This is a genomic window from Frigoribacterium endophyticum (assembly GCF_011759585.1).
Taxonomy (GTDB): Bacteria; Actinomycetota; Actinomycetes; order Actinomycetales; family Microbacteriaceae; genus Frigoribacterium; species Frigoribacterium endophyticum.
This window is the reverse complement of record NZ_JAAOYV010000003.1, coordinates 1-56,635: the sequence shown is the minus strand read 5'-3', so window position 1 is coordinate 56,635 and position 56,635 is coordinate 1. Positions and strand designations below refer to the sequence as shown.

The following is a 56,635-nucleotide window of genomic DNA, read 5'->3' as shown; positions in this document are numbered from 1 at the left end:
AGTAGGCGAAGTCCTCGAGCGGGGCGACGCCGAGCTTCGCGCCGCTGATGCGGGCCTCGTCGTAGCCGACCAGGCCGACGCCGATCATGACGTTGTCGAAGACGGCGGTCATCACGAGCAGCACGACGGTGGTGAGCCCGGCGGCGCGGACGACCTCGGCGCGGTCGCGGTCCCCCGAGGAGGCGCGCCCCCGTGCCCGGAGCCGGTGCAGCAGCAGCGCCGCGGCCGCGGTCACGGCCACGAGCCCGAGGAAGACGGCGTTCACCGCCCAGTACGTCACGCGCGCGCCCCCTCGCGGCGGGCGGCGAGCACCCCGAGCGCGAGGCGCGCCCCGGAGTGCAGGTTCATCGTCAGCCAGCAGAGCAGCACGAGGAAGAAGACCTCCTCGAGCGGCAGCTCGGGCGCCAGCTGCACGCCCGTCATGAACGACGTCTCGCCGCGGAAGAAGATGCCGAGGTCGATGCCGACGACGTCCCAGACCAGGAAGAAGGCGACGCCGACGAGAAGCGTCACCGCCGCACGCCAGCCGTCGCGCCAGAAGAACAGCGTGAAGCGCCGGTCGAGCGCCGCCATGCCGGCCAGCGAGATCAGCAGCGCGACGAGGTAGGCGGCGCCCATCAGGCCGTTCCGGCGGCGGCCGGCGCGGCGGGGGCCCCGGCCTCGGCGGCGGGCTCGGGCAGCGGCTCGGTGCTCGTGTCGCCGCGCATGTTCTTGAGCAGCACCTCGGCGCTGATCAGGCACATCGGCAGGCCGATGCCGGGGCGCGACGAGCCGCCGACGTAGAAGAGGTTGCGCACGTGCTCCGAGGTGTTGCCGGCGCGGAACATCGCGCTCTGGTCGAGCGTGTGCGCCGGGCCGAGCATGCTGCCCTGCCAGGCGTTGACGTCGTCGACGAAGTCGCGCGGCCCGCGGGTGCGCCGCAGCACGACGCGCGACGCGAGGTCGGGCACGCCCGCCCAGCGGCTGATCTGGTCGATCACCTGGTCGGCGAGGCGCTCGACCATCGGGTCGCCGTCGCCGTCGACGTCGCCGCGGCCGAGCGCGGGGTCGGCGGGCAGCGGCACGAGCACGAAGAGGTTCGTCTGGCCCTCGGGCGCCGTCGACGGGTCGATCGTGCTCGGCTTGCAGACGTAGAGCGACGGCGGCTCGGGGATCCGCTTGTCGTCGCCGAAGATCCGCTCGAAGTTCTCGTGCCAGTCGCGGGCGAAGAACAGCGAGTGGTGCTCGAGCTCGGGCAGCTCGCCCTCGACGCCGAGGTAGACGAGCAGGGCGCTCGGGCCGGGGTCGCGGCCGTGCCAGTACTTCTCGTCGTAGGTGCGCAGCGAGCGGGGCAGGAGGCGCGTCTCGGTGTGGTGCAGGTCGGCCGCGCTGACGACGGTGTCGGCCTCGAGGGCGTGCTCCGCGCCTCCCGCGTCGGTGTACTCGACGCCCGTGGCCCGCGCCGTCGATACCCGTGGGCGACCCCGTCGGGGCGCAGCGTCGGCCTCGACGGCCGTCGTGATGCGCGTGACCGAGGCGCCGGTGACGATCGTGACCCCGGCGTCGCGGGCGACCGCGGCGATGCGCTCGATGACCGTCGTCAGCCCGCCCTGCGGGTACAGCACCCCGTCGTCGAGGTCGAGGGTGCTCATCAGGTGGTACATGCTCGGCGTGCGGAACGGCGACGAGCCGAGGAAGACCGCGGGGTAGTCCAGGATCTGCTTGAGGCGCGGCTCGCTGACCGTCTTCGACGCGAAGGTGTCCAGGTCTTGCAGGAGGAGCCGGGCGAGCTTGGGCAGCCGCACGACGACGTCGCCGCGGAGCAGCGGCGACACGCTCTCGAAGCTCGTGTAGAGGAACCGCTGCTTCGCCATCTCGTACGTGTCGCGGGCCGAGCGGAGGTAGCGTCGCATCCGCTCGCCGCTGCCGGGCTCGACGCTCTCGAACAGGGCGACGTTGCGCTCGAGGCCGAGCGGCACGTCGATCGGGGCGGGGTCGTCGTCGCCGGGCTCGGCGCCCGGCTCGAAGAACACGCGGTAGCCGGGGTCGAGCGCCACGAGGTCGAGCTGCTCGTCGGCGCTCGTGCCCATCAGCTTGAAGAAGTGGTCGAAGACCTCGGGCATGAGGTACCAGCTCGGGCCGAGGTCGAAGCGGAAGCCGTCGCTCGCCCAGCTGCCCGCGCGGCCGCCGACGGCGTCGTTCTTCTCGAGCACCGTGACGTCGTGGCCCTCGCGGGCGAGCAGCGCCGCCGAGGCGAGGCCGCTGATGCCGCCGCCGATCACGACCACCCGGCGGCCGTGCCGCTCGACCGTCGTCGCGCCGGTGGTGGACTTCAGCCAGGGTGTGCTCACGAAGGGGCTCCGTCGGTCGGGGTGGTGCTCGGGGTGCGGGCGGGCGGCACGGCCACGACGCGGCCGACCGCGGCGCCGGCCGCGATGCGCAGCTTCACCGGGTTCGGCACGCGGACGCGCGCCCGGATCAGCGAGGAGGCGGGGGTCGCCTCGAGCCGTCGGTTCAGCTCGGCGAACAGGCCGTGGGCCAGCGCCACCGCGCGCCGCGACGACGCGGGCAGCACGGGGATGATCTCGCCGGCGACCCGCAGGTCGTCGTCGATGTCGTCGACGAGCCGCCGCTTGGTCGCCTCGTCGAAGGTGTCGACGTCGACGCCGGGGAAGTAGCTGCGGCCCAGGTGCTCGAAGTCCGCCGCGAGGTCGCGGAGGAAGTTGACCTTCTGGAAGGCGGCACCGAGGCGGCAGGCGCCCTCGTCGAGGGCGGCCCGCGTGCTGGCGGGGTAGCCGTGCCCGACGAGGAAGGCGCGGAGGCACATCAGGCCGACGACCTCGGCCGAGCCGTAGACGTACCGACGGAACGACTCGTCGTCGTGCTCGCGGGCGCTGAGGTCGGCCCGCATCGAGGCGAAGAAGGGCCGCGTGAGCTCGGTGCCGAAGCCCGTGGCCCGGGCGGTGCGCGCGAAGGCGTGCACGACGAGGTCGGAGCTGAAGCCCTCCGCGAGCGCCCGCTCGGTCGTGGCCTCGTAGTCGTCGAGGCACCGGCCGGCGGCCGCGACGTCGAGCCCGGCCTCGGCGGCGGGGCCGTCGACGATCTCGTCGGCGACGCGCACCAGCGCGTAGACGTTCTCGACGTGCTGCCGCACGTCGGCCCCGAGGAGGCGCGAGGCCAGCCCGAAGGAGGTCGAGTACCGGCGGATCACGCCGGCCGCGGTCTGGTCGGCGACCGCGTCGTAGAGCGAGAGGCCGGTCACCGCACGCGCTCCAGGACGGTGGCGACGACGGGGGTCAGGGCCTCGCGGAGCGCGTCGCCCACGGCAGGGCCGTCGAGCACGGCGAGCGCGCGGCGGGCGTGCTGCTCGACGAGGGACTCGGCGAACGCGCGGGCGCCGCACGCCTCGAGCCGGGAGCGCACGTGCTCCGCCTCGGCCTCGGTGAGGTCGGCCTTGCCGATGAACGGGCGGATCGCGAACCACTCGTCGGTCGTGGCCGCGTGGGCGACGATGACGGTGCGCTTGCCCTCGCGGAGGTCGCCGAGGGTCGTCTTGCCGGTGTCGGCCTCGAGGCCGAAGACGCCGAGCAGGTCGTCGACCACCTGGTAGGCGACGCCGACCTCGCGGCCGAACTCGCCGACCGCGTCGACGACGGCGTCGGGGGCGCCGGCGAGCACAGCGCCGGCCTGCAGCGGGGCCTCGAAGGAGTAGACGGCGGTCTTGGCGCGCTCCATGTCGAGGATCTCGGCGACCGTCGGCACCTCGGGCGAGAGCGACAGCTCGACGTCGACCATCTCACCGCCCGCGCTGACGAAGATCGCCTCGTCGAGGATGTCGAGGAGGCGCGCCCGGACGCCGCCCTCGCACCGGACGTCGAGCAGCAGCCGGCTGGCCCCGGCGAGCGCGAGGTCGCCCGCGATGACGGCGGCCGACATGCCCCGGTGCTCGGCGGCGGGGGTCGGGATGCCCGCCGTCGTGGCCGTGTCGCGGTAGCTGCCGGAGACGTTGGGGATGCCGCGGCGCGAGAAGTCGCGGTCGATGACGTCGTCGTGGACGATCAGGGCCGTGTGCAGCAGCTCGAACGAGGCCGCGACGCCGGCGACGGCCTCGTCGTCGGTGCCGCCGAGGGCGTCGTAGGCGGTGAAGACCATGCGGGGCCGGAAGCGCTTGCCGCCGACCGTGTTGCGCTCGAGCACCGACCAGAGCTCGACGTAGCGACGGCCCACGAGCGCGGCCCGGCGCTCGGCCAGCCGGAAGAAGTCGTCGAGGACGACCTCGACACGCTCGTGTCGGGCGCGCGCGCCGCCGCGCAGCTGTTGAGCGTCCACAGAGGGCAGACTACCTCCCATGGAACTCGGCGAACGCGCTCATGCTCAGCCTCTCGACAGCCCTCCTGCAGGGTCTGATCAGGAGATGGTGGTCCTCCTCGACGAGGCCGGCGAGCCCGTCGGCAGCACGCCGAAGGCCACCGTGCACACGACGGCGACGCCGCTGCACCTCGCCTTCAGCTGCCACGTCGTCGACGAGCGGGGCCGCGTGCTCGTCACCCGCCGGGCCCTGTCGAAGAAGACCTGGCCCGGCGTCTGGACCAACTCGTTCTGCGGCCACCCCGCGCCGGGCGAGACCCCGGAGGAGGCCGTCTACCGCCGTGCGTCGCAGGAGCTCGGCATCGAGGTGGCCGACGTCAGCGTGATCCTGCCGGAGTTCCGGTACGTCGCGACCGACGCCTCCGGCATCGTCGAGAACGAGATCTGCCCGGTGTTCACCGCCCGCGCGGTCGGCGTGCCCGACCCCTCGCCCGACGAGGTCGCCGAGTGGGCCTGGCTCGAGCCCGAGGCGCTCCGCGGGGCCGTCGAGGCGGCGCCCTTCGCCTTCAGCCCGTGGCTGGGGTGGCAGCTGGCCGCCTGGCCGGCGACGGCGGCCTGACCGGGCCGACCCGCGCCTCCTGCCCTGTCGGGGCCTGCCCCGGGCAGCACGACGACGGCGCCGCCACCTCCTCCGAGGTGACGGCGCCGTCGTCGTGTGCGGGCGGGCTCAGCGGGGGCGGAGCGTCGCCGCGGCGGGGCAGTCGAAGGGGTCGCGGGCCGCGAGGCCGACGCGGTTGAGGTAGCGGATGACGATCCCGTACGACTTGATCGCGGTGGTCTCGGCGTAGGGGATGTCGTGCTTCGCGCAGTGCTCCTTGACGAGCAGGCTCGCGGCGCGCAGGTGCGGCCTGGCCATGCTCGGGAAGAGGTGGTGCTCGATCTGGAAGTTCAGGCCGCCCATGAACGCGGTCGAGAAGCGACCGGTGATGTTGCGCGAGGTGAGCACCTGCTTGCTGAGGAAGTCGACCTTCGCGCCCTCGGGGATGATCGGCATGCCCTTGTGGTTCGGGGCGAACGACGAGCCCATGTAGAGGCCGAAGACGGCCATCTGCACGCCGATGAAGGCGAACGCCATGCCGACGGGCAGGAACGCGAAGACGACGGCGAAGTAGGCGATCATGCGCCCGGCGATCAGCGACACCTCGAGGGCGCGGCCCTCGACCTTCTCCTTCGTGAGGAGCACCTTGATCGAGTGCACGTGGAGGTTGACGCCCTCGCCGAGCAGCAGGGGGAAGAAGAACCAGCCCTGGCGACGCGTCAGCTGGCGCATCAGGCCGGTCTGCTTCGCCGCGTCCTCCTCGAGGAAGGAGACCGTGTCGAACGCGATGTCCGGGTCCTTGCCCTTGGTGTTCGGGTTGGCGTGGTGGCGCGTGTGCTTCGACATCCACCACGCGTAGCTCATGCCGACGACGCCGGCGGCGAGCACGCGGCCCACCTTGTCGTTGCGCGTTCCCGAGTCGAACACCTGGCGGTGCGCGGCCTCGTGGGTGAGGAAGGCGAACTGGGTGAGGATGACGCCGAGCGCGGCCGCGATGAGCAGCTGGAACCAGCTCGAGCCGAGCAGGACGAAGCCGGTGGCCGCGCCGAGCAGGCAGACGACGAGCACGACGAAGACGGTGACGTAGAACCCGGTCCGACGGCGGAGCAGCCCTGCTTCGCGCACAGACGCCAGGAGCGTCGAGTAGGTGCTGGTCGGTTTGCTGGCCGATCCGGGCACGGTCGGACGGAACCCGGCCGGAGCCGAGGGGGCGATGGAGGTCATGCAGCTCCCGCGATGGTGGACTTCCCAGCCAGTGGTGGTGAGCGTGCGCCCTCGGATGTGACGACCGTAGGGGCCGGGGCTGGGCATCGGTAGGGAGATCGCCGCGTGTCCCCCTGTCCCCTCCGGGTGGTCCTGGCCTCGACCGCCCAGGTGATCCTCGCCTCCCGGGGCGCGGGCCCCTGGTGATACTGACATCCGGCATGTCACCATGGACGGATGACGGCCTCGCACCTCGACTCCCCCGCCCCGCTCGTCGGCCTCGTGCACGGCTGCCCGCCAGCGCCGCTGGCCCTGCCCAGGCTCGACGAGGCGGGCGCGGCGGGGGTCGGGGCGGGCATCCGCGAGCTCGTCGCGGCGCCGTGCGGCGGGCCGTGCGACGGGGCCACGACGCTCGAGGTGCGGGGGCTCGGCGGCTGGGGCCTCGACGGGTGGGCGCCCGGCCTCCCCGGCACGCGCCCCGTGGCCGTCCCGCCCGGCGTCCGCGTCGACGGGCTCTCCGCCGAGCACGACGGGCCGGTGCGGCACGGTCTCGTCGCCCTCGTCGACGCCCGGCGGGGGACTGCGGGAGGCGCGGGGTCCCCCCAGCTCCACCACCGCCTCCTCGTCCGCGGGCGCTCCGACGTGCCCCTCGTGCTGGAGCTCCTCAGCGACCTGCGCCGCGACCCGTCCCGGGGCTGGCGGGCCGCCTCCGTCGCCGCCGTGCGCCTCAGCGCCCTGCCGCAGGGCGTCGCGATCGACGAACCGGGGCCGGACGGCGCCGACGACTGCCTGCGCCTGCTCGCCGGGCGGCTCGTCTCGCTCAGCCTCGTCTCGACCGGGATGCTCCAGGTGCGGCGGCCCGGCCGGGTCGGGGGCGCGGCCGGGCACCCCGCGGGCCGCGTCGGCTCCGCCCCGGCTCCGGCCGTGGGCGCCGCCCGGAGGTGGGCTGTCAGCGAGGGGCGGTAAACTCGGGCCGTCTGCTCGGCGTCGCCGGGCCCGCCCCCGTCGAAGAAGGTCTCCCGTGCCTGCTGCTGCCGCGCCCTCCCCCGGGCCGACCGAGCCCCGGCCGAGCGACCCCGCTACCACCGTCCACGAGGCCGGTGCGCGCGGCCGTGACCGGCCCGTCGGCCGCGTCGACCTCGCCGCCTCGGCGCCGCGCTACTGGCCCGTGCCGATCCTCCGGGCCGTCCCGGCGATCGCCCTCGGCGTCGCCATCACGTTCTCGCCCGACCACTCGCCGCGCGTTGGCCTGCTCGCCCTCGGCGTCGCGGGCGTCGTCGGCGGCCTCGTGCTCGCCGTCGGGTCGCTCCGACGGCTCGATGACCCGTCGAGCCGCACCCTCGGCCTCGTGCAGGGCCTCGTCGGCCTCGTCGTGGGCGCCCTGGCCCTCGCGTTCTCGGGCGGCGGCCTGCCGGTGCTCGTCGCCCTCGTCACCACCTTCGCGCTCGTCACGGGCGCTCTCGAGCTCGTCACCGGGCTGCGTCGCCGTCGACGCACCCCCTTGGCCCGCGACTGGACCACCGTCGGCGCGATGACGCTCCTGCTGGCCCTCGCCTTCCTCGTCGTCCCGCCCGACTACGCCGAGCAGCTCGGCGGCGTGGAGCAGATCGACGGCGTGCTCACGTCGTCGACCGTGCTCGTGGGCCTGCTCGGCGCGTGGGGAGCGGTGGTCGGGGTCTACCTCGTCATCGCCGGCCTCTCGCTCAAGTGGCAGACGGGCGCCGACGCGGCGACCGACGCCGCCCCCCAGACCAGTGCAGACGGAGTACAGCACCCATGACACAGCCCAGCTGGCGCGACCGCGTCCGCCCCGCCGAGTTCCTCGGCCTCAGCGCCGTCTTCGCGGTGTTCGTCGGGGTCGTCGTGCTCATGACGACCCGCGAGCTCGACCTCGCGCTGATCTTCCTCTGCATCGGCTTCATCGTCGCGCTCGTCGTCATCGCGATGCTCGCCCTCGCGGCCAAGCCGAACGACGACGAGCAGCACGAGATCGACGAGAGCGACAAGCCCCGCGGCCACTGAGCCCCCGCGGCCACTGAGCCCCCGTACGCGCCCAGCTCTTCCCCTGACCTGAGCCGAAGTCGGCGGGTCGCCGTCCTCACCGGCGGGCCCTCGCGGACCCGCCCAGGAGGACAGGAACCCGCCGCACCCCCAGAGCTCGAGGGAGTGGGCGGGTCGCCGCCCTCGCGGGCGGGCTGCGGGCTACGCCAGGCGGTCGACGAGCTGCGACGCGATGCCGGTGTAGCCGGCGGGGGTGAGCGCCACGAGGCGCGCCTTCGCCTCGGTGCCGATGTCGAGCCCCTCGACGAAGGCCACGAGCTCGGCCTGGCCGACCCGGCGGCCTCGGGTGAGCTCCTTGAGCATCGCGTACGGGTCGGCGATCGACGAGCGACCGGCGACGACCTCGGCGCGGACGACCGTCTGGATCGCCTCGCCGAGCACCTCCCAGTTGCCCTCGAGGTCGGCCTCGAGCGCGGCGGTGCCGACGGCGATCTCGCCGAGCCCGCGGCGCAGGTTGTCGAGGGCCAGCATCGAGTGGCCGAAGGCGACTCCGATGTTGCGCTGCGTCGACGAGTCGGTGAGGTCGCGCTGCTGGCGCGAGGTGACGAGCGTCGCGGCGAGCGAGTCGAGCAGGGCGCACGAGAGCTCGAGGTTGGCCTCGGCGTTCTCGAACCGGATCGGGTTGATCTTGTGCGGCATCGTCGACGAGCCGGTCGAGCCCGCGATCGGGATCTGGGTGAAGTACCCCATCGAGATGTAGGTCCAGATGTCGGTCGCGAGGTTGTGCAGCACCCGGTTGACGTGAGCCACCCGCGAGTAGAGCTCGGCCTGCCAGTCGTGCGACTCGATCTGGGTGGTCAGCGGGTTCCAGGTGAGGCCGAGGCGCTCCTCGACGAACTCGCGCGAGACCTCGGGCCAGTCGGCCGAGGGGTCGGCGACGACGTGGGCAGAGAAGGTGCCGGTGGCGCCGCTGAACTTGCCGAGGTACTCGGTGCCCTCGATCTGCGCGCGGAGGCGCCGGAGGCGGTGCACGAAGACCGCGAACTCCTTGCCGACGGTCGTCGGGGTCGCGGGCTGGCCGTGGGTGTGGGCCAGCATGGGCACGTCGCGGGCCTCCGTCGCCCAGCCGGCGAGCGCCTCCTGCACGGCGTCGAACGCGGGCAGCCAGACCTCGGTCACGGCCTGCTTCACGGTGAGGGCGTACGAGAGGTTGTTGATGTCCTCGCTGGTGCACGCGAAGTGCGTCAGCTCGGCGATGCCGTCGAGGCCGAGGTCGGCGAGACGGGCGCGCACGTAGTACTCGACGGCCTTGACGTCGTGGCGGGTGGTGGCCTCGAGGCCGGCGAGCTCGTCGATGGCCTCCTGCCCGAAGTCGGTGACGACGGCGCGCAGCGCGGTCTTCTGCCCCTCGTCGAGCGGAGACGAGCCGAAGGCGCGGCGGTCGGTCTGGGCGATCAGCCACTCGACCTCGACGTGCACCCGCGCCCGGTTGAGGCCGGCCTCGCTGAGGTGGTCGCCGAGCAGGCCGACGGAGGCGCGGTACCGGCCGTCGAGGGGGCTGAGGGGCTGAGGGGGCAACGTCATGAGGGTCCCTTGCGGAGTGCGGGTTCGATCTGGCGGAAGAGGGCGGTGCAGGCACGCTCGACCATCGCGAGCACGCTGTCGAACATCGCGGGGTCGGAGTAGTAGGGGTCGGGCACGTCGGTGCCGACGGGCTCGCCTCCGCTCGCCCGGTCGAACGACAGCAGCAGCTGCACCTTCGACCGGTCGGCCTCGTTCGTCGCCCACGACCGCAGCACCCGCTCGTGACCCCTGTCCAACGCGACCACGAGGTCGTAGCGCGCGAAGTCGGCGGTCTCGAACTGCCTCGCCCGGTGCCGCTGACCATCGTAGCCGCGGGCCGCGAGGGCACTGACGGTGCGCGGGTCGGCCCCCTCGCCGACGTGCCAGTCGCCCGTGCCGGCCGAGGTCACCTCGAGGGCGTCGCCCAGCCCGGCGCGGCGCGCGACCTCGCGCAGCACGATCTCCGCCATGGGCGACCGGCAGATGTTGCCGGTGCAGACGAAGCAGACGCGGAAGCGGTTCACCGCCGACGGTCGCGCGGCTCGACGACGGGCCGCACGACGATGCCGATCAGCCAGGCGACGATCGCGAGCACGAGGGCCCCGAGCACGCCCCACCAGAAGCCGTCGACCTGCAGGCCGAACCCGATGACGTCGGAGACCGCGGCGACGATCACCAGCAGGAGCCCGTTGACGATCAGCGAGAGCAGGCCGAGCGTGAGCACGTAGAGGGGGAAGGCGACCACGCGGATGACGGTGCCGACGACGCCGTTGACGACGCCGAAGATCAGGGCGACGAGGAGGTAGGTGAGCACCGTCTCGGTCGTGCCCTCCGACCCGTACGCGTCGACGCTCACCCCCGAGACCAGTGACGTGGTCGCCCAGAGGGCGAGGGCGTTGATCAGCAGCCGCACGACGAATCGGGTCATGGCCCCATCATGCCGACCCCGCCCCGCGCGCGGTAGTCGCCGACCGCCTCCGCCCGCCCTAAGGTGGCCGGGTGACCAGTCCCGTGCGCCTCCGCCCCGAGATCGCGGCGCTGCCGCCCTACCGCCAGGGGAAGCAGGCCGCCGCCGACGCGTTCAAGCTGTCGTCGAACGAGAACCCCTTCGAGCCGCTGCCCGGCGTCGTCGAGGCCCTGCGCGGCGCGGTCGCCGTCAACCGGTACCCCGACGCCAGCGCCTCCGCCCTCCGCGCAGCCCTGGCCGACAAGTGGGGCGTCACCACCGACGAGGTGCACGTCGGCGCCGGCTCGGTGTCGCTGCTCAACCAGTTCGTGCTCGCCGCCGCCGCCCCCGGCGACGAGGTCGTCTACGCCTGGCGCTCGTTCGAGGCCTACCCGGGCATCGTCACCGTCTCGGGCGCGACGAGCGTGCCGGTGCCGCTGCGGGCCGACGGCAGCCACGACCTCGACGCCATGGCCGCCGCCGTCACCGACCGCACCCGCCTCGTCATCGTCTGCTCGCCCAACAACCCGACCGGCACGACCGTGAGCACCCACGACTTCGAGACGTTCATGGCCGCGGTGCCGAGCGACCTCCTCGTCGTGCTCGACGAGGCCTACGCCGAGTTCGTGACGGCCGACGACGCCGTCCGCGGCGGGTCGCTCACCGAGCGCCACCCCAACCTCGTCGTGCTGCGCACCTTCTCGAAGGCGTACGGGCTGGCGGCCCTCCGCGTCGGGTACGCGATCGGCGCCTCCTCGGTGCTCGACGCCGCCCGCGCGACCGCCATCCCCCTCTCGGTCACCGAGCAGGGCCAGGCCGCCGCGCTCGCCTCGCTCGAGCTCGAGGGCGAGCTGCTCGAGCGGGTCGCCCGCCTCGCGACCCTGCGCGACCAGGTGCGCCAGGCCCTGCTCGACCAGGGCTGGTCGGTGCCCGACGCCCAGGGCAACTTCGTCTGGCTCGCCACCGGCGACGACACCGCCCGCGCGGCCGAGGTGTTCGACCGGCACGGCATCGTCGTGCGCGCCTTCGCCCCGGAGGGCCTCCGCATCACGATCGGCGAGCCCGCGTCGGTCGACGGGCTGCTGCGCGCGGCGCGCGAGCTGCGCGGCGACACATCCTCCTGACGGCATGTGGGCCTGAGTAGATTGGACCCCATGTCCTCCACCGAAGCGGGCCGCGACGTGACGACGATCCAGCTGCTGAGCCCCACGGGCGAGCGGGTCGACTCCGACGCCTCGGCCGAGTTCCAGCCCTACGTCGACGCGCTCACCGACGACCAGCTGCGCGCGTTCCACCGCGACATGGTGCTGACCCGGCGCTTCGACGTCGAGGCCGCCGCCCTCGCCCGCCAGGGCCAGCTCGCCCTCTGGGTGCCGAGCCACGGCCAGGAAGGCGCCCAGATCGGTCTCGCGCACGCGACCCGCCCGCAGGACCACCTCTTCCCGTCGTACCGCGAGCACGCCGTCGCGCTCAGCCGCGGCGTCGACCCCGTCGACATCCTGCGCCTGCTGCGCGGCCACACGCACGGCGGCTGGAACCCGGCCGAGCACCACAACTTCCACGTGTACACGCTCGTGATCGGCTCGCAGACCCTGCACGCCACGGGCTACGCGATGGGCCTCACGCTCGACGGCAAGGCCGGCACCGGAGACGTCGAGACCGACCAGGCCGTCGTCACGTTCTTCGGCGACGGCGCGACCAGCCAGGGCGACGTCAGCGAGGCGCTGGTCTTCGCCGCGAGCTTCCAGACGCCCGAGCTGTTCTTCCTGCAGAACAACCAGTGGGCGATCAGCGTGCCGGTCTCGCGGCAGTCCCGCACGCCGCTCGTCCACCGCGCGGGCGGCTTCGGCATCCCCGGCACCCAGATCGACGGCAACGACGTGCTCGCCTCGTACGCCGTCAGCCGCCGCGACCTCGACGCCGCTCGCACTGGCGGCGGCCCCCGCTTCATCGAGGCGATGACCTACCGCGTCGGCGCGCACACCTCCTCCGACGACCCCACGAAGTACCGCACCGACGACGAGCTGCAGGGCTGGATCGCCCGAGACCCGATCGCCCGCTTCGAGACCTACCTGAAGGGCCTCGGCGAGACCGACGCCTTCCTCGCCGAGCTCGCCGTGGAGTGCGACGACCTCGGTGCCGACATCCGCCGCCGCACCACCACGCTGCCGAAGCCCGAGATCGGCCTCATGTTCGACCACGTCTACAGCGAGCCGCACCCGCTGATGGCCGAGCAGAAGGAGTGGCTGGCCCGCTACGAGCAGTCGTTCGGCCCGGCCGCCGACGCACCCACCGACGGAGCACGTTCATGACCGACACCGCTGACCGCACCGAGACCGCGACCGCGGCCGGCGTCGACGACCCGACCCGCGACTCCCGAGTGTCCATGCCGCTCGGCAAGGCGATCACCGCCGGCCTCCGCAAGGCCATGGCCGACGACCCGCGCGTGCTGCTCATGGGCGAGGACATCGGCACGCTCGGCGGCGTCTTCCGTGTCACCGAGGGCCTGCAGGCCGAGTTCGGGGCGAGCCGGGTTATCGACACCCCGCTCGCCGAGTCGGGCATCGTCGGCACCGCGATCGGCCTCGCCATGGGCGGATTCCGACCCGTCTGCGAGATCCAGTTCGACGGCTTCATCTACCCGGGCTTCGACCAGATCACCTCGCAGCTCGCCAAGATGACCAACCGGCACGAGGGCGACCTGCAGATGCCCGTCGTCATCCGCGTGCCCTACGGCGGGCACATCGGCGCGGTCGAGCACCACCAGGAGAGCCCCGAGGCGTACTTCGCGCACACCGCGGGCCTCCGGGTCGTCAGCCCGAGCACGCCGCACGACGCCTACTGGATGATCCAGGAGGCCGTCGCCTCGAACGACCCGGTGATGTTCTTCGAGCCGAAGAGCCGCTACTGGCCCAAGGGCGAGGTCGACCTCAGCGACCCGCAGGCGCCGCTGCACGCCAGCCGCGTCGTGCGGACCGGCACCGAGGTGACACTGCTGGGCCACGGCGCCATGGTGAGCGTGCTGCTGCAGGCCGCCGAGATCGCCGCCGCCGAGGGCATCTCGGTCGAGGTCGTCGACCTGCGCTCGCTGTCGCCCGTCGACTACGGCCCGATCCTCGAGTCGGTGCGCAAGACCGGCCGCCTCGTCGTCGCGCAGGAGGCCCCCGGGTTCGTCAGCGTCGGCTCCGAGATCGCCGCGACCGTCGCCGAGAAGGCGTTCTACTCGCTCGAGGCGCCGGTGCTGCGCGTCAGCGGCTTCGACACGCCCTTCCCGCCCGCCAAGCTCGAGACCCTGTACCTGCCCGACGCCGACCGGGTCCTCGAGGCCGTCGACCGGGCGCTCGCGTACTGAGCGTCCGCCCCCCGGCGCGCCCGCCGCGCGCCGCTCCGCACCCCGGGCCCCCGCCCCACCGCGTCACGAGGAGTCACCCCGCATGAGTTCAGAGTTCGCCCTCCCCGACGTCGGCGAGGGCCTCACCGAGGCTGAGATCGTCGAGTGGAAGGTCGCCGCGGGCGACACCGTGGCGATCAACCAGGTGCTCGTCGAGATCGAGACCGCCAAGTCGCTCGTCGAGCTGCCCTCGCCGTTCGCCGGCGTGGTCGAGAGCATCCTCGTCAGCTCGGGCGACACCGTCGACGTCGGCACCCCGATCATCACCATCGGCGACGGCACCGCACCGACCACCCCCGGCGACCGCGCCGCCCAGGCCGAGTCGCTCGAGTCGGGCGGCATGGCCCGCACCGCGCAGATCATCGCGCAGGAGGAGGAGGCCCTCTCCGAGCAGCGGGCCCGCCACCTCGAGAACGCGGTCGACCCGGTCGCCGTCAGCGCGCCTCCGGCCGCTCCCGCTCCCGCCGCGCCTGCAGGAGTCGCGGTGCAGGCCCCGGCCGCGGTCGCCGCCCCGGCGGCCCCCGCCGCCTCCGCCCCCGTGGCCGACGACAGCGGCTCCGGCGCCGTGCTCGTGGGCTACGGCGCCGCCGGCGGCCACGGCCAGACGCGTCGTCGCCAGCCCAGCAAGGGGCAGGTCGACGCGCGCCAGCTGCGCATCGCCGAGCAGGGCCGTCGCCGCCCCGCGACCTCGGTGCCCGCCGCGCAGGCGCTGCCGATCATCGCCAAGCCGCCGATCCGCAAGCTCGCGAAGGATCTCGAGGTCGACCTCACGCTCGTCCAGCCCACCGGCCTCGCCGGCGAGGTGACCCGCGACGACGTCATCCGCCACGCCAAGCAGGCGAGCGTCTTCCGCAACATCGAGACGCCCGAGTGGGGCGAGGAGCGCGTCGAGCGGATCCCGGTCAAGGGCGTCCGGAAGGCGATCGCCGCCGCGATGACGTCGTCGGCCTACACGGCCCCGCACGTCAGCCTGTTCGTCGACGTCGACGCCACCCGCACGATGGAGTTCGTCAAGCGCCTCAAGGCGTCGCCGCAGTTCGCCGGCGTCAAGGTCTCGCCGCTGCTGATCATGGCGAAGGCGATCATCTGGGCCGTGCGCCGCAACCCGATGGTCAACTCGGCCTGGACCGACCGCGAGATCCTCGTGCGGCACTTCGTCAACCTCGGCATCGCTGCGGCCACGCCGCGCGGGCTGATCGTGCCGAACGTCAAGGAGGCCCAGTCGATGAGCCTGCTCGAGCTGGCCCAGGCCCTCGAGCAGCTGACCCTGACGGCCCGCGACGGCAAGACGACCCCGGCTGACATGCGCGACGGCACGATCACCATCACGAACATCGGCGTCTTCGGCATGGACACCGGCACGCCCATCCTCAACCCCGGCGAGGTGGCCATCGTCGCGCTCGGCACGATCAAGCCCAAGGCCTGGGTCGTCGACGGCGAGGTGCGCTCGCGCATGGTCACGACGATCGGCGCGAGCTTCGACCACCGCGTGGTCGACGGCGACGTCGCCAGCCGCTTCGTGGCCGACGTCGCGAGCGTGCTCGAGGAGCCGGCGCTGCTGCTCGACTGAGCGCGGGCCCGGGGAGGCGACCCGCGCCTCCTCGTTTTGACAATCATTATCAGTAGCAATAGCGTGGCCGTCATGACCTCGCGACGCGCCCTGCCCCTCCTCGCCCTGCCCGCCGCCGCGGCCCTCGTGCTCGCCGGCTGCTCGGGCGGCGACCAGGGCGCGGGCGCGCCGACCGCCGACGACGGCATCTCGATCGTCGCCTCGACGAACGTCTACGGCGACATCGCCAAGACCGTGGGCGGCGATGATGTCGACGTCACCAGCGTGATCAGCGACGCCTCGCAGGACCCGCACTCGTTCGAGGCCGACGCCCGCACGCAGCTCGCCGTCTCGAAGGCCGACGTCGTCATCGAGAACGGCGGCGGCTACGACGACTTCGTCGACACGCTCGTCGACGCCAGCGGCACGAGCGCGACCGTGCTGAACGCGGTCGAGATCTCCGGGCTCGACCCCGACGACGCGGCCGGCCACTCCGACGACGAGCACGCCGGTGACGAGCACGGCGACGAGGCGAGCGACGAGGCCACCGCCGGGGGCGACGACCACGGTCACGACCACGGCGAGTTCAACGAGCACGTCTTCTACAGCCTGCCGAGCATGGCCGCGCTCGCGACGGCGATCGCCGACGAGCTGGGCAGCCTCGACCCCTCGAACGCCGACGCCTACACCGCGAACGCCGAGTCGTTCGGCGAGCAGATCGCCGACCTGGAGGCGCAGGCGGCGGAGGTCGAGACCGCCCACGGTGGCGAGTCGGTCGCCTACACCGAGCCCGTGCCCGGCTACCTCTTCGACGCCATGGGGCTCGAGAACGTGACCCCGGACGCCTTCTCCGAGGCGATCGAGGAGGGCACCGACGTCTCCCCCGCCGTCCTCAACGAGACCCTCCAGCTCTTCTCGGGCGGCAGCGTCGACCTCCTCGCCTACAACGAGCAGACCTCGAGCCCCGAGACCGAGCAGGTCGAGACGGCGGCCACCGACGCCGGCGTCGCGATCGTGCCGGTCACGGAGCTGCTCCCGTCGGGGGATGATTACGTCTCGTGGCAGCAGAGCAACATCGACGCGATCAAGGCGGCACTCGACCAGTGACACCCGGCCCCACCGACTCCCCCGTCGCCGCCGCCCCCGCCCCCTCGGGCACGGGCGGCGGCGACGCCGTGCTGCGCCTCCGCGACGCGGGCGTGCGGTTCGGCGACCGCGTGCTGTGGCAGGGGCTCGACCTCGACGTCGCGCCGGGCGAGTTCGTCGCCGTGCTGGGGCCGAACGGCGCGGGCAAGACCACCATGCTCCGGACGATCCTCGGCCAGCAGCAGCTCACCAGCGGCAGCATCGAGTTCCTCGGCCAGGCCGTCGGCCGCGGCCACCGCCGCATCGGCTACGTGCCGCAGCAGCGCCTGATGGAGTCGGGCACGCCGCTCCGCACCCGCGACATGATCGCGCTCGGCGTCACGGGCCACCGCTGGGGGCTCCGCCGGGAGTCGGCGGCCGAACGCGCTGCCGTCGACCGCCTCGTCGAGGAGGTGGGCGCCGCCTCCTTCGCCTCCGCGCCGGTCGCGACCCTGTCGGGCGGCGAGCAGCAGCGCGCCCGCGTCGGGCAGGCACTCGCCGCCGACCCCGCCCTGCTGCTCTGCGACGAGCCGCTGATCTCGCTCGACCTGCGCCACCAGCGCGGCGTCACCGAGCTCATCGACCGCCAGCGCCGGGCCCGCGACGCCGCGGTCGTGTTCGTCACGCACGACGTCAACCCCATCCTCGACGTGGTCGACCGGGTGCTCTACCTCGCCGGCGGCTCGTTCCGCGTCGGCACGCCCGACGAGGTGCTGCGCGCCGACGTGCTGTCGGAGCTGTACGGCACCCCGGTCGACGTGATCCGCACCATGGGCCGCATCGTGATCGTCGGCGGCCACGGCCACGACGACCACCACGTCGACGAGCCCGCCGACGACGAGGGAGGAGATCGATGACCGACCTCTGGTCGCAATTGTTCTCGTTCCAGGACTTCGGCGAGCTCGTCGTGCTGGTGCGCAACTCGATCATCGCCGGGGCCGTGCTCGGCCTCGTCGGAGGGCTCATCGGCCCGTTCGTCGTGACGCGCAACCTGCCCTTCGCGGTGCACGGCATCAGCGAGCTGTCGTTCGCCGGCGCCTCCGCGGCGCTCCTGCTCGGCGCGAACGTCGTCGGGGGCTCCCTCGTCGGCAGCGTCGTCGCGGCGATGCTGATCGGGCTGCTCGGTGCCCGCGCCCGGGAGCGGAACTCGATCATCGCGGTGCTGATGCCGTTCGGGCTGGGCCTCGGCATCCTCTTCCTCGCGCTCTACAAGGGCCGCTCGGCCAACAAGTTCGGCCTGCTCACCGGGCAGATCGTGTCGGTCGACAATCCTCAGCTCGGCTGGCTCGTCGGCATCTCGGCCGTGGTGATCGTCGTGCTGCTCGTCATCTGGCGGCCCCTGACCTTCGCGAGCGTCGACCCCGACGTCGCCGCCGCCGCCGGCGTGCCGGTGCGCGCGCTCGGGCTGCTGTTCATGCTCGTGCTCGGGCTCGCCGTCGCCGTGTCGGTGCAGGTGATCGGGGCGCTGCTCGTGCTGTCGCTGCTCGTCACCCCGGCCGCGGCCGCCCTGCGCGTGACCGTGAACCCTCGGCTCGTGCCGCTGCTCAGCGTGGCCTTCGCCGTGACCTCGGTCGTCGGCGGGATCCTGCTCGCCCTCGGCGGCGGGCTGCCGATCAGCCCCTACGTGACGACGATCTCGTTCGCCATCTGGCTCGTCTGCCGCGTCGTCGGCCGGGGCCGGGAGCGCGCGGGGTCGCGCGGCGGGGCGACGCCCAGCCGACGCCGAGGCACGCCGGTACCCTCGACACCGACGAAGGAGGCCTGACGTGGTCGTGAAGCGCAACACCTGGCAGCGGGAGGCCGTGCGCGAGGCGCTCGGCAGCAGCGAGGGCTTCGTCAGCGCGCAGTCCCTGCACACCCAGCTCCGCGACTCCGGCTCCCCGATCGGGCTGGCGACCGTCTACCGAGCGCTCTCCGACCTGGCCGCCGACGGCTCGGCCGACTCGCTGCAGCAGGAGGGCGAGAGCCTCTACCGCGCCTGCACGCCGGGCACGCACCACCACCACCTCATCTGTCGCGTCTGTGGCACCACGGTCGAGATCGAGGCCGACGCGGTCGAGACCTGGGCCCGTCAGGTCGCCGCGCAGCACGGCTTCACCGAGGCGCAGCACATCGTCGACGTCTTCGGCCTGTGCGCGGCCTGCTCGGCCGAGAAGGCCGCCGGGCGCGACCCCGTCGTGACGCGGGGCGGTCTCCGCAGTTGACCCCGGCCGGGCGTGTCGCGTAGGCTCTCCCTTTGGTTGGGCGCTATCTGCGCCCATGTGCACCGCCCCCCAGCACCATCCGCCCGGTCTCACGACCGAGCACCGCCCGGTCTCACGATCGGGCAGGGGGACCGGCGCGCCGACAAGTGACCTTGGGTAGGGGCTCCGGCTCCTACGGTACCTACGGAGGAAACCATGGCAGCAACCTGCCAGGTGACCGGAGCCATCCCCGGTTTCGGCCACAACATCTCGCACTCGCACCGACGCACCAAGCGTCGTTTCGACCCCAACATCCAGAAGAAGACGTACTACGTGCCGTCGCTTCGTCGCAACGTCACCCTGCAGCTCAGCGCCAAGGGCATCAAGGTGATCGACGCTCGTGGCATCGAGAAGGTCGTCAAGGACCTCCTCGCGCGTGGGGAGAAGATCTGATGGCACGTCAGCAGGACGTTCGTCCCATCATCAAGCTCCGCTCGACGGCGGGCACCGGCTTCACGTACGTGACCAAGAAGAACCGTCGCAACAACCCCGATCGCCTCGTGCTGAAGAAGTACGACCCCGTGATCCGCAAGCACGTCGAATTCCGCGAGGAGCGCTAACCATGGCCAAGAAGAGCAAGATCGCCAAGAACGACCAGCGCGCCGTCATCGTCGCTCGCTACGCCGAGAAGCGTCTCGAGCTGAAGAAGGCCCTCGTCGACCCCGCCGGCACCGACGAGAGCCGCGAGGCCGCTCGTCTCGGCCTGCAGAAGCTGCCCCGCGACGCGTCGCCGGTCCGCCTCCGCAACCGCGACGCGATCGACGGTCGCCCCCGTGGCCACCTCAAGGAGTACGGCATCAGCCGTGTCCGCTTCCGCGACATGGCACACCGAGGCGAGCTTCCGGGCATCACGAAGTCTTCCTGGTAGGTTCGAGCCGTTTCCCCGGGGCCTCGGCCCCGGGGGGCCCGAACTCCACGGGCACGGTGGACACCGTGCCTCGTCTCACCGAACGAAGTCCGAGGAGGACACCACATGGCTGACAAGTCACTGAACCGCACCGAGCTCGTCGCAGCTGTCGCTTCCGAGTCCGGCCAGAGCCAGGCCGCCGTCAGCGGCGTCGTCGACGCGTTCTTCTCCGTCGTCTCGAAGTCGGTCGCCGACGGCACCAAGGTGACCATCCCCGGCTGGATCGCCTTCGAGAAGACCCACCGCGCCGCCCGCACGGGCCGCAACCCGCAGACGGGCGAGGCCCTCGAGATCGCCGCGAGCGACTCGGTCAAGGTCAGCGCCGGCAGCAAGCTCAAGGCTGCGGTCAAGTAGTCCTCCGCTCCTCACGGAGCACCCCGGAAGGGGCGGCGACCTCGGTCGCCGCCCCTTCCGTGCGTCCGGCGGCGGGTCGCTCGTCGCCGAGCGATCGGCCGCCGACTCCCAGTCGACCCGACCTAAGCTAGGCCTCGATGACCAGGATCACCCGCGCCTCCGGTCCCGCACTGCTCGTGCTGGTGGCGTTCCTCTCGCTGCTGGCGGCCCTGCAGTTCGGCGGCGCGGCAGACGCGCCGCTCGTCGTCGACCCCGGCGAGGCCGTCCGGTGGGGGCTGCCCATCGCGAAGATGCTGAACAACGTCACCGCCGCGGTCACCATCGGCACGCTCTTCCTCACCTGCTTCGCGCTGTCGCGGAAGGAGGCCGAGTTCGAACGGGCCATGGACATCGCCGCGGGCGCCGCCGGGGCCTGGACCGTCGCCTCCGCCGCCACCGCCTTCTTCACCTTCCTCAGCGTCGCCAACGTGCCGGTCACCTTCGACGACCAGTTCGGCCGCACGCTCGCCTTCTTCCTCACGAACACCGAGCTCGGCGTCGCCTGGCTGACCACGACCCTCATCGCCGCCGGCGTCACGGTGCTCGCCTTCGCGCTGCGGAACATCTGGTCGCTCGTCGCCCTGACGCTGCTGGCCATGGGCGGGCTCATCCCCATCGCCCAGCAGGGCCACGCCGCCGGCGCGAGCGGGCACGACGCCGCCGTGACCGACCTCGCCCTCCACCTCGAGGGCGCCTCGGTCTGGCTCGGCGGGCTCGTCGCCCTGGTGCTGCTGCGCCCCACGCTCGAGAAGGGCCGCATCGGCGTCGTCCTCGCCCGCTACTCGACCGTCGCGATCATCTGCTTCGTCGTCGTCGCGGTCTCCGGCGTCGGCAGCGCAGCCCTCCGCCTGGGCGACTGGGCCGCCCTCACCACCGGCTACGGCGTGCTGGTGCTCGTCAAGACCCTCGCCCTCGTGGCCCTGGGCCTCTTCGGCGTCGTCCAGCGCCGCTGGCTCGTCGCGCGCATGTCGACGCACCCCGCGGCGACCAACCGCTTCTTCTGGTGGTTCGTCTCGGCCGAGCTCGCCTTCATGGGCCTCGCCTCGGGCGTGGCCGCGGCCCTCGGCCGCACGGCCACGCCGGTCGAGCAGGTCGTCGCGACCGACCTCGCCGACCCGACGCCCGCCGAGATCCTCACCGAGGAGGTGCTGCCGCGTGAGCTGACCCCGCTGCGGTACCTCACGGAGTGGAACCCGGACCTGCTCTGGGCCCTGCTCTGCGCCTTCGGCATCTTCTTCTACGTGGCCGGCGTCGTCCGGCTGCGGCGCCGCGGCGACCAGTGGTCGCTCGGCCGCACCGTGTCGTGGATCACCGGCCTCGTCGTGCTCTTCTACATCACCTGCGGCGCCCCGAACGTCTACGAGGAGTACCTCTTCAGCATGCACATGCTGGCGCACATGGCGCTCGGCATGGTCGTGCCGGTGCTGCTCGTGCCGGGAGCGCCCGTCACGCTGGCGCTGCGCGCGATCCGCAAGCGACAGGACGGCACGCGGGGCCCCCGCGAGTGGATCATGGTCCTGGTGCACTCGACGTACGCCCACGTCATCAGCAACCCGATCGTCTCGGCGGTGCTCTTCGCCGGCTCGCTCTTCGTCTTCTACTACACGTCGCTGTTCAGCTGGGCCACGACGACCCACCTCGGGCACTACTGGATGATCGTGCACTTCCTGATCGTCGGGTACCTCTTCGTGCAGTCGATGATCGGCATCGACCCGGTCAAGGGCCGCCTGCCCTACCCGATGCGGCTGCTGGTGCTGCTCGCGACGATGGCGTTCCACGCCTTCTTCGGCTTGAGCATCATGACGAGCACGTCGCTCTTCCTCGCCGACTGGTACGGCGCCATGGGCCGCACCTGGGGCGCGACGCCGGTGGCCGACCAGTACGCGGCGGGCGGCATCGCCTGGAGCGTCGGCGAGATCCCCACCGTCTCGCTGGCGATCGCCGTCGCGATCATGTGGAGCCGCAGCGACAGCCGCGAGGCCAAGCGCAAGGACCGCCAGGCCGAGCGCGACGGCGACGCCGAGCTCGACGCGTACAACGAGCAGCTCGGGGCGCTGGCGCGGAGCGACCGCCGGGGCTGAGCGCTCCCCGACGGCCGACACCGCGCCTCCCGCCAACCCTCTCGCCGGCGCGGCAGTGGGGCACGCCGGAGGCGCGGCGTTCGCTAGGCGAGCATCTCGCGCACCAGGGGAACCACCTTCGTGCCGTACAGCTCGATGCTGCGCATCATCGCCTCGTGCGGCAGGCGCCCCATGCTGTAGCGCATGTCGAAGCGCGTCGCGCCGAGCAGCGCCATGTTCCCCGCGATCTTCGCCGCGACCGTCTCGGGCGAGCCGACGTAGAGGGCGCCGTCGGGGCCGGCGCTCTGCTCGTACTGCGCGCGCGAGTAGGGGGGCCAGCCGCGCTCGCGACCGAGCTGGTTCGTCTGCGCCTCCTGGTACGGGTACAGCAGCTCCTTCGCCTCGTCGTCGGTCTCGAGCACGAAGCCGGGCGAGTGCATCGCGATGGGCTGCGGCTCCTTGCCGAACTCGGTCAGGGCCCGACGGTAGAGGTCGGCGTAGGGCGCGAACTGGGCGGGCTGGCCGCCGATGATGGCGAGGAAGAGCGGCAGGCCGTAGTGCGCGGCGCGGATCACCGACTGCGGCGACCCGCCGACGCCGACCCAGGTCTTCAGGGTGCCGCTCTCGGGGCGCGGGTAGACCCACTGCTCGCTGAGGGCGCCGCGCTTCGTGCCCGTCCAGGTGACGGGCTCGTCCTTCAGCAGCTCGGCGAAGAGCTGGATCTTCTCCTCGAAGAGCACCTCGTAGTCCTGCAGGTCGAGGCCGAAGAGCGGGAACGACTCGGTGAACGAGCCGCGCCCGAGGATGACCTCGGCCCGCCCGTTCGACAGGGCGTCGACGGTGGCGAAGCGCTCGTAGACCCGGACGGGGTCGTCGCTGCTGAGCACGGTCACGGCCGAGCCCATGCGGATCGTCTCGGTGCGCGCCGCGATGGCCGCGAGCACGACCTCGGGGGCGCTGACGGCGAAGTCGACGCGGTGGTGCTCGCCGACGCCGATGAAGTCGAGGCCGACCTGGTCGGCGAGCACGGCCTGGTCGACCAGGTCGCGGATCGACTGCGCGTGCGAGACGAGCTGGCCGGCGTCGGCGGCCCCGGCCGGGCGCTCGGTGACGTCGCCGAAGGTGTCGAGTCCGAACTCGAGGGGGTGTGCCATGGGGTGCGCTCCATTTCCATGCGTTTGCATCATGCTAGCGGGGCAACCCGGGGAGGCGCCTCCCCATTCCGACGGATCGCACTCAGCCGCCGAGGCGGTCGAGCGGGACCCCGCCGAGGCGGTCGAGCGGGTTCTCCGCGAGCCGGCGGGTGATGCCCGAGCGGACGGCGCGGCCCGCCTCGGTCGCCGGCTTGCGGTGCGCCTGGGCGGCGATCGCGACGCCGAACTCCGCCGCGAAGCCCGTGCGCGGCACCCGCTCGACGAGGGCCGCGACGAACGCGGGCTCCCAGTCGTCGCCGCCCACCCCGCTGACGTCGAGGCTCGTGGCCCGCTCGAGCAGGTGCCCCTCGGCGTCGAGCTCGGCCGGCACCGCCGGCCACATGTGGCGCACGACGACCTCGCCGAGGCGCCGCTGGCGGTCGTCGTCCCAGCCCGCGCCCGCGGCGAAGACGCGCGCCACGTCGCCGCCCGCCCGCTCGAAGGCGACCTCGTGGCTGTCGAACGACGCGACGAGGCCGAGGTCGTGCAGCAGCGACGCGGCGTAGAGCAGCTCCGCGTCGAAGGCCACCCCCTCGCGGCGCCCGAGCTCGGCCGCGAGCACCCACGACCGCTCGCTGTGGCCGACCAGGGCGGCGGAGGCGTGGGCGGCCGCCACGGCGCGCGAGCGCGCGGCCACGACGGTGGGAGGCGCGAGCAGCTGCTCGACGCGGGCGGCGGCGTCGGCGGGGGCGGGGGCGGGGGCGGAGGTCATGCAGCGACCCTACGAGTGGACACGGGCGCCGACGAGTGGCAGCATCGCCACGAGACGCACCGTTCCTGCCAAGCACGACCACCTCGAGGAGACCCGTGGAGCCCCTGACCGTCGCCACCCTCGTCGCCGACGGCGTCGCCCCCTTCGAGTTCGGGGTGCTCTGCGAGGTCTTCGGCCTCGACCGCCGCGCCGCCGGCGGCCCCGCCTTCGAGCACCGGGTCGTCACCGAGCGCCCCGGCCTCGTGCGCACGAACCAGGGCTTCTCGATCACGGTCGAGCTGGGGCTCGACGCCGCCGAGGGCGCCGACGTCATCTGCGTGCCCGCCCTCGGCACCGGCCCCGACGCACTCTCCCCCGCGGCCCTCGACCTGATCCGCCGCGCCGAGGCCCGCGGCGCGTGGCTGATCAGCGTCTGCAGCGGCGCCTTCGTGCTCGCGGCGGCGGGCGTGCTCGACGGCCGCCGCGCCACCACGCACTGGATGTACGCCGACCGCCTCGCCGCCGAGCACCCCGCCGTCACGGTCGACCCCGACGTGCTCTTCGTCGAGGACCGCCGCGTCATCACCGGGGCCGGCACCGCGGCCGGCATCGACGCCTGCCTGCACTTCGTCCGCCGGGTGGCCGGCGCCGCCGCCGCGAACGTCGTCGCCCGGCGCATGGTGGTGCCCCCGCACCGCGACGGCGGCCAGAGCCAGTTCATCGAGTCCCCGCTGCCGGCCGAGCCCGACACCTCGCTCGCTCCCCTCACGGCGTGGGTGCTCGAGCACCTCGACGAGGAGCTCCCGGTGGAGTCGCTGGCCGCGCGGGTGCACATGTCGCCGCGGACGTTCGCCCGGCGCTTCCGGGCCGAGCGGGGCACGACGCCGGCGGCCTGGGTGACGAGGCAGCGCCTCCTGCGGGCCCAGCAGCTGCTCGAGACGACGTCGCTCGGGCTCGACGCGATCGCGGCGAGCGTCGGCTTCGGGTCGTCGGCCGTACTGCGGCACCACTTCGGGCGCGTGCTGGGCACGACGCCGCGGGCGTACCGGGCGACGTTCGCCGGGCGCGCGCCGCTGCGGCAGGCCGGCTAGGCGGCTGCGGCGGGCGCCGGCGCCGCCGTGCTCTCGCGCCGCACCAGGTACGTCGCGAGGTCGAGCCGGGTCGGCCGCCCCGCGGTGCCGCCGAGCACGAGCCGCGTCGCCTCCTGCGCCATCTCGCGCAGCGGCTGGTGCACGGTGGTGAGGCGGGGACTCGTCCACTCGGCGAGCGGCAGGTCGTCGTAGCCGACGACGGAGAGGTCGTCGGGCACGGCGAGGCCGAGCGAGCGGGCCGCGTCGAAGACGCCCAGCGCCTGGAGGTCGCTGCCCGCGAAGATCGCGGTGGGGGGCTCGGGCAGCCGGAGCATCCGCATCGCCGCCTCGCGGCCGCCGCCGACCTGGAAGTCGCCGAACGCGACGTGCCGCTCGTCGACGGCGACGCCCGCGGCGCCCATCGCCGAGCGGTAGCCGTCGAGCCGGGCGAGCGAGCACATCATGTCGTCGGGGCCGGTGATCGCGGCGATCCGCCGGTGGCCGAGCTCGAGCAGGTGCCGGGTGGCGGCCATGCCGCCCGACCAGTTGGCCGAGCCCACCGAGGGCACGTCGGGCGCGGGGTCGCCGGCGGGGTCGACGATCACGAAGGGGATGTCGCGCGAGCGCAGCTGGGCGGTCTGCGACTCCCCCAGGTCGGAGAAGACCAGCACCACGCCGGCCGGTCGACGGCGCAGCACCCCGTCGACCCAGCCCGCGTCGGGCGAGTGCCGGTCGCCGCTCTGGGTGAGCACGACGCTGAGCCCGCGAGCGCGGGCGACGTCCTCCACGCCGCGGATGATCTCGAGCGCCCAGGCCGAGTCGAGCTCGTGGAAGACCAGCTCGACGAGGGTGGACGACCGGGAGGGCGAGGGCCGGCGGCGGTAGCCGCGGTCCTCGAGCAGGGCCTCGACGCGGGCGCGGGTGCTCGCCGATACATCCGCCCGCGCGTTCAACACTTTCGAGATCGTCGACAGCGAGACCCCGGCCTCGTCGGCCACCTCGGCCAGCGTCGTCCGGGGTGCGGCGTCGAGCTCGTCCATCCGGTGATCGTAGCTGGCGGTCGACGACGCCCGCCATTTGTGGTCTGCGACAACCTATTGACCTCGGGGGCGCCTCCTGCCTATGCTTCGACCGTCCGGCACTCATTTCGGGCGAATCACCGAAACTTTCGGAAGGTGTTCAACGATGAACAGTTCATCCCCCCGCTCCCGGCGACTGCGGCGGTCGCTCGCGGTCGTCGCGACGCTCGCCACCGGCGCGCTCCTCGCCGGCTGCTCCGGCGGCTCCGGCGCCGAGAGCCGCCCCGAGAACGAGATCCACGTCGCCGTGTACGGCGACGCCACCAACAAGGTCGAGGAGGCGGTGGTCGCGAAGTTCAACGAGACCAGCGACGTCAAGGCCGTCCTGGACGTCATCCCCGGCGCGAACTACCAGCAGAAGCTGCAGACGATCATCGACACGGACAGCGCGCCCGACGTCTTCTTCAACTGGGGCGGCGGCAGCATCAAGCCGTTCGTCGACGCCGACCTGCTGCTGCCGCTCGACGACATGATCGCCGACGACCCGCAGCTGGAGGAGGCCTTCCTGCCCTCGGTCTTCGACACGGCCCGCTTCGACGAGAAGGCCTACGGGGTGCCGATGCGCGGCACGCAGCCCGTGATGCTCTTCTACAACAAGAAGGTCCTCGCCGACGCCGGCATCGCCGTTCCCGAGACCTGGGACGACCTGATGGCGGCCGTCGAGACGCTGAAGGGCGCCGGGGTCACCCCGATCGCGCTCGGCGGCGGCGACCAGTGGCCGACCCAGATGTGGTTCCAGTACGCGTACGACCGCGTCGCCGGGCCCGAGCTGTTCCAGTCGGCCCTCGACGGCGACGCCGACGCCTGGGCCAGCGACGACAGCAGGGAGGCGCTCGGCATGCTGCGCGACCTCGTCGACGCCGGCGGCTTCGGCACGAACTTCGACTCGGTCAAGTTCACCGACGGCGGCTCGCCCGCCCTGCTCCGCACCGGCAAGGCCGCGTTCGAGCTGATGGGCTCGTGGGAGTACTCGACGCAGCAGAACGAGGACCCGGAGTTCGCCGCGACCGACCTCGGCTACACGACCTTCCCGACCGTCGAGGGCGGCAAGGGCGACCCGGCCAACCTCGCGGGCAACACGAACAACTTCTACTCGGTCATCAAGGGCACGCGGTACCCCGACGCCGTCGAGGACTTCCTGAAGATCATGTACAGCGACGAGTTCGTGCAGCAGCAGCTCGCGATCGGCAACCTGCCGACCACGACGAACACGCCCGACTTCCTGTCGACGGCGGCCGACCCGGCCTACTCGCAGTACCAGTTCGACCTCGTGGCCGACGCCCCGTCGTTCCAGCTCTCGTGGGACCAGGCCTACCCGCCCGCCGCGATGACGCCGATCCACACCGCCGTCGCGCAGTACTTCAGCGGCACCCTCGACGAGGACGGCTTCATCGCCGCCATGCAGGCGCTGCAGGCTCCGTGATGTCGTCCGCCACCGCTCGTCGCGGGGCGCTCGGGTCGACCGGCACGGTTCGCCGTGCCGGTCGGCCCCGGACGGGGCAGGCCGCCGTCGGCCGGCCCGGCTCCGTCTGGGCGCTGCCCGCCACCGTCTTCTTCGGGCTCTTCGCCCTCGTGCCGCTCGTCGCCACGGTCTGGATGTCGTTCGTCACCTGGGGCGGCATCGGCGACCCCCGGTTCGTCGGCCTCGACAACTGGACCCGCATCGGCCAGGACTCCCTGCTGCTGAAGAGCATCGGGCTGACCGTCGTGCTCGTGCTGCTCTCGATCGCGGTCCAGACCCCGGTCTCGCTCCTCCTCGGGGTCTGGGCCGCCGGCCAGCAGCGCGCCCGCGCCGCCGTCGTCGCGATCTGGTTCATCCCCCTGCTGCTCTCGTCGGCCGCCATCTCGGTGCTCTGGCGAGCGCTGCTCGACCCCAACTTCGGCATCCCCGGCAGCGCGCCCTGGCTCTTCGGCGACGGCAACCTGTTCGGCCACCAGGGCACGGCGATCGCGGTGCTCGTGTTCGTCAGCACCTGGCAGTACACGCCGTTCCACACGCTGATCTACCAGGGCGGCGCCCGCGGCATCCCCGCCGTGCTCTACCAGGCGGCCTCGCTCGACGGCGCCGGCACGGTGCGCCAGTTCTTCAGCATCACGCTGCCGCAGCTCAAGAACACCGTGGTCACGTCGCTGATCCTCATGCTCGTCGGCGGCCTCACCACCTTCGAGACCGTGCTGATCCTCACCAACGGCGGCCCCGGCACCGACACGCTCGTCTCGCCGCTGTACATGTACCAGAAGGCCTTCTCGTCGTTCGACTTCGGCGGCGCCAGCGTCATCGCGGTCGCGCTCGTGGTCGTCGCGACGGCGATCTCGCTGATCGTCGTCAAGTTCTCGGGCTACGGCGAGATGCGCTCCCAGGCAGAAGGAGTCTGATGACCACCCGACCCAACTGGATCGCCGGCACCCTCGCCGCGATCTGGCTCGCCGTCGTGGCCCTGCCGCTCTACGCGATGGTCACGGCCACCCTGCAGACCCGCACCGGCTACGCCGCGAACGGCCCGCTCTCGCTGCCGTTCGGCGACTTCACGCTCTCGAACTACGTCGACGCCTTCGACACCGGCTTCGCCCAGTACTTCCTCAACACGCTGTTCGTCACGGTCGCCGTGGTGCTCGTCGTGCTGCTGCTCGTGCCGCCGCTCGCCTACGCGATCGTGCGCAGCACCTCGCCGCTCGTGCGGGGCGTGTTCCGCGTCTTCCTGCTCGGGCTCGCGGTGCCGGCGCAGGCCGTGATCGTGCCGATCTTCTACCTGATCTCGGTCGCCGGGCTGTACGACAACCTCCTCGGGGTCATCCTGCCGACCGCGGCGTTCGCGCTGCCGGTCTGCACGCTCATCCTGTCGGGCGTCATGCGCGACATCTCGCCCGAGCTCTACGAGGCGATGTCGATGGACGGCGCGACGCCGTTCCGCGCGTTCTTCCGGCTCGTGCTGCCGCTCTCGAAGGGCGGCCTCGCGACGATCGTCGTCTTCTCGGCGCTCCAGGCGTGGAACGGCTTCCTCTTCCCCCTGATCCTCACGCAGTCCGACGACACCCGGGTCGTCACCCTCGGACTCTTCAACTTCCAGACCCAGTACGGCGTGAACATCCCCGGCCTCCTGGCCGCGGTGGTGCTCTCGATGATCCCGATCCTCGTGCTCTACCTCTTCGCGCGTCGCGCGCTGGTGCAGGGCCTCATCGGAGTAGGCGGCAAGTGACATGACCAGCAGCACCAGCACCAGCACCGGCACCAGCACCAGCACCAGCACGAGCGCCGGCATCGGCGCCGGCGCCCCGGCGGCGGGAGGGGCGGCGGCGGAGCCGGCCCGCGCCTCCTCGTCGGCCCCCCTCGACGGCCCCTGGCGCGACCCGGCCCTGCCTGCCGCGGAGCGCGCCGCGGCCCTCGTCGCGGCGATGACCCTCGAGGAGAAGACCGCCCAGCTGTTCGGCATCTGGGTCGGCGCCTCAGCCGACGGCGCCGAGGTCGCGCCCCACCAGCACGACATGGCCGAGCCCGTCTCGCTCGACGAGCTGCTGCCGACGGGCCTCGGGCAGCTGACGCGCCCGTTCGGCACGGCCCCGGTCGAGGCCGTGGCCGGCGCCCGTTCGCTGGCCCGCACCCAGCGCACCATCGTCGAGAGCGGCCGCTTCGGCGTGCCGGCCCTCGCGCACGAGGAGTGCCTCGCGGGCTTCGCGGCCTGGGGCGCCACCGCGTACCCGGTGCCGCTCTCGTGGGGCGCCTCCTTCGACCCGGAGCTCGTCCGCGAGATGGCCTCGCGCATCGGCGACGACGTGCGCTCGGTCGGCGTGCACCAGGGGCTCGCCCCCGTGCTCGACGTCGTCCGCGACGCCCGCTGGGGCCGCGTCGAGGAGACCATCGGAGAAGACCCGCACCTCGTGGGCACCGTCGCCACCGCCTATGTACAGGGGCTCGAGAGCGCCGGCGTCGTCGCGACGCTCAAGCACTTCGCCGGCTACTCGGCGTCGCGCGCGGGCCGCAACCTCGCCCCCGTCTCGATGGGGCGGCGCGAGCTCGCCGACGTCGTGCTGCCGCCGTTCGAGATGGCCGTGGCCCTCGGCGGCGTGCGGAGCGTCATGCACGCCTACACCGACATCGACGGGGTGCCCTCGGCCGCCGACGAGTCGCTGCTGACCGGGCTGCTGCGCGACACCTGGGGCTTCGACGGCACCGTCGTCGCCGACTACTTCGGCGTCGCCTTCCTCGAGACGCTGCACGGCGTCGCGGGCTCGCGGGCCGAGGCGGCGGGGCTGGCCCTCGCCGCCGGCGTCGACGTCGAGCTGCCCACGGTCGACGCGTTCGGGCCGGCCCTCGTCGCCGCCGTGCGCGCCGGCGAGGTCGACGAGGCCCTGATCGACCGGGCCGCGCTCCGCGTGCTGACCCAGAAGGCCGAGCTCGGGCTGCTCGACCCCGGGTGGGACCCGGAGGCGCCCCTCGCCCGCGCCGACGACATCGACCTCGACACGGCCGGCAACCGCGCCCTCGCCCGGCGGCTCGCCGACGAGGCCGTCGTGCTGCTGCGCAACGACGGGGTGCTGCCGCTCACCGGGGCGCTCCCGCTGACCGGGGTCGGCTCGGCCTCCGGCGCCGACCAGGGCACCGGCGCCGACCGGGGCACCGCCCCGCGCCTCGCCGTGGTCGGCCCGAACGCCGACACCTCCGCGGCGCTGCTCGGCTGCTACTCGTTCCCGGCGCACGTGGGGTCGCAGCACCCCGACGTCGCGGTCGGCATCGAGCTGCCCACCTTCGCGGAGCGCCTGCGGGAGGCGGCGCCCGGCCTGGGCGCGGTCGTCGCGGGCTGCGACGTGGACGGGACGGACGCCTCCGGCATCCCCGCCGCCGTCGACGCCGCCCGCGACGCCGACGTCGCGCTGGTCGTGCTCGGCGACCGCGCCGGCCTCTTCGGCCGCGGCACGAGCGGCGAGGGCTGCGACGCCGTCGACCTCGCGCTGCCCGGCGTGCAGCAGCACCTGCTCGACGCCGTGCTCGACACCGGCACGCCGACGGTCGTCGTGCTGTTCACCGGGCGCCCCTACGCCCTCGGCCGCGCCGCCACGGAGGCGGCCGCGGTCGTGCAGGCGTTCTTCCCCGGCGAGGAGGGCGCGGCGGCCGTCGTCGACGTGCTCACCGGCGCGGTCACGCCCTCGGGCCGGCTGCCCGTGAGCGTGCCGGCCCACCCGGGAGCCCAGCCGTCGACCTACCTGCAGAGCCCGCTCGCCGCGCGGTCGGCCGTGTCGGACGTCGACCCGACGCCGGCCTTCGGCTTCGGGCACGGGCTGTCGTACACGACCTTCGACTGGGACGTCGTCGTTCCCGGCGGCGACGACGGGCCGCTGCGCGTGCCGACCGTCGGCGAGGTCGCGCTCGACGTGACCGTGCACAACACCGGCGACCGGATCGGGGCCGATGTCGTGCAGGTCTACCTGCACGACCCGGTGGCCGAGACGGTCCGGCCGGGGCAGCGGCTGGTCGCCTACGGGCGCACCCCGCAGCTCGCGCCCGGCGAGCAGGCCGTGCTCGAGATCGTGGTGCCGGTCGACCTCGCCTCGGCGACCGGTCGCGACGGCCTGCGGCGCATCGAGACGGGGGCCCTGCAGCTGCGGGTCGCCCGCTCGAGCAGCGACGTCGTCGCCGCGGTCGACGTCGAGGTGACCGGGGAGGCGCGGGTCGTCGACCACACCCGCCGTCTGACCTCGGTGGTGACGGTGCGCTGAGGCACCGGGCCCCCGCCGTGGTGCGCGGGGGCGAGGGGACGGAGGGGGCGGTGCTGTGGAGGCGCCGCCCCCTCCGGCGTGCGCGGGCCCGCGCGAGGTGACCCGCGACTCCCGCGACTCCCGCGCCTCGGGCACCTCGGGCACCTCGGGCGCCTCGCGCCCTCGCGCCCTCGCCGGGACGAGGTGACTCGAACTGGGCCCACGGCACCGTCGAGGGCCCAGGTCGAGTCGTCTCGCCGTCATCAGATCGCGTCGCCTCGGCGTCGCTCGCGTGCCCCGGGCGGACGACGGACGCCGGCCCGGTGCGGGTGCACCGGACCGGCGTCCGTGGTGAGGCAGCCTGCGGGGGCCGACCCGCGACTCCTCGGGGTCAGCCCTTCGTCGCGCCGGCCAGCAGGCCGCGCACGAAGAAGCGCTGCAGGGCGAAGAACACGATCAGCGGCACGATGATCGAGATGAACGCGCCCGCCGTGAGCAGCTCCCACGACTGGCCGTACGAGCCCGACAGGTCTTGCAGGGCCTTCGTGATCGGCAGCCCCTCGCCCGACGTGAACACCGTCGCGACGAGCAGGTCGTTCCAGACCCACAAGAACTGGAAGATGCCGAAGGAGGCGATGGCCGGCATCGACAGCGGCAGCACGATCCGGAAGAAGACCTGTCCGTGCCCCGCGCCGTCCATGCGCGCGGCCTCGATGACCTCGGCCGGGATCTCGCTGATGAAGTTGTGCAGCATGAAGATGGCCAGTGGCAGGGCGAAGATCGTGTGCGCGATCCACACCTTGGCGAACGAGCCGTCGAGCCCGTTCACCCCGAGGCCGGGGAGGATGTACAGCCCGCCGATGACGAGCCCGTCCGAGAACAGGCGCAGCAGCGGCACGAGGGCCATCTGGATCGGCACGATCTGCAGGGCGAACACCAGCACGAACATCGTGTTGCGGCCCTTGAAGTCGATCCAGGCGAACGCGTAGGCCGCGAGGCTCGCGATCGTGATCGGGATCAGCGCCGCGGGCAGCGTGATGACGAGCGAGTTGAGGAAGGCCTTGCCGAGGGTCAGGCTGTCGCCCGAGTTCAGCGCGTTGACGTAGTTGTCGAGCGTGAAGCCGGGGTTGGCGAAGACCGTCCACCAGCCCGTCGTCTTGATGTCGGTCGCGGGGCGGAACGACGAGATGAAGAGGCCGGCGGTGGGCAGGGTCCAGATCACGGCGATGATCAGCGCGGCGATGGTCGCCCCGCGGCTCGTCGTGCCCTTCTTCAGCTTGCCGCTGGAGTTCTCGATCTTCGCGACGCCGCGCTTCAGCTGGCTCTCGGTGCGAGGGGGGACGGCGACCCCGACCGGGGTGGGCGTGGCGGTCATCGGATCTCCCTCTGCTTCTGGATCTGGCGGGCGTTGTAGATCACGATCGGCAGCACCAGGACGAACAGGATGACGGCCAGCGCCGAGCTGTAGCCGGTGCGGCTGCCGAGCTGGAACTGGCGCACCATCTCGAACGCGAGGATGGTCGTGTCGTTGCGGCCGCCGGTCATCGCCGAGACGATGTCGTAGACCTTGAGCGAGGCGATCGAGATCGTCGTGAGCACGACGATGATCGTCGTGCGGATGCCCGGCACGGTGATGTGGCGGAAGGCCTGGAAGCCGTTGGTGCCGTCGAGCGACGCCGCCTCGAGCTGCTCGGCGGGGACGCCCTTGATGGCGGCGGAGAGCACCGTCATCGCGAAGCCGGCCTGGGTCCAGATCAGCACGATCACGAGCAGCAGGGTGTTCCAGGGCTCGAGCCCCAGCCAGTCGACGGGCTGGCCGCCGAACGCGACCAGGACGCCGTTCAGGAGGCCGATCTGCTCGCCCTGACGGATGTCGTAGAAGAACTTGAAGATGATCGACGCACCGACGAACGAGATCGCCATCGGCATGAAGACCAGCAGCTTGAGGACCTTCTCGCCGCGGCTCTTGTCGATGAACACGGCGTAGGCGAGGCCGATGGCCGTCGCCGTGATCGGGGCGAGCAGCACCCAGATCAGCGTGTTGCCGAAGGCGGTGAGGCCGTCGGGGCTCGTGAAGACCCAGATGAAGTTGTCGATGCCGGCGAAGCCGGAGCCGTCGTTCTTCATGAAGGCCTGGCCGGCCGTGGTGATCGTCGGGTAGATCAGGCCGATGATGAGGAAGAAGACCGCGGGGGCCATGAAGGCGATCAGCTGGAGCGAGTAGCCGGAGCCGCGCTTCGAGCGGTAGTCGAGCAGGAACAGCCCGCCGCCGAGCACGGCCGCGACGACCGCGACCCACATGACCGAGTTGTAGAGGCCGAACGCGAGGAGCACCACGACCGGGACGAGCACGCAGACGGCGAGCCGGAGGATCGTGTACTGGAGGCCGCGACGCGGGGCGAACTCGACGAAGACGAGCACGATGCCGACGAGCGCGGTGAAGGCGAGCAGGATCAGGGGGATCTGCGCCAGGGGCGGGACACCCGCCAACCACTGGAAGAAGCTGGACATCGCTGTCCTTTCGGGGACGGGTCAGGGGCCGCCGACGTACGACGGCCCCTGACGGAAGGACGACTAGGAGGTGTAGCCGGCCTGGATCTCCTCGAGGACCGAGTCGGTGTCGTTGCCGTCGATCCAGTCGACCATGCCCTTCCAGAAGCTGTCGGAGCCGACCGACTTGGGCATCAGGTCGGAGCCGTCGAAGCGGAAGGTGGTGTCGGTGCCCTGGAGGATCTCCACGGCGCTCTTCAGCAGGTCGCTGCCGGCGTTCTCCGGGTCGAGGCCCTGGTTGGCGGAGATGACGCCGCCGAGCGAGACGCGGCTGTTGGCCCAGTCGGCGCTGGCGAGGTACGCCTGCACCTTCGCGGTGTCGTCGTCGTTCGAGAACGCGGCGACGAACTCGCCGCCACCGGTGACGGCGGCGGGGTCGCCCTCCTCCATCGGCGGGGTGAGGAAGGCCCAGACGTCGCCGTCCTCGGCGACGGTGGCGGGCTGGCCCTCGGCGTTGTTCGCCGCGGTCAGGAAGCCCTCGAAGAACGAGGCCTGGTGGGTCAGGGCGCAGCTGCCGTTCGCGACGTTGGTCGCGACGTCGCCGAACGCGGTCGAGTTGATCGACTTCACGTCGCCGTAGCCGGCGTTGACGAGCGTCGGGTCGAGGAGGATCTCGCCGACCGCGTCGAAGGCCGACTTGATCTCGGGGTCGGTGAACTTCGTGTCGCCGGCGACCCACGAGTCGTAGGCGTCAGGGCCGGCCTCGCGCAGCACGAGGTCCTCGACCCAGTCGGTGCCGGGCCAGCCCGAGGCCTCGCCCGAGTTGAAGCCGGCGCACCACGACGGGCCGCCGGTCTTCTCCTGGATGGTCTTCGACAGCGCGACGAGGTCGTCGTACGTCTTCGGGACCTCGACGCCCCACTCGGCGAACTTCGCCGGCGAGTACCAGACGTAGCCCTTGACGCTGGCCATGAGGGGCGCGCCGTACTGGGTGCCGTCGACCTGGCCGTACTTCTGCCAGTCCTCCGACCAGCCCTCCTTGACGTTGGCGAGGGCGTCGGCGGGGAGCTCCTGCACCTTGCCGGACTTGACCGTGTCGGCCAGCAGGCCGGGCTGCGGGAAGATCGCGAGGTCGGGGGTGTCGCCGCCCTGGACCTTGATGCCGATCTGCTTCTCGAACTCCTTGTCGCCCGTGTACTTGATCTCGATGTCGTTCTCCTTCTCCCAGTCCGCCCAGGACTGCTCGAGGAGGGTCGCTTCGTCGCCGTTGATCGTGCCGTAGACGTTCACGACGCCGTCGGCGGTGCCGACCGACCCGCCGGCTCCGCCGCCGGCGTTGGGGTCGTTGGGGTCGGAGCTGCCGGAGCAGCCGACCAACAGGAGGCTCGTGGCGGCCAGGAAGGCCATCCCGCCGGTGACGCGGCGGTTCAGGGGTGCTCGCATGGGGTTCTCCTCATTGAGTGGTGCGGCGGGCGATCGCTCGTGCTGTCGAGCGGACCGTCGACGTGTCGTCATCGACGCGCGTCGACGATGAGTGTCACACACCGTGCGGAGGCGCGCAACCGCGCCTAGGAGCGCGTCGGCGGAGCGGAGCTGCCGCGCACCGTGAGCCGCGGCGCGACGAGCAGGTGCGGCGCCTCGCCGCGGCGGTCCTCGATGGCGGCGACGAGGTCGTCGACGGCCGCGGCGGCGATCTCGTCGCCCGGCGGCGACACCGTGGTCAGGGGCGGGGAGGTCATGTCGGCGGCCAGGTCGCCGATGCTCAGCGCGACGACGGTGACGTCGTCGGGCACGCGACAGCCGGCGAGCGCGGCGGCCTGGACGAAGCCGGCGAGCGCCATCTCGTTGAAGGCGAGCACGGCCGTCGGGCGCGGCACCAGCGCGGCGAACGCGGCGAACGCCTCCCGCCCGCCGCGCACGGAGGTGTCGGCGTGGACCACCTCGACCCGCAGGCCTCGGTCGCGGACCGGCCCCGCGAGCGCCCGCGTCGTCCGCGTCAGCGGGCCCGAGCCCCGCTCGAGCGCGCCGAGGCCCTGGCTGAGGAAGAACAGGTGCTCGTGCCCGAGGTCGGCCACGTGGTCGACGGCGAGCCGGCCCATCGCCTCGTAGTCGGCGTCGACGAACCAGAGGCGGCCCGCGTCGTCGGGCCGACCGATGTTGGTGAAGGGCACCCCGGCACGCTCGAGCACCTCGACGCGGGCGTCGGTCGAGGTCAGCTCCATGAGGATCACGCCGTCGACGAGCCGCTCGCTGACGAGGCTGCCGAGCCCCTCGACGTCGCCGATCGGGTTCGACCAGAGCAGCAGGTGGTAGCCGCACGACCGGGCGCGCTCGGTGGCGGCGGCGACGTACTCGAACTCGGACGACGTCACGCCGCGGGGGCTGGACGGGTAGTGCAGGGCGAGGATCCCGCCGCGCGAGCCGGCGAGGCCGCGGGCGAAGGCGTTCGGGGTGTAGTCGAGCTCGGCCATCGCGCGCTCGACGCGCTGCCGGGTCGCCTCCGAGATGGTGCGCCGACCGCTGATCGCGTACGAGACGGTGCTCGACGACACGCCGGCGAGGCGCGCCACGTCGTCACGGGTCGCACCCATGGCATCCACCTCGATCGGTCGTGCGTCGCAGGACAGGAGCGGCGACGCAGGCGCTCCCCCGGTGCACGACTGTGCGATCGGCGGCGAGGTCATCATGCGCAACGGCTGACGATTTGTCCAACCTGAGGTCTGCCCACTTCCGCGGCCGCGAGCGCCCGGAGTGGACGGCCAGGTCAGCGGACGGCGCGGGAGGCGCGGTGCAGCACGAGCTGACCGCGCCCGTCGACCGCGGCGCCCCAGACCACGCCGACGAACCCGCCGGCCGTCTCGGTGCTGACGACCCGCGCCTCCGCCCGGGCCCGCAGCAGCTCGGCCGGCGGCCCGCCCTCGGGGTCGACGACGAGCGCGACGAGGTCGTAGGCGTCGCCCCGGCAGGAGGCGCGGAGCAGCATCTCGACACCACCCGAGCCGGTCTCCTCCACCGTGGCACCGGCGATCTCGCGGTCGACGCCGGCCTCGCGCGCCACGATCCGCACGCGGAGGCCGTCGCCGTCGAGCCCGCGCACGACCTCGACGCGGAGGTCGGCCGCGCCGGACTGCCGCACGACGAGGCCCGCCGCTCCGCCCGCCCCCGGCTTCGCCGTGACGGCCAGCTCGAGCGTCTCGTGGTGGTCGCGCTGCCGCGCCCCGACGAACGCGGGCACGCCGGTCGGGTCGTGCAGGCGGGCGGCGCCGGCGCCGTCGAGCGCCAGGCCGTCGGAGCCCGGCACCGCGAAGGAGGGCGCCCCGCGCACCGAGAGCCACGCCGCGTCGAGGGGCCGGGAGCCCCTCAGGTCGTCGACCCGCGCCTCCGGCACGCGGGGCCCGTGCCCGACGACCGCGTCGTCGAGCTGGCCGACGCCGGCGTTGACGACGGGGCGGTCGTCCTCCCACGTGACCCGGGCGAGGAAGGTCTCCCGGCCGAGCACCGTGTGGCCGCCGACCGGGCGCATGCCGAGCACGGTGGCGCGCCACTCGCCGTCGGGCAGCTCGACGAGGTCGGCGTGGCCGACGGCGACGACCGGGTGCCCCTGCCCGAGGTGCCGGTGCGTGAGCAGCGGGCCGCGCGGGTCGACCTCGTACGGCCCGGTGACGGCGCGCGAGCGGGCGGCGACGACGGCGTGCGCCCGCTCGGTGCCGCCCTCGGCGGTGACGAGGTGGAACCAGCCGTCGCGCTCGACCAGGTGCGGCCCCTCGCTCCAGACGGCGCCGCGCTGCGCGGCCGTCCAGACGACGTGCTCGGGTCCCGTCAGCCGCAGCGTGTCGGGGTCGAGCTCGCGCAGCCAGATCTCGGTCTCGCCCTCGTACGAGCCGGGGTCGCGGAGGCGCGTGCCGAGCCACCAGACGCGGTCGCGCCGGCCGCCCGGCCGCGCCTCGAAGAACAGCGCCGGGTCGATGCCCTCCGCGCCCTCGACGACGACCGGGTCGGACCACGGGCCGGCCGGGTCGTCGGCGGTGCAGGCGAACGACCCCGGCCGGTCGCCGCCGACCACCGTGCTGACGAGCCACCAGCGCCCGAGGCCGTGCCGCAGCGTGGGCGCGTAGGCCCCGCCGCTGTCGGGCACGCCGGCCAGGTCCAGGGCGCCGGGCCGGGTGACGACCGAGCCCCGCGCCTCCCAGGTCAGCAGGTCGGTCGAGGAGGAGAGCGCGACGGAGGGCCAGTACTCGAAGGTCGACGTCGCGAGCCAGACCACGTCGTCGCCGGGCGCCCGACAGACGCTCGGGTCGGGGTGGAAGCCCGGCAGCACGGGCGTCGCGCGGGGCCGGGCGGAGGCGGTGGTCGGGTCGGCAGCGAGGGGCACGTCGGCGGGCACGACGGCGAGCATAGCCGCGGTGAGCCCGGCTCATCTCGATCCGGTAACGGTCTCCGAGGCCCTTGCGCCGACGATCAGGGCGCGTATATGTTCCGAGAGCCAACAAATACCCCGACGCCACCCACGTCGGTTCGAGCACTACAGCGAAGTACCCGCTCGATCTGGTCCGGTTCGACGACGAACCACCGCCCGGCACGCCCTCGACGAGGCGACCGGAGCGGCGTCGCCCGGGCAGATCCCACCGAAAGGATCCGCACCATGACCACAGCAAGGAAGCTCTCCGTCGCGGCCCTCACGGTCGGCCTCGTGGCCGGCCTCGCGGCCTGCGCACCCGCCGGCTCCTCCGGCGGCGGCGGCGGGGGCGACGACGCCTCCGGCACCGAGTGCAACGTCGGCATCAGCATGCCCACCCGCAGCCTCGAGCGCTGGATCAACGACGGCGAGGGCCTCAAGGAGAAGCTCGAGGGCGACGGCTGCACCGTCGACCTGCAGTACGCCGACAACAAGACCGACCAGCAGATCAGCCAGATCCAGAACCAGGTCGCCGGGGGCGCGAAGATCCTCGTCGTCGCCGCCATCGACGGGCAGACCCTCGGCCCGGCGCTCGAGGACGCGAAGTCGCAGGACGCCACCGTCATCGCCTACGACCGCCTGATCAACGGCACCGAGGCCGTCGACTACTACGCCACCTTCGACAACTACAAGGTCGGCCAGCTGCAGGGCCAGTACATCGAGGAGCAGCTCGGCCTCGCCGACGGCGAGAAGGGCCCCTTCACGATGGAGCCGTTCGCCGGCAGCCCCGACGACAACAACGCCGGCTTCTTCTTCGCCGGCGCGTGGGACGTCCTGCAGCCCTACGTCGAGAGCGGCGTGCTCGTCGTGCCGAGCGGCAAGGCGCCCGCCGACGACGACGGCTGGAAGGCCATCGGCATCCTCGGCTGGGGCTCGGACGACGCCCAGGCCGAGATGGACAACCGGCTGCAGTCGTTCTACACGGGCGGCGAGAAGGTCGACGTGGTCCTGTCGCCGAACGACAGCCTCGCGCTCGGCATCGAGGCCTCCCTCGACGCCGCCGGCTACCAGCCGGGCTCGGACTGGCCGATCATCACCGGCCAGGACGCCGACGTCGCGAACGTGAAGGCGATCCTCGCCGACCAGCAGTCGATGACGGTCTGGAAGGACACCCGCGAGCTCGGCACCCAGGTGCAGGCGATGGTGGCGGCCATCGTCGCGGGCGACGAGGTCGAGACGAACGACACCGACACGTACGACAACGGCGAGAAGGTCGTCCCGGCGTACCTGCTCGACCCGGTGGTCGTCACCAAGGACGACGTGCAGGGCACGCTCGTCGACTCGGGCTTCGTCGACGCCTCCGACGTCGGTCTCTGACCCCACCCCCGGCAGCCGGCGGCGGCCCCTCGGGGCCGCCGCCGGCTCCCTCGACCCGAAGCGAGAAGACATGAACGACGTCATCCTGCAGATGACCGACATCGTCAAGGAGTTCGGCGCCGTCCGCGCCCTCGACGGCGTCTCGGTGAGCGTGCAGCGCGGCGAGGTGCACGCGATCTGCGGCGAGAACGGGGCCGGCAAGTCGACCCTGATGAAGGTGCTCTCGGGCGTCTACCCGCACGGCAGCTTCGACGGCACGATCGAGATCGACGGCAGCCCCGTCCGCTACTCGTCCATCAACGACTCCGAGCGCGACGGCGTGGTGATCATCCACCAGGAGCTCGCGCTCAGCCCGTTCCTCTCCATCGCCGAGAACATCTTCCTCGGCAACGAGGTGCAGCGCGCCGGCGTCATCGACTGGAACCGCACCAACCTCGAGGCCTCGAAGCTGCTCGCCCGGGTCGGCCTCGCCGAGAGCCCGGTCACCAAGGTGCTCGAGCTCGGCGTCGGCAAGCAGCAGCTCGTCGAGATCGCGAAGGCGCTCTCGAAGGAGGTCACGCTCCTCATCCTCGACGAACCGACCGCGGCCCTCAACGACGACGACTCGGCCCACCTGCTCGGCCTGATCGACCAGCTGCGCGAGCAGGGCATCACGTCGATCATCATCAGCCACAAGCTCGGCGAGATCCGGGCGATCGCCGACACGGTCACGGTCATCCGCGACGGCAAGACGATCGAGTCGTTCCCCGTCGCCGACACCCCCGAGATCGAGACCCGCATCATCCGCGCGATGGTCGGGCGCCCGCTCGACAGCCAGTTCCCGCCGCGGGTGCCCGACATCGGCGCCGAGAAGCTGCGCGTCGAGGACTGGACCGTGCACCACCCGGTCGACTCCGAGCGGCTCGTCGTCGACCACGCGTCGTTCCACGTGCGGGCGGGCGAGGTCGTCGGCTTCGCCGGCCTGATGGGCGCCGGGCGCACCGAGCTGGCGATGAGCCTCTTCGGCCGCTCGTACGGCGCCGACATCTCGGGCCGCGTCTACAAGGACGGCAAGGAGATCCAGACCCGCACCGTCGGCGAGGCGATCAAGAACGGCATCGCCTACGTCACGGAGGACCGCAAGCGCTACGGCCTGAACCTCATCGGCAGCATCACGGTGAACGTCTCGGCCGCCGCCCTCGGCAAGCTCGCGAAGCTCGGCGTCATCGACCGCAACCGCGAGTACGCCGTGGCCGACGACTACCGGAAGCAGATGAACATCAAGACCCCCACGGTCTCGGCGATCGTCGGCAACCTGTCGGGCGGCAACCAGCAGAAGGTCGTCCTGAGCAAGTGGATCTACTCGGGCCCCGACGTGCTCATCCTCGACGAGCCCACCCGGGGCATCGACGTCGGGGCGAAGTACGAGATCTACGGGATCATCGCCGAGATGGCGGCCCAGGGGAAGGCCGTCATCGTCATCTCGAGCGAGCTGCCCGAGCTGATCGGCCTCTCCGACCGGATCTACACCATCGCCGAGGGCCGCCTCACGGCCGAGCTCTCGCGCGCCGACGCCAGCCAGGAAGAGCTGATGCGCCACATGACCGCGACCAGGACCCTAGGAGCAGAAGCCTCGTGACCACCACCGCACCTCCTCGCCCCTCCGCTCCGCCGCCGGCACCCGCGCCGGTGCCGGGCGCCAAGCGCCGCCTCCGGATCGACATGCGCCAGTACGGCATCCTCGCCGCGCTGCTGGTGATCGTGCTGCTCTTCCAGGTGCTGACCGAGGGCCGGCTGCTCTACCCGGGCAACGTCAGCAACCTCATCCAGCAGAACGCCTACGTGCTGATCCTCGCGATCGGCATGGTGATCGTCATCATCGCCGGGCACATCGACCTCTCGGTCGGCTCGGTCGTCGCGACCGTCGGCGCCGTCGCCGCGCTCGCCATGAACGACTGGGGCCTGCCCTGGGGCGCCGCCGTCGCGCTCTCGCTGCTCGTCGGCGCGCTGATCGGCGCGTGGCAGGGCTTCTGGGTCGCGTTCGTCGGGATCCCGGCGTTCATCGTCACGCTCGCCGGCATGCTCGTCTTCCGCGGCGTCGCCCTCGTGCTGCTCACCGGCGGCACGATCAGCGGCCTGCCCCGCGCCTTCAACTCGATCGGCTCGGGCACCCTGCCGACCACGGGCCAGCCCGACCTGTTCACGCTCGGCATCGGGCTGCTCGCCTCGGCGGGCCTGATCGCCCAGCAGCTGCGGGCCCGCGCGAACCTCCGCCGCCTCGAGCTGCCCCGCGAGCGCGCCGTGTCGTTCGTGCTGAAGATCGCCATCGCCGTCGCCGCGATCATGTACCTCTGCTACCTGCTGGCGTACAACCGCGGGACGCCGATCATCCTCATCATCCTGGCGACGCTGGTGCTGCTGTACTCGTTCCTGCTGACGCGGACCGTGTTCGGTCGTCACGTCTACGCCATGGGCGGCAACCTGTTCGCCGCGATGATGTCGGGCGTCAAGACGAAGTGGGTCACCTTCGGCATCTTCGTCAACATGGGCCTGCTCGCCGGCCTCGCCGGCGTCGTCAGCACCGCCCGCGCCGGCAGCGCCGTCGCGTCGGCCGGCCAGAGCTTCGAGCTCGACGCGATCGCCGCGGTGTTCATCGGCGGCGCGGCCGTGCAGGGCGGCATCGGCACCGTCGTCGGGGCCGTCATCGGCGGGCTCGTGATGGGTGTGCTGAACCAGGGGCTGTCGATCCTCTCGGTCGACGCCGCCTGGCAGCAGGTCATCAAGGGGCTCGTGCTGCTGCTGGCCGTCGCGTTCGACGTGTACAGCAAGCGGCGCCGCCGGTAGGAGGCGCGGGTCGGCCCCCCGGGGCCGGCCCGGCCGCCTGCGTCGAGCTCCCGAACCCCGTTCTCGCACTCGAACCCCGCCGCGGCGGGGTTCCGGTGCGAGGACGGGGTTCGTCGTCGGTGCGGGGCGGGCGCGGGGGCGCGGGGCGCGGGGCGCGGGGCGCCGGGCGCCGGGCGTGGGGCGCCGGGTGCGCGGCGGGGCGCCGGGCGCCCGCGTCAGCGGTAGTGCTGCTCGCCGCGGGCGGCGGCGGCGACCACGTCGGCGACGCGCGCGGCACGGGTCTCGGGGCGCTTGAGGGCCGCGAGGCGGAAGTACGTGCGGAACCGCACGGTCTTCGTGAGCGTCGCCCAGTGCGCGGCGGCCGCGGGGTCGGCGTCGAGGGCGGCCTGGAGGTCGGGCGGGGCGACCGCGTCCTTCTGACGGTAGGCCGCCTCCCACCGGCCGTCGGCCACCGCGCGGTCGACCTCGGCCTGGCCCGCGGGGAGCATCCGGCCCTCCGCGACGAGGCGCGCGACGTGGTCGCGGTTGACCTGCGACCACGGGCTCGCACGGCGCCGCGGCTGGAAGGCCGTCAGCAGGAAGTCGTCGTCGACGCGCTGCGACTGGCCGTCGATCCAGCCGTGGCAGAGCGCGACGTCGAGGGCCTCCGACCAGGTCATGCCGACCCGGGCGGACGACTTCTTGCGCAGCAGGAGCCGGACGCCGTCGGGGTGGGCGACCGTCTCGAGGTAGTGCACCCACTGCGGCTCGGTGAGGTGCAGGGCGGGCTTGTCGGCGACGCTGACCATGGGGCGACGGTAGCGGGTGCGGCGCGGGACGAACCACGTACTCGCCTGCGAACCACGCCGCGGCGTGGTTCCGGTGCGAGGACGTGGTGCCTCGCGGGGCGACGCGGGCCGCGCGAGCCCGCTGCCGCGGCGGGACGACGCGATCTGGGGCCTCGGCGGTGGCGTGGGCCCAGAACGCGGCACCTCGGTGAGGCAGGTGGCCGCCGCCGGGCCGCGGCACGCGCCGCCGACCTTGACCACCACCCCCGGGCGGGGGTAGAAAGAACACGTGCATGACAACGCTGTCATCGATGACAGGCGTCGTCGTCGTGCTCGGCCGTACCAGCGGCCGGCGGCAGGCCCCCGGGCCGCCGCACCCCCGATCACGGGTCGACAGCAGGAGAGTGACGATGGCGTCAGGTCGTGTCCGCACGGACGAGCAGCAGCGCAGGGGCGCGAGCTGGAGACGGAGTTCCGCGAAGCAGCAGGCACGACGGGCGGGGGTGATCACCACCGCGATCGCCCTGGCCGTCACGGGCGCCCTCACCGGCGCCGGGCCCGCGGCCGCCGCACCGGGCGGCTCCGGCAGCTCCGGTGACGCCCGCGGCGGAGACGCCCGCGCCGCCGCGGTCGCGGGCAGCGACTGGCGGACGAGCTTCGAGGCCGCCGACGCGCAGCCGCTCGCCAGCACGCCCCTCACCGACGTCGACCCCGGGTCGGCCGCGGTCGCCCCGAGCGAGAACGTCTCCGGCTCGACCGGCCTGCCCGCCGGCAGCCTGCTCGGCCACGTGACCGAGGTCACCGCCACCGCCGAGAACGCCCCCGGCGAGGTCGCGATCAACCTCACCGACGGCAACGCGGCGAGCAAGTGGCTCGCCTTCGAGCGCACCGCCTCGATCACCTACCTGCTCGACTCGCCGCAGACCGCGGCCGAGTTCTCGCTCACCAGCGGCGGCGACGCCCCCACCCGCGACCCCCGCGACGTGACCCTCCAGGGCTCGGCCGACGGCGGAGCCACCTGGACGCCGATCACGACCCTCAGCGGCATCACCTTCGCGAGCCGCGGCGCCACGAACGAGTACGCCGTCACCACGCCCGGGGCGTACGACGCGTACCGCCTCGACATCACGGCCAACGCCGGCGCGGGGCTGACCCAGCTCGCGGACTGGAGCCTGGGCGACGGGACCGACACCGCGCCTCCGGCCGGCCCGATGGTGACCGTCGTCGGCACCGGCCCGGTCAGCGGCCCGAACATGAAGCCGGGCGCCGGCTTCAGCGGCACCCGCTCGCTGCGATACGCCGGCGAGCACGCGACCGACGGCCCCGCCCGTGCCACGAACGTGCTCTACGACGACCTCGACCTGCTCATCGGCGACGACACCGTCTTCTCGTACAAGGTCTTCCCCGAGCTCGGCGGCGACCTGCAGTACCCGGCCACCTACGCCGCCGTCGACCTGCAGCTCAGCGACGGCTCGCTCGTCAGCGCGGCCGACGGCGTCGTCGACGGCCAGGGCGGCGGCACCTCCGCCGCCGACCAGGGCGCCGCGAAGATCCTCTACGCCGACCAGTGGAACTCGGTGCAGGTGCCCCTGGGCGACCTGGCCGGCCAGACCGTCGAGCGCGTGCTGTTCACCTACGACAACGACGGCGGCACGGCCGACACGCGCTTCCAGGGCTGGGTCGACGACCTCGACCTCGACCCGGCGCCCGCCCGCGTCGACGGCAGCAGCCTCGTCGCGCACGTCGACACGCGTCGCGGCACCAACGCGACCGGCGGCTTCTCGCGGGGCAACAACGTCCCGGCGGCCACCGTGCCGAACGGCTTCAACTTCTGGACCCCGATGACGAACGCGTCGAGCCAGTCGTGGCTGTACGACTACGCCCGCGGCAACGACGCGCAGAACCTCCCCCGCCTGCAGGGCCTCGGCGTCTCGCACGAGCCGAGCCCGTGGATGGGCGACCGGAACCAGCTCGCGATCCTCCCCTCGACCACCGTCGCGGGTGCGGGAGGCGCGGGGGCGCCCGACGCCTCGCTCGCCACCCGGGCCCTCCAGTTCGACCACGGGGCCGAGGTCGCGCGACCGGACCTCTACAGCGTCGCCACCACGAGCGGCCTCGAGGCCGCCGTCACGCCGACCGACCACGGCGCCGTGCTGCGCTTCGCCTTCCCCGAGACCGCGGGCACCGACCCCGGCAGCACCACCCGGGCCGGCAGCGTCATCGTCGACCGCGTCGCCGGCAGCTCGGGCCTCACGGTCTCGGCCGACGGCCGCGTCAGCGGCTGGGTCGAGAACGGCTCCGGCCTCTCGACCGGCGCCAGCCGCATGTTCGTCTCCGGCACGTTCGACCGCACGCCCACCTCGGTCGGCACCGCGGCGGGCGACCGCGACGGCGCCCGCTACGCCTCCTTCGACGCCACGGCGCCGAGCGGCGACAGCCCCGCCGGCGTCGTCGAGCTGCGCCTCGCGACGTCGTTCATCTCGGCCGCGCAGGCGACGCGCAACCTCGACCTCGAGGTGACCGGCCGCAGCTTCGACGAGGTGCGCGGCGCCGCCGAGCAGCTCTGGAACGACCGCCTCGGCGTCATCACCGTCGAGGGGGCCCGCGACGACCAGCTGGCCACCCTCTACGGCAGCCTCTACCGCCTCAACATGTACCCGAACTCGCAGTTCGAGAACACCGGCACGGCCTCGGCGCCCGACTACCGCTACGCCAGCCCCGTCGCCCCGAAGGAGGGCGCGGCGACCGACACGACGACGAACGCGCAGGTGAAGGCCGGCAAGATCTACGTCAACAACGGCTTCTGGGACACCTACCGCACCGTCTGGCCCGCCTACTCGATGCTCTACCCGGAGGTCGCGAGCGAGCTCATGGACGGCTTCGTGCAGCAGTACCGCGACTCCGGCTGGATCGCGCGCTGGTCGAGCCCCGGCTACGCCGACCTCATGACCGGCACCAGCTCGGACGTCGCGTTCGCCGACTCCTACCTGAAGGGCGCCGTCAGCGGCGACCTCGCGCTCGAGGCCTACGACGCCGCGCTCAAGAACGCGTCGGTGCAGCCCACCGAGAGCGGCGTCGGCCGGAAGGGCCTCGACCAGTCGCTCTTCCTCGGCTACACGCCGGCGAGCACCGGCGAGAGCGTCTCGTGGGGCCTCGAGGGCAACATCAACGACTTCGGGCTCGGCCGGATGGCGGCGGCGCTCGCCGACGACCCGGCCACCCCGGAGGCGCGGCGTGCGCAGCTGAGGGAGGAGTCGGCCTGGCTGCTCGACCGGTCGCGCGACTACGTGGACCTGTTCGACCCCGCGGTCGGCTTCTTCCAGGCCCGGAACGCCGACGGCACCTTCGCCGAGTCGCCCGACACCTTCGACCCCGAGTCGTGGGGAGGCGCGTACACCGAGACGAACGGCTGGAACTTCGCCTTCCACGCCCCGTTCGACGTGGCCGGCCTGGCCGCGCTCTACGGCGGCTCGGACGGGCTCGACGCCAAGCTGGCCGAGTTCTACTCCACGCCGGAGGACGCCGACAAGCCCGGCGGGTACGGCGGCGTCATCCACGAGATGCTGGAGGCGCGCGACGTCCGGATCGGGCAGCTCGGCATGAGCAACCAGGTCTCGCACCACATCCCCTACGTCTCGGCGGCGAACGGTGACCCCGCGACCACGCAGCGCGTCGTCCGCGAGATCACGCAGCGGCTCTTCGTCGGCAGCGACATCGGCCAGGGCTACCCCGGCGACGAGGACAACGGCGAGATGTCGTCGTGGTACCTGTTCTCGGCGCTCGGCTTCTACCCGCTCGCCATGGGCACCGACTCGTACACGATCGGCTCGCCGCTGTTCGACGAGGCGACCATCCACCTCGGGTCGGGCCACGAGTTCACGGTGCGCGCCGAGGGCAACTCGAACGAGGCCGTGTACGTGCAGTCGGCCCGGCTGAACGGCGCGGCGATCGACACCGTCTCGCTCAGCCAGGACGACGTCGCGGCCGGCGGCGTGCTCGACCTGACGATGGGCACCCGGCCGAGCACGTGGGCGGCGCACGCCCCCGAGCCCGTCGAGGTGCCGGTGCCCCTCGTCGACGCGACGACGGCCGGCCAGGGCGTGCTGAGCTCGAGCGACGGGACGGTCGTCGACCGCCTCGCCGACGACTCGGCCCGCACCGCGGTCGCCTTCGACGCGCCCGACGCGGCGGTCACCTGGCGCTCGGCGTCGGGGCCGGTCACGGTCTCGCGCTACACGCTGACGAACGGCCCCGACGGCTCGGCGGCGCCGACCGGCTGGGCCCTCGAGGGCTCGACCGACGGCACCACCTGGCTGCCGCTCGACGAGCGCACCGCGCAGACGTTCCCGTCCGCGCTGCAGACCAGGCCGTTCACGGTCACCGACCCGCGGCCGTTCACCTGGTACCGCCTCACGGCCACCGGCACGACCGACGGGCGCGCGATGACGCTCTCCGAGCTCGAGCTGATGGCCGACACCACGGCACCCGCCGGGGAGTTCACGCTGACCGGCAAGCCGGGCCTGACGAGCGAGGCGGGGGCCGAGTTCTCGGGCTCCGTCGCGACCGTGACCCGCGCCTCCGGCGGGGCAGGAGGCGGCGGTGACGCCCCCGAGGGCCTCACCGCGACGGTCGACTGGCTCGACGGCGAGGGCCCGCAGGGCGCGGCCCTCACGCCCACCGCCCTCGGCGGCTGGGACGTCACGGCCCCGGCGCACGTGTTCGACGCGCCGGGCACCTACACGGCGATCGTCACGGCGACCGACGGCACCGAGTCGGCGTCGACCACGGCCGACGTCGTGGTGACCCGCACCGCCCCCTCGCTGGTCGGCGCCTTCGACAGCGTCTGCCTCGGCGAGCCGGGCCAGGCCGCGAACTGCGACTACCTGCAGAACGGGCTGAAGCGGCAGTCGCTCGCGGAGAAGGGCTTCGTGCAGGGCACGACCGTGGCCGTGCCCGGCACCGCGCTGACGTTCGACCTGCCGGCGATCCCGGCGGGCGAGCCCGACAACGCGACCGGCGCCGGCCAGGTGCTGCCGCTCGAGCTCGGCGACGACGTCACCCAGCTGTCGGTGATCGGCACGGCGAACGAGCGTGCCCAGCAGACGGTCGGCACGCTGACCTTCGACGACGGCTCGACGCAGCCGTTCCCGATCGAGTTCGGCGACTGGACGGCCGGGGTCACCGCCCCGGCGTTCGGCAACGTCGTCGTCGCGACCTCGGACGGCCGCACGAACGGGGCGAACGGCTCGGACGGAGCGGTGGCGGGCGTCTACGCCACGGCCCCGGTCACGCTGCCGACCGGCAAGACGGCGGTCTCGCTGACCCTGCCGGTGCAGACGGGCGACCCGCGGGCCGCCGGGCGGATCCACGTGTTCGCGCTGGCGACCGACGGCACGCGCCTCGCGCCCCCGGCCGACCTCGTGGTGACCGGGACGGCCGCGGGCCTCACGGGCACGGCGGGCGTCGAGGTCGCGGGCGAGCTCGCGACGGTGACGGGCGGCGTCGGCGACGCGGCCGACGGCGCCGTGACGGCGACCGTGAACTGGGGCGACGGCACGGCCGTCACCGCGGGCACGGTCGCGGGCGGGGTCGTCTCGGGAGCGCACACCTACGCGCTGCCGGGCACGTACACGGTGACGGTCACGGTCGACGACGGGCGGTCGAGCGCCTCGGCGACGACCACCGTCACGGTCGCGGCGGCGCCGGTCGAGCCGGAGGAGCCGGGCGACCCGGGTAACCCCGGCAACCCGGGCGACCCCGGCAACCCCGGGAACCCCGGCAACCCCGGCGACCCCGGGAACCCCGGCAACCCGGGCAACCCGGGCGACCCCGGCAACCCCGGCGGCCCCGGCGCCTGGACGCCCTCGCTGCGGGTGCTCGCCGACTCCGCCACCCGCGGCACGGTGGTGCCGGTCGAGGGCGCGGGCTTCGCGCCCGGCGAGACCGTCTCGCTGACGCTGTTCAGCGACCCGATCGCGCTCGGCACCCTCACCGCGGGCGCCGACGGCCTCGTCACCGGCTCGTTCACCGTGCCGGCCGGCGCGGCGACCGGCGCCCACGAGGTCGAGGCCCTGGGAGGCACGTCGCAGGCAGCCGTCCGCGTCGCCTTCTCGGTGGTCGACACGGCACCGTCCGCGACCGGCGTGGCCCCGCTGCGTCCTGGCTCGTACGACGGGTCGCTCGCCTACACGGGCGGCCGGCCTGGGTCGCCGGTCGACGGCGGGCTCGTCGCCGGCGTGCTGCTCGCCGCCGGGGCGCTCGCCCTGGCGATCGAGGCGGCGCGACGTCGGCGCCGCCACCTGCTGGCCGTCGGCGACGACGCCTAGCGGCCGGGGCGGCGGGCGAGTCCCGCCGCCCCGCTCACCCTGACCGCAGAGACCCCCGTGCCCGCACGGGGGTCTCTGCCGTTCCGCCGGGCCCGCGCCGGTCGCGGCCGCGACGAGGAACCACGTCCTCGCCGCCGAACCAGGCCGCGGCGTGGTGCGGCTGCGAGGACGTGGTTCGTCAGTGCGGCAGAGGGCAGCGGCGTGCGGCGGCGGGCAGCGGCGGCGCGTCAGCGCCAGCTGACGCCGGGCGCGACCTCGCCCGAGCCGCGCGGCACGAGCCGGGTCGGCACCACGACGCACCGCGGGGGCTCCCCCGCCGCGAGGGCGAGCCGCGCCGCCTGGCGCCCCATCTCGACGGTGTCGTGCGCGACGACCGTCACGCCGAGCACGTCGGCGAGGTCGAAGTCGTCGAAGCCGACGAGCGCCGGCGGCACCGCGAGGCCGCGCAGCGCCGAGAGCGTGCCCGTCGTGACGCGGTTGTTGCTCGCGAAGAGGGCGGTGGGAGGCTCGGGCAGCGCGAGCAGGTCGCTCACGCCCGAGCGGGCCGAGGCCGCGTCGTGCCGGTCCTCGCGCACCCACCGGCGCCAGTCGTCGACGCCCGCCGCGGTCATCGCCTCGCCGAAGCCGGTGAGGCGTTCGTGGTGCGTCGAGAGCCGCGAGAAGTCGCCGACGAAGCCGATCCGCCGGTGCCCGTGGGCGAGCAGGTGCTCGACGGCCGTGCGGGCTCCGACGACGCTGTCGAGCAGCACGGTGTCGGCCTCGAGCCCGACCGGCGGCCGGTCGACGAGCACGACGCGGACGCCGCGCTCCTGCACCGAGGCGAGCTCCGCGTGGGAGGCGCGGGTCGAGACCACGACGAGCGCCCGCACCTGGCGCGAGACGAGCTCGTCGACCAGCTCGCGCTCCCGCACCGGGTCCTCGTCGGTGCTGGCCACGACGAGCTGCATGCCGTGGCCCCGCAGCTCCTGCTCGATCCCGGACGCGATCGCCGCGTAGAACGGGTTGGCGAGGTCGCCGGTGACGAAGCCGACCACGCTGGAGCGGATGCCGCGGCGCAGCATGCTGGCCATGCTGTTCAGGCGGAAGCCGAGGGCGTCGGCGGCCTCGACCACGCGCCTCCTCGTCTCCTCCGCGACGTGCGGCTCGCCGTTCACGGCGCGCGACGCGGTCTTGAGGCTGACGCCGGCGCGGGCGGCGACGTCGACGAGCGTCACGGCTGCTCGGGGGGCCGCGGAGGCCCCCGTCAGCGCGCCAGCCTGCTCGTCGCCCGGGATCATCGGCACAGTATGGCAGCGCGGCCGATGCGGACCCGGGGCGTTCGCCGGGACCGGGGCGGGAGCCCTGCCGGGCGGCCGACCCGCGACTCCCCCCGGCCGCGGAGCGCTACTGGAAGGTGATCTGGTCGTCCGTGCCGATGGTCATCTGGTAGCTGACGGTGAACGGGACGTCCTCGTCGATCGTGTAGCGGCGGCCGTCGAAGAGCGACTGGGCCTCGACGACGAGGTGGGCGGTGCCGGGGGTCTCCTGCACGAGCCACTGGCTGGGCGTCGCCGACGGCACGACGGCGAGCTGCGGGTGCTCGACCATCGACCAGACGGGGTCGCTGGTGACGCGGTCGTCGACCTGGCGGCCGAACGGGCAGCCCGCGGGCAGCAGCACCGACTGCGTGACGCAGGTGTCGTCGAGCTGGTCGTCGAGCTGGCCCTGCAGCTCCTCCGCGAAGGAGGCGCGGGCCACGGTCGCCACGGTCGCCGACGAGGTCGAGCCCACGCCGAGCACGCTCGCCTCGACCGTCGGCGCCTCGAGCCAGGTGCTCTCGTGCGACAGCTCGAAGCGCGAGGGGGCGAGCACCGTGAAGCGCGTCGCGACGTCGCCGCCGGCGGTCGTGACGACGCGGCCGTCGACCGTGAAGCGGGGGTCGTGCTCGGGCGTCACGCTGAGGATGGCCGTCGGCGGCTGCGCGAAGCGCCAGGCCTGGAAGACGCCGAACCGCGTGCCCGCCCGGGTGAGCACGAACTGCGACTGCCCCTCGACGCCGTCGAGCGTGTAGCCGAGGGTGACCGTGCGCGTGCCGTCGCCGAGCGAGAGCTGCGAGACCTCGTGCACGTCGTCCAGGCCGCCGAGCGAGGGCACGTCGAGCAGGGAGTCCTCGAGCTCGTCGGTCTGCTCGACGCCCGCGAGGGTGAGGGCGCTCGAGGTGTCGCCGCGGTCGACGGCGTCGAGGTAGCCGCGCGCGAAGCCGGCGGCGCCGTAGAGGGTCGCGTTGAGCGCCGACACGGTCACGACGAACCCGATCACGACGAGGAGGGCGGCCCCGCCCCAGATCGCGACGAACGGCCACCGGCGCAGGGCGGGTCTCCTCTCCCCCACAGCAGAAGACATCTCCACAGCATAGGTCGGAGCAGGTCACGGCGAGCCGTGCCCGAGAGGAGTCGCGGGTAGATTGGGTGCTCCGGCCGCGGTCGCCGGGGCCGGTCGCCCCGGCCTCGCCGCGCCTCCCCCTCGCCCCTGATCAGCCTCGTGCCCCGGAAGGTCGTCCCGCCCGTGCCAGTCGCCCTCTCCGCCGAGCAGCAGGCCGTCTTCGACGCGATCGAGAACTCGCGCGAGAACGTCTTCGTGACGGGCCGCGCGGGCACCGGCAAGTCGACGCTGCTGAACCACCTGTCGTGGAACACCTCGAAGCAGATCGTCATCTGCGCGCCCACCGGGGTCGCGGCGCTGAACGTCGGCGGGCAGACGATCCACTCGCTCTTCCGCCTCTCGATCGGCCTGATCGCCGACCACGACATCGAGCAGAAGAGCGAGCTGCGCAAGCTGCTCAACACGATCGACACGCTCGTCATCGACGAGGTCTCGATGGTCAACGCCGACCTGATGGACGCGATCGACCGCTCGCTGCGCCAGGCGCGCCAGCGCCGCTCGGAGCCGTTCGGCGGCGTGCAGGTCGTGCTGTTCGGCGACCCGTACCAGCTGCCCCCGGTGCCGGGCGACCTGGAGGAGAAGTCGTACTTCCGCGACAACTACCGGTCGATGTGGTTCTTCGACGCGCACGTCTGGCAGGAGGCCTCGCTGCGCATCTACGAGCTGGCGTTCATCCACCGGCAGACGGCGGGCGACTTCAAGGAGATGCTGAACGCCGTGCGGCACGGGCGCGTGACGGCCGAGATCGCCGGGGCGCTGAACGCGGCCGGGGCGCGGCCCGCTCCGACCGACGGCTCGGCGATCACGCTCGCGACGCGCAACGACACCGTGACCCGCATCAACAAGGTCGAGCTCGAGCGGCTGCCCGGGCGCGTGCTGACGGCGCGCGCCGAGGTGAGCGGCGAGTTCGGCGGCCGGGCCTACCCCGCCGACGACGCGCTCGAGCTGAAGCCGGGGGCCCGCGTGATGTTCCTGCGCAACGACCCCGACCAGCGCTGGGTGAACGGCACGACCGGCACGGTGACGAAGGTGCGAGACACGGTCTTCGTCGAGGTCGACGGCGAGGAGCACGAGGTGCAGCCGGCGGTGTGGGAGAAGTTCGCGTACTCGTGGTCGGCGACGACGAAGCAGCTGAAGAAGGACGTCGTGGCGGAGTTCACGCAGTTCCCGCTGCGGCTGGCGTGGGCCGTGACGATCCACAAGTCGCAGGGCAAGACGTACGACAGCGCGGTCGTCGACCTCGGGTCGCGCGTGTTCAGCGCGGGGCAGACCTACGTCGCGCTGAGCCGCATCACGACCCTCGAGGGCCTCTACCTGACGCGGCCGCTGCGGCCGGCGGACATCATCGTCGACCTCGACGTGCGGCGCTTCATGAGCCAGTCGACGCGCGTGCCCGCGATCCGCGCCGCCGAGGACGCCGCGACCGCGTAGCGCGCCGCGCCCGCTCCCGCGCGGCGCCCCGCTCCCGCAGACACCCTCTTCTCGCACGGGAACCCCGCCGCGGCGGGGTTCGCGTGCGAGAACGGGGTTCGGGAGCGAGGAGAGGGCGCCGGCGCGCTACGCGGCGGCGGCGGCCTTCGCGGCGGCGAGCTCGACGAAGAGCTCCGTGCTGAAGCGGTAGGCGACCACGACCTCGTCGATCACGCGCTCGCGCTCGTCGGCGGTCCAGTCGACCGCGTCGAGCTGCTGACGGTAGGTGCCCTTGAACTCCTTCGGGCGGGCGATCTCGGCGAAGAGGAAGAACCCGACGCCGTTCGTCTCGAAGCCGAACTGGCGCTGCATCAGGGTGCGGATGATCTGGCAGCCCGACAGGTCGCCGAGGTAGCGCGTGTAGTGGTGCGCGATGAACCCGCCCACCCACGCGGAGGCGCTCTCGATGCGGGCCACGTACCGGGCCGTCACGGGCAGGGGCTCGATGCGGCGCCTCCACCCCTCGCCCAGCAGGAACTCGAGGTCGGCGCGGATGGCGGGCAGCCGCGTCAGCGCCGGCGACAGGAACGGCCGGGCCACGGGGTCGCCCGCCCACCGCTCGGCGACGCGCTCCAGCGCCTCGTAGACGAAGTGGTGCTGCGCGAGCATCTGCACGTAGTCGTCGCGGGTGCCGCGGCCGGTCATCAGGTCGGTCATGAACGAGCAGCCCGCGTCGACGCCGGAGGCGCTGGCCGAGGTGCGCTCACGGAGGGCCTGCGAGAAGGGGATGACGACGGACATCGCTCCCACCTCCGATCCGGTCGGCGACCCGGCACGAGGCCGGTTAGGTGAGCCTAACCATAGCCGGGGAGGCGCGGGTCGGCCAGGGCCGCGCCCTGGAGTCCGCCGTGAACGTGCGCCCTACCGGCGGCCCCGCCGGGAGCTGCGGCTCAGCGGCGGCGGCGACGCTCGGCGCCGACCGCGGTCAGCACGAGCAACGCGCCGGCGACGAGGTGCGTGATGTCGTCGCCGAGGTTGAGCGCGAGGTAGTTCGCCTCGGTGTCGCGCACCAGGAACCCGGCGACGCCGAAGACGACGAAGAGCGCGCCCACCGCGAGGTTGATCGAGCGGGCGGCGGCACGGCCCGAGGCGCCGGCGATGATGAGCGCGGCACCGGTCAGCACCCAGATGACGATCAGGGCGGGGTTGACGTTCCACGGCCCGAGGGGCGCGCCCTCGGTGCTGACGAACGAGCCCATGTCTTCTGCGAAGAAGCCGACGGCGCCGAGCAGCAGCACGACGGTGCCGATCGTCAGGGCCAGCGCGCGGTTCGGCGACTCGCGGATCGTGGGCTCGTAGGCGGCGGGCGTCGTCGTGGTCGTCATCCCTCGATCATGCCAGGTGGGCCGGGGGCCGCGCACGGCGCGGGGGCCTCCGGGAGGCGCGGTGCCATGATCAGGGGCATGCCCCCGCTCCGCCTCGTGGTCGCCGTCAACCCCTCCGCCTCGACCGGGCGCCGCCGGGGGGTCGGCGACGGGGTCGTCGCCGCCCTCCGCGACGCGGGCCACAGGGTGGCGCCCCTGCAGGAGGAGTCGCACGCGGCCCTCGTCGACGCCGTGCGTGGAGAGCTCGACCGGGGCGCCGACGCCCTGGTCGTCGTCGGCGGGGACGGCATGGTCGCCCTCGGCGTCGACCTCGTGGCCGGGACGCCGGTCGGGCTGGGGGTCGTGCCCACCGGCACCGGCAACGACATGGCCCGGGCCCTCGGGCTGCCCCACGACGACGTGGCGGCCGCCACGCGCCTCCTCGTCCACCGCCTCGAGCAGCCCGCGACCGTGATCGACGCCGGCCGGGTGACCTGCGGCGACGAGTCGACCTGGTTCGGCTGCATGCTCTCGGCCGGCTTCGACGCCGTCGTCAACGAGCGGGCGAACCGCCTGCGCTGGCCGAGGGGCCGTCGACGCTACGACCTGGCGCTCGCGCTCGAGCTGCTCGCGCTTCGCCACCTCTCGTACCGGCTGGAGATCGACGGCGTCGCGTCGGAGGTGCGGGGCACCCTGGTCAGCGTCGGCAACGGCCAGTCGTTCGGCGGCGGCGTGCGGGTGCTGCCGCACGCGCGGCTCGACGACGGGCTGCTCGACGTGCTCGTCGTCGAGCGGCTCACCCGGCTTCAGTTCGTGCGGCTGTTCGCGCGGGTCGCCGCCGGGACGCACCTCGACGACCCGCGGGTGCACGTCCACCGGGCCCGACGGGTGGTGATCGAGTCGGACGACGTCGTCGCCTACGCCGACGGCGAGCGGATCGGCGCGCTGCCCGTCACGGTCGAGGTCGCGCCCGGGGCGCTCCGGGTCTACGGCGGGCCCGGCCTCTGAGGCGGTGCCGGGTGCGGTGCGGACTGCCGCACCTGAGCGTCTCCTGAGAGCGACGAGCGGGACCAATCCGTGTCGGTCCCGGTGGCGAATCCCTTGCACCCCACCGGGAATCACAGAAAAGGACCTGATCATGAACGCCTTCACCCGCAAGCGCATCACCAAGGTCGGCCTCGGCCTCGTCGCCTCCGGCGCACTCGTCTTCTCGCTCGCCGCCTGCTCGATGGACGACACCTCGTCCGACGCCGGCTCGTCGAGCTCGTCGT

At 73.0% G+C, this 56,635-nt stretch carries 50 protein-coding genes (1 of these 50 cut by a window edge); 28 read left to right on the top strand and 22 right to left on the bottom strand.

The genetic code is table 11. The features are described 5' to 3' along the window. The 5 genes in view from FHR77_RS14725 to FHR77_RS14705 are tightly spaced (each overlapping or abutting the next) and all read right to left on the bottom strand, a layout consistent with a single transcriptional unit that may run on beyond the window. Positions 1-280: the 5' portion of a lycopene cyclase domain-containing protein gene (locus tag FHR77_RS14725; RefSeq protein ID WP_167261540.1), read on the bottom strand. 149 nt of this gene lie to the left of the window's left edge; 280 of the gene's 429 nt are visible here — the first part of the coding sequence; its start codon is at positions 278-280; its stop codon lies beyond the left edge, outside the window. Continuing rightward, complete coding sequence (locus FHR77_RS14720; RefSeq protein ID WP_167261538.1) at positions 277-618, bottom strand: lycopene cyclase domain-containing protein; 342 nt, start codon at positions 616-618, stop codon at positions 277-279. Before FHR77_RS14720 ends, FHR77_RS14725 begins: the two co-directional genes overlap by 4 nt. Then, positions 618-2,330 (bottom strand): phytoene desaturase family protein, encoded by a 1,713-nt coding sequence (gene crtI / locus FHR77_RS14715; RefSeq protein WP_341777405.1) that lies wholly within the window; start codon positions 2,328-2,330, stop codon positions 618-620. The genes FHR77_RS14720 and crtI overlap by 1 nt, the downstream gene beginning before the upstream one ends. After that, positions 2,327-3,241, bottom strand: a complete 915-nt coding sequence (locus tag FHR77_RS14710; RefSeq protein ID WP_167261536.1) for a squalene/phytoene synthase family protein — start codon at positions 3,239-3,241, stop codon at positions 2,327-2,329. The genes crtI and FHR77_RS14710 overlap by 4 nt, the downstream gene beginning before the upstream one ends. Next, the gene (locus tag FHR77_RS14705; protein WP_235491308.1) at positions 3,238-4,308 is read right to left on the bottom strand and encodes a polyprenyl synthetase family protein; all 1,071 of its coding nucleotides are present in this window, start codon (positions 4,306-4,308) and stop codon (positions 3,238-3,240) included. The genes FHR77_RS14710 and FHR77_RS14705 overlap by 4 nt, the downstream gene beginning before the upstream one ends. 85 nt (positions 4,309-4,393) lie before the next feature. Between FHR77_RS14705 and idi the strand changes: the two genes are divergently transcribed. Beyond that, positions 4,394-4,906, top strand: coding sequence for an isopentenyl-diphosphate Delta-isomerase (idi, locus tag FHR77_RS14700; protein WP_243861928.1), 513 nt, complete (start codon positions 4,394-4,396; stop codon positions 4,904-4,906). A 108-nt stretch (positions 4,907-5,014) separates the two neighbouring features. Here the strand turns inward: idi and FHR77_RS14695 are convergent, their stop codons facing one another. Beyond that, entirely contained in the window at positions 5,015-6,109 is a 1,095-nt protein-coding gene (locus FHR77_RS14695) for a fatty acid desaturase family protein (RefSeq protein WP_056058675.1), read from the bottom strand. A 216-nt stretch (positions 6,110-6,325) separates the two neighbouring features. Here FHR77_RS14695 and FHR77_RS14690 point away from each other — a divergent pair, with 216 nt between their 5' ends. Genes FHR77_RS14690 through FHR77_RS14680 form a run of 3 tightly spaced genes read left to right on the top strand, consistent with a single transcriptional unit; the run spans position 6,326 to position 8,110 of the window. Next, positions 6,326-7,054, top strand: a complete 729-nt coding sequence (locus FHR77_RS14690; protein WP_167261532.1) for a hypothetical protein — start codon at positions 6,326-6,328, stop codon at positions 7,052-7,054. Positions 7,055-7,109: 55 nt separating this feature from the next. Continuing rightward, the gene (locus tag FHR77_RS14685; RefSeq protein WP_341777404.1) at positions 7,110-7,868 is read left to right on the top strand and encodes a DUF308 domain-containing protein; all 759 of its coding nucleotides are present in this window, start codon (positions 7,110-7,112) and stop codon (positions 7,866-7,868) included. Then, on the top strand, positions 7,865-8,110 hold the full coding sequence (locus FHR77_RS14680; RefSeq protein ID WP_167261530.1) for a hypothetical protein: 246 nt from the start codon (positions 7,865-7,867) through the stop codon (positions 8,108-8,110). The genes FHR77_RS14685 and FHR77_RS14680 overlap by 4 nt, the downstream gene beginning before the upstream one ends. Positions 8,111-8,290: 180 nt before the next feature. Here the strand turns inward: FHR77_RS14680 and purB are convergent, their stop codons facing one another. The 3 genes from purB to FHR77_RS14665 are packed head-to-tail and all read right to left on the bottom strand — an operon-like array spanning position 8,291 to position 10,580. After that, positions 8,291-9,673 (bottom strand): adenylosuccinate lyase, encoded by a 1,383-nt coding sequence (gene purB / locus FHR77_RS14675; protein WP_167261528.1) that lies wholly within the window; start codon positions 9,671-9,673, stop codon positions 8,291-8,293. Continuing rightward, positions 9,670-10,176, bottom strand: coding sequence for a low molecular weight protein-tyrosine-phosphatase (locus tag FHR77_RS14670; RefSeq protein ID WP_056058661.1), 507 nt, complete (start codon positions 10,174-10,176; stop codon positions 9,670-9,672). Before FHR77_RS14670 ends, purB begins: the two co-directional genes overlap by 4 nt. Continuing rightward, positions 10,173-10,580 (bottom strand): phage holin family protein, encoded by a 408-nt coding sequence (locus tag FHR77_RS14665; protein ID WP_056058658.1) that lies wholly within the window; start codon positions 10,578-10,580, stop codon positions 10,173-10,175. The genes FHR77_RS14670 and FHR77_RS14665 overlap by 4 nt, the downstream gene beginning before the upstream one ends. A gap of 71 nt (positions 10,581-10,651) precedes the next feature. On the opposite strand from FHR77_RS14665, the gene FHR77_RS14660 reads away from it, so the two are divergent. The 13 genes from FHR77_RS14660 to FHR77_RS14600 all read left to right on the top strand — a co-directional run bounded on the left by FHR77_RS14660 (position 10,652) and on the right by FHR77_RS14600 (position 22,287). Beyond that, a complete protein-coding gene (locus tag FHR77_RS14660) occupies positions 10,652-11,722 on the top strand; it encodes a histidinol-phosphate transaminase (RefSeq protein ID WP_341777403.1) in 1,071 nt (356 codons plus the stop codon). Between the two features lie 30 nt (positions 11,723-11,752). Beyond that, a complete protein-coding gene (locus FHR77_RS14655) occupies positions 11,753-12,910 on the top strand; it encodes a thiamine pyrophosphate-dependent dehydrogenase E1 component subunit alpha (RefSeq protein ID WP_167261525.1) in 1,158 nt (385 codons plus the stop codon). Between the two features lie 74 nt (positions 12,911-12,984). Beyond that, positions 12,985-13,950: an alpha-ketoacid dehydrogenase subunit beta gene (locus FHR77_RS14650; RefSeq protein ID WP_056059303.1), complete on the top strand. Its 966-nt coding sequence runs from the start codon at positions 12,985-12,987 to the stop codon at positions 13,948-13,950. Between the two features lie 82 nt (positions 13,951-14,032). Further along, positions 14,033-15,559, top strand: coding sequence for a dihydrolipoamide acetyltransferase family protein (locus tag FHR77_RS14645; protein ID WP_167261523.1), 1,527 nt, complete (start codon positions 14,033-14,035; stop codon positions 15,557-15,559). 72 nt (positions 15,560-15,631) lie between these two features. Continuing rightward, the gene (locus FHR77_RS14640) at positions 15,632-16,645 is read left to right on the top strand and encodes a metal ABC transporter solute-binding protein, Zn/Mn family (RefSeq protein WP_167261521.1); all 1,014 of its coding nucleotides are present in this window, start codon (positions 15,632-15,634) and stop codon (positions 16,643-16,645) included. Continuing rightward, complete coding sequence (locus tag FHR77_RS14635) at positions 16,642-17,520, top strand: metal ABC transporter ATP-binding protein (protein WP_167261519.1); 879 nt, start codon at positions 16,642-16,644, stop codon at positions 17,518-17,520. The genes FHR77_RS14640 and FHR77_RS14635 overlap by 4 nt, the downstream gene beginning before the upstream one ends. After that, positions 17,517-18,428 (top strand): metal ABC transporter permease, encoded by a 912-nt coding sequence (locus FHR77_RS14630; RefSeq protein ID WP_167261517.1) that lies wholly within the window; start codon positions 17,517-17,519, stop codon positions 18,426-18,428. Before FHR77_RS14635 ends, FHR77_RS14630 begins: the two co-directional genes overlap by 4 nt. A 7-nt stretch (positions 18,429-18,435) precedes the next feature. Next, positions 18,436-18,867, top strand: a complete 432-nt coding sequence (locus FHR77_RS14625) for a Fur family transcriptional regulator (RefSeq protein WP_056059296.1) — start codon at positions 18,436-18,438, stop codon at positions 18,865-18,867. 195 nt (positions 18,868-19,062) lie between these two features. Then, positions 19,063-19,299, top strand: a complete 237-nt coding sequence (gene rpmB, locus FHR77_RS14620; RefSeq protein ID WP_056058641.1) for a 50S ribosomal protein L28 — start codon at positions 19,063-19,065, stop codon at positions 19,297-19,299. Then, positions 19,299-19,466 (top strand): 50S ribosomal protein L33, encoded by a 168-nt coding sequence (rpmG, locus tag FHR77_RS14615; RefSeq protein ID WP_043595944.1) that lies wholly within the window; start codon positions 19,299-19,301, stop codon positions 19,464-19,466. The genes rpmB and rpmG overlap by 1 nt, the downstream gene beginning before the upstream one ends. A gap of 2 nt (positions 19,467-19,468) precedes the next feature. Then, on the top strand, positions 19,469-19,774 hold the full coding sequence (rpsN, locus tag FHR77_RS14610; protein ID WP_056058637.1) for a 30S ribosomal protein S14: 306 nt from the start codon (positions 19,469-19,471) through the stop codon (positions 19,772-19,774). 105 nt (positions 19,775-19,879) lie between these two features. Continuing rightward, positions 19,880-20,167, top strand: a complete 288-nt coding sequence (locus FHR77_RS14605) for an HU family DNA-binding protein (protein WP_043595940.1) — start codon at positions 19,880-19,882, stop codon at positions 20,165-20,167. Between the two features lie 137 nt (positions 20,168-20,304). Next, entirely contained in the window at positions 20,305-22,287 is a 1,983-nt protein-coding gene (locus tag FHR77_RS14600) for a bifunctional copper resistance protein CopD/cytochrome c oxidase assembly protein (protein ID WP_167261515.1), read from the top strand. A gap of 83 nt (positions 22,288-22,370) precedes the next feature. On the opposite strand, the gene FHR77_RS14595 is transcribed toward FHR77_RS14600, so the two are convergent. Further along, the gene (locus FHR77_RS14595) at positions 22,371-23,420 is read right to left on the bottom strand and encodes an LLM class flavin-dependent oxidoreductase (protein ID WP_056058631.1); all 1,050 of its coding nucleotides are present in this window, start codon (positions 23,418-23,420) and stop codon (positions 22,371-22,373) included. An 82-nt stretch (positions 23,421-23,502) separates the two neighbouring features. After that, on the bottom strand, positions 23,503-24,171 hold the full coding sequence (locus FHR77_RS14590; RefSeq protein WP_167261513.1) for an HD domain-containing protein: 669 nt from the start codon (positions 24,169-24,171) through the stop codon (positions 23,503-23,505). Positions 24,172-24,266: 95 nt separating this feature from the next. Between FHR77_RS14590 and FHR77_RS14585 the strand changes: the two genes are divergently transcribed. Beyond that, complete coding sequence (locus FHR77_RS14585; RefSeq protein WP_341777402.1) at positions 24,267-25,241, top strand: GlxA family transcriptional regulator; 975 nt, start codon at positions 24,267-24,269, stop codon at positions 25,239-25,241. Here FHR77_RS14585 and FHR77_RS14580 read toward each other — a convergent pair. Then, the gene (locus FHR77_RS14580; protein WP_056058627.1) at positions 25,238-26,260 is read right to left on the bottom strand and encodes a LacI family DNA-binding transcriptional regulator; all 1,023 of its coding nucleotides are present in this window, start codon (positions 26,258-26,260) and stop codon (positions 25,238-25,240) included. The two genes, FHR77_RS14585 and FHR77_RS14580, sit on opposite strands and share 4 nt — an antisense overlap. Before the next feature lie 145 nt (positions 26,261-26,405). Between FHR77_RS14580 and FHR77_RS14575 the strand changes: the two genes are divergently transcribed. From FHR77_RS14575 to FHR77_RS14560, 4 genes are read left to right on the top strand one after another with little or no spacing between them, the layout of a single operon-like run. Further along, positions 26,406-27,722 (top strand): ABC transporter substrate-binding protein, encoded by a 1,317-nt coding sequence (locus tag FHR77_RS14575; RefSeq protein WP_056058623.1) that lies wholly within the window; start codon positions 26,406-26,408, stop codon positions 27,720-27,722. Then, entirely contained in the window at positions 27,722-28,675 is a 954-nt protein-coding gene (locus tag FHR77_RS14570; RefSeq protein ID WP_167261511.1) for a carbohydrate ABC transporter permease, read from the top strand. The genes FHR77_RS14575 and FHR77_RS14570 overlap by 1 nt, the downstream gene beginning before the upstream one ends. Then, positions 28,675-29,496 carry a carbohydrate ABC transporter permease gene (locus FHR77_RS14565; RefSeq protein WP_056058617.1) on the top strand — a complete coding sequence of 274 codons (822 nt, stop codon included), beginning with the start codon at positions 28,675-28,677 and terminating at the stop codon, positions 29,494-29,496. Before FHR77_RS14570 ends, FHR77_RS14565 begins: the two co-directional genes overlap by 1 nt. 1 nt (position 29,497) lies before the next feature. Next, the gene (locus tag FHR77_RS14560; protein ID WP_167261509.1) at positions 29,498-32,011 is read left to right on the top strand and encodes a beta-xylosidase/alpha-l-arabinosidase; all 2,514 of its coding nucleotides are present in this window, start codon (positions 29,498-29,500) and stop codon (positions 32,009-32,011) included. A 370-nt stretch (positions 32,012-32,381) separates the two neighbouring features. Here FHR77_RS14560 and FHR77_RS14555 read toward each other — a convergent pair whose 3' ends face one another. The 5 genes from FHR77_RS14555 to FHR77_RS14535 form a co-directional block, all read right to left on the bottom strand. Further along, positions 32,382-33,365 (bottom strand): carbohydrate ABC transporter permease, encoded by a 984-nt coding sequence (locus FHR77_RS14555; protein ID WP_056058608.1) that lies wholly within the window; start codon positions 33,363-33,365, stop codon positions 32,382-32,384. Beyond that, positions 33,362-34,501 (bottom strand): carbohydrate ABC transporter permease, encoded by a 1,140-nt coding sequence (locus FHR77_RS14550; protein ID WP_167261507.1) that lies wholly within the window; start codon positions 34,499-34,501, stop codon positions 33,362-33,364. Before FHR77_RS14550 ends, FHR77_RS14555 begins: the two co-directional genes overlap by 4 nt. Before the next feature lie 63 nt (positions 34,502-34,564). Beyond that, on the bottom strand, positions 34,565-35,923 hold the full coding sequence (locus tag FHR77_RS14545; RefSeq protein WP_167261505.1) for an ABC transporter substrate-binding protein: 1,359 nt from the start codon (positions 35,921-35,923) through the stop codon (positions 34,565-34,567). A 125-nt stretch (positions 35,924-36,048) separates the two neighbouring features. Continuing rightward, positions 36,049-37,071: a LacI family DNA-binding transcriptional regulator gene (locus FHR77_RS14540; RefSeq protein WP_167261503.1), complete on the bottom strand. Its 1,023-nt coding sequence runs from the start codon at positions 37,069-37,071 to the stop codon at positions 36,049-36,051. A 173-nt stretch (positions 37,072-37,244) separates the two neighbouring features. After that, positions 37,245-38,864, bottom strand: a complete 1,620-nt coding sequence (locus tag FHR77_RS14535; protein ID WP_167261501.1) for a family 43 glycosylhydrolase — start codon at positions 38,862-38,864, stop codon at positions 37,245-37,247. Between the two features lie 258 nt (positions 38,865-39,122). Here FHR77_RS14535 and chvE point away from each other — a divergent pair, with 258 nt between their 5' ends. The 3 genes from chvE (at position 39,123) to mmsB (ending at position 43,076) form a co-directional block, all read left to right on the top strand. Next, positions 39,123-40,253 (top strand): multiple monosaccharide ABC transporter substrate-binding protein, encoded by a 1,131-nt coding sequence (gene chvE / locus FHR77_RS14530; protein WP_167261499.1) that lies wholly within the window; start codon positions 39,123-39,125, stop codon positions 40,251-40,253. A 70-nt stretch (positions 40,254-40,323) separates the two neighbouring features. Next, positions 40,324-41,871, top strand: coding sequence for a multiple monosaccharide ABC transporter ATP-binding protein (gene mmsA / locus FHR77_RS14525; RefSeq protein ID WP_167261497.1), 1,548 nt, complete (start codon positions 40,324-40,326; stop codon positions 41,869-41,871). 83 nt (positions 41,872-41,954) lie between these two features. Next, positions 41,955-43,076: a multiple monosaccharide ABC transporter permease gene (mmsB, locus tag FHR77_RS14520; protein ID WP_208381079.1), complete on the top strand. Its 1,122-nt coding sequence runs from the start codon at positions 41,955-41,957 to the stop codon at positions 43,074-43,076. Positions 43,077-43,291: 215 nt separating this feature from the next. Here the strand turns inward: mmsB and FHR77_RS14515 are convergent, their stop codons facing one another. After that, positions 43,292-43,864 (bottom strand): YdeI/OmpD-associated family protein, encoded by a 573-nt coding sequence (locus tag FHR77_RS14515; protein ID WP_167261495.1) that lies wholly within the window; start codon positions 43,862-43,864, stop codon positions 43,292-43,294. Between the two features lie 482 nt (positions 43,865-44,346). Here FHR77_RS14515 and FHR77_RS14510 point away from each other — a divergent pair, with 482 nt between their 5' ends. Beyond that, positions 44,347-50,169 carry a GH92 family glycosyl hydrolase gene (locus tag FHR77_RS14510; protein WP_167261493.1) on the top strand — a complete coding sequence of 1,941 codons (5,823 nt, stop codon included), beginning with the start codon at positions 44,347-44,349 and terminating at the stop codon, positions 50,167-50,169. A 227-nt stretch (positions 50,170-50,396) separates the two neighbouring features. On the opposite strand, the gene FHR77_RS14505 is transcribed toward FHR77_RS14510, so the two are convergent. Together FHR77_RS14505 and FHR77_RS14500 are read right to left on the bottom strand one after the other, a co-directional pair. After that, positions 50,397-51,446, bottom strand: a complete 1,050-nt coding sequence (locus FHR77_RS14505; RefSeq protein WP_167261491.1) for a LacI family DNA-binding transcriptional regulator — start codon at positions 51,444-51,446, stop codon at positions 50,397-50,399. A gap of 106 nt (positions 51,447-51,552) precedes the next feature. Then, positions 51,553-52,551 carry a hypothetical protein gene (locus tag FHR77_RS14500; protein ID WP_167261489.1) on the bottom strand — a complete coding sequence of 333 codons (999 nt, stop codon included), beginning with the start codon at positions 52,549-52,551 and terminating at the stop codon, positions 51,553-51,555. Positions 52,552-52,713: 162 nt separating this feature from the next. Between FHR77_RS14500 and FHR77_RS14495 the strand changes: the two genes are divergently transcribed. Beyond that, entirely contained in the window at positions 52,714-54,021 is a 1,308-nt protein-coding gene (locus tag FHR77_RS14495; protein ID WP_167261487.1) for an ATP-dependent DNA helicase, read from the top strand. A 126-nt stretch (positions 54,022-54,147) separates the two neighbouring features. On the opposite strand, the gene FHR77_RS14490 is transcribed toward FHR77_RS14495, so the two are convergent. Beyond that, positions 54,148-54,801 carry a biliverdin-producing heme oxygenase gene (locus tag FHR77_RS14490; RefSeq protein ID WP_167261485.1) on the bottom strand — a complete coding sequence of 218 codons (654 nt, stop codon included), beginning with the start codon at positions 54,799-54,801 and terminating at the stop codon, positions 54,148-54,150. 149 nt (positions 54,802-54,950) lie between these two features. Next, a complete protein-coding gene (locus FHR77_RS14485; protein WP_167261483.1) occupies positions 54,951-55,385 on the bottom strand; it encodes a DUF4383 domain-containing protein in 435 nt (144 codons plus the stop codon). A 78-nt stretch (positions 55,386-55,463) separates the two neighbouring features. On the opposite strand from FHR77_RS14485, the gene FHR77_RS14480 reads away from it, so the two are divergent. Beyond that, on the top strand, positions 55,464-56,372 hold the full coding sequence (locus FHR77_RS14480) for a diacylglycerol/lipid kinase family protein (protein ID WP_167261481.1): 909 nt from the start codon (positions 55,464-55,466) through the stop codon (positions 56,370-56,372). The last annotated feature ends 263 nt before the right edge of the window (positions 56,373-56,635 follow it).

Excerpts from the sequence above, each read along its gene's own strand:
- FHR77_RS14650 (WP_056059303.1), top strand. The coding sequence starts at position 12,985 with ATGCCGCTCGGCAAGGCGATCACCGCCGGCCTCCGCAAGGCCATGGCC.
- rpsN (WP_056058637.1), top strand. The coding sequence starts at position 19,469 with ATGGCCAAGAAGAGCAAGATCGCCAAGAACGACCAGCGCGCCGTCATC.
- FHR77_RS14630 (WP_167261517.1), top strand. The coding sequence starts at position 17,517 with ATGACCGACCTCTGGTCGCAATTGTTCTCGTTCCAGGACTTCGGCGAG.
- FHR77_RS14485 (WP_167261483.1), bottom strand. The coding sequence starts at position 55,385 with ATGACGACCACGACGACGCCCGCCGCCTACGAGCCCACGATCCGCGAG.
- FHR77_RS14575 (WP_056058623.1), top strand. The coding sequence starts at position 26,406 with ATGAACAGTTCATCCCCCCGCTCCCGGCGACTGCGGCGGTCGCTCGCG.
- purB (WP_167261528.1), bottom strand. The coding sequence starts at position 9,673 with ATGACGTTGCCCCCTCAGCCCCTCAGCCCCCTCGACGGCCGGTACCGC.
- FHR77_RS14505 (WP_167261491.1), bottom strand. The coding sequence starts at position 51,446 with ATGATCCCGGGCGACGAGCAGGCTGGCGCGCTGACGGGGGCCTCCGCG.
- rpmG (WP_043595944.1), top strand. The coding sequence starts at position 19,299 with ATGGCACGTCAGCAGGACGTTCGTCCCATCATCAAGCTCCGCTCGACG.
- FHR77_RS14565 (WP_056058617.1), top strand. The coding sequence starts at position 28,675 with ATGACCACCCGACCCAACTGGATCGCCGGCACCCTCGCCGCGATCTGG.
- FHR77_RS14580 (WP_056058627.1), bottom strand. The coding sequence starts at position 26,260 with ATGGACGAGCTCGACGCCGCACCCCGGACGACGCTGGCCGAGGTGGCC.
- FHR77_RS14540 (WP_167261503.1), bottom strand. The coding sequence starts at position 37,071 with ATGGGTGCGACCCGTGACGACGTGGCGCGCCTCGCCGGCGTGTCGTCG.
- FHR77_RS14680 (WP_167261530.1), top strand. The coding sequence starts at position 7,865 with ATGACACAGCCCAGCTGGCGCGACCGCGTCCGCCCCGCCGAGTTCCTC.
- FHR77_RS14640 (WP_167261521.1), top strand. The coding sequence starts at position 15,632 with ATGACCTCGCGACGCGCCCTGCCCCTCCTCGCCCTGCCCGCCGCCGCG.
- mmsA (WP_167261497.1), top strand. The coding sequence starts at position 40,324 with ATGAACGACGTCATCCTGCAGATGACCGACATCGTCAAGGAGTTCGGC.
- FHR77_RS14695 (WP_056058675.1), bottom strand. The coding sequence starts at position 6,109 with ATGACCTCCATCGCCCCCTCGGCTCCGGCCGGGTTCCGTCCGACCGTG.
- mmsB (WP_208381079.1), top strand. The coding sequence starts at position 41,955 with ATGCGCCAGTACGGCATCCTCGCCGCGCTGCTGGTGATCGTGCTGCTC.
- FHR77_RS14590 (WP_167261513.1), bottom strand. The coding sequence starts at position 24,171 with ATGACCTCCGCCCCCGCCCCCGCCCCCGCCGACGCCGCCGCCCGCGTC.
- FHR77_RS14480 (WP_167261481.1), top strand. The coding sequence starts at position 55,464 with ATGCCCCCGCTCCGCCTCGTGGTCGCCGTCAACCCCTCCGCCTCGACC.
- FHR77_RS14600 (WP_167261515.1), top strand. The coding sequence starts at position 20,305 with ATGACCAGGATCACCCGCGCCTCCGGTCCCGCACTGCTCGTGCTGGTG.
- FHR77_RS14605 (WP_043595940.1), top strand. The coding sequence starts at position 19,880 with ATGGCTGACAAGTCACTGAACCGCACCGAGCTCGTCGCAGCTGTCGCT.
- FHR77_RS14545 (WP_167261505.1), bottom strand. The coding sequence starts at position 35,923 with ATGCGAGCACCCCTGAACCGCCGCGTCACCGGCGGGATGGCCTTCCTG.
- FHR77_RS14560 (WP_167261509.1), top strand. The coding sequence starts at position 29,498 with ATGACCAGCAGCACCAGCACCAGCACCGGCACCAGCACCAGCACCAGC.
- FHR77_RS14555 (WP_056058608.1), bottom strand. The coding sequence starts at position 33,365 with ATGACCGCCACGCCCACCCCGGTCGGGGTCGCCGTCCCCCCTCGCACC.
- FHR77_RS14645 (WP_167261523.1), top strand. The coding sequence starts at position 14,033 with ATGAGTTCAGAGTTCGCCCTCCCCGACGTCGGCGAGGGCCTCACCGAG.
- FHR77_RS14515 (WP_167261495.1), bottom strand. The coding sequence starts at position 43,864 with ATGGTCAGCGTCGCCGACAAGCCCGCCCTGCACCTCACCGAGCCGCAG.
- FHR77_RS14550 (WP_167261507.1), bottom strand. The coding sequence starts at position 34,501 with ATGTCCAGCTTCTTCCAGTGGTTGGCGGGTGTCCCGCCCCTGGCGCAG.
- FHR77_RS14570 (WP_167261511.1), top strand. The coding sequence starts at position 27,722 with ATGTCGTCCGCCACCGCTCGTCGCGGGGCGCTCGGGTCGACCGGCACG.
- chvE (WP_167261499.1), top strand. The coding sequence starts at position 39,123 with ATGACCACAGCAAGGAAGCTCTCCGTCGCGGCCCTCACGGTCGGCCTC.
- FHR77_RS14690 (WP_167261532.1), top strand. The coding sequence starts at position 6,326 with ATGACGGCCTCGCACCTCGACTCCCCCGCCCCGCTCGTCGGCCTCGTG.
- FHR77_RS14500 (WP_167261489.1), bottom strand. The coding sequence starts at position 52,551 with ATGTCTTCTGCTGTGGGGGAGAGGAGACCCGCCCTGCGCCGGTGGCCG.
- FHR77_RS14665 (WP_056058658.1), bottom strand. The coding sequence starts at position 10,580 with ATGACCCGATTCGTCGTGCGGCTGCTGATCAACGCCCTCGCCCTCTGG.
- FHR77_RS14595 (WP_056058631.1), bottom strand. The coding sequence starts at position 23,420 with ATGGCACACCCCCTCGAGTTCGGACTCGACACCTTCGGCGACGTCACC.
- FHR77_RS14655 (WP_167261525.1), top strand. The coding sequence starts at position 11,753 with ATGTCCTCCACCGAAGCGGGCCGCGACGTGACGACGATCCAGCTGCTG.
- FHR77_RS14720 (WP_167261538.1), bottom strand. The coding sequence starts at position 618 with ATGGGCGCCGCCTACCTCGTCGCGCTGCTGATCTCGCTGGCCGGCATG.
- FHR77_RS14490 (WP_167261485.1), bottom strand. The coding sequence starts at position 54,801 with ATGTCCGTCGTCATCCCCTTCTCGCAGGCCCTCCGTGAGCGCACCTCG.
- idi (WP_243861928.1), top strand. The coding sequence starts at position 4,394 with ATGGTGGTCCTCCTCGACGAGGCCGGCGAGCCCGTCGGCAGCACGCCG.
- rpmB (WP_056058641.1), top strand. The coding sequence starts at position 19,063 with ATGGCAGCAACCTGCCAGGTGACCGGAGCCATCCCCGGTTTCGGCCAC.